The following is a 53,472-nucleotide window of genomic DNA, read 5'->3' on the forward strand; positions in this document are numbered from 1 at the left end:
GAAGATCCATATCTTGCAGGAAAAATGGCAGCTTCCTACGTAAAAGGCATTCAGTCACAGGGCGTTTATGCATGCCCCAAGCACTTTGCTGTGAATTCTCAGGAGCTTCGCAGAATGTCCATGGACGCAGTTGTGGACGAGCGAACACTTCGCGAGATATACCTTACAGGCTTTGAGATCGCAGTGGGGGAAGGTCATGCCAAGACCATAATGTCAGCCTACAACCAGGTCAATGGCACCTATGCCAATGAGAACAAGCACCTGTTAAAAGAGATTTTGAGAGACGAATGGGGATTTGATGGCATCGTCATCACTGACTGGGGCGCATCAAACGACCATGCTCTTGGAGTAGCTGCAGGATCTAACCTGGAGATGCCAAATCCGGGCCTTGGTTCAGCAAGAGAGCTTATTGAGGCGGTTGAATCTGGCAAGATTTCCGAAGCTGATGTTAATGAGAGAGTAGATGAACTTCTGGATGCGGTTCTGGATCTTAGCAAAAAAGCTAAGGACGGTAAGATCTCTTTTGACGCTGATGCACACCATGTCATTGCTAAAAGAGCTTCCGCAGAGAGCAGCATTCTTCTTAAAAACGAAAACAAGATCCTTCCTCTCAAGGAAGGTGCTAAAGTAGCAATAATCGGAGACTTTGCCTTCGAACCAAGATATCAGGGCGCAGGATCATCTCTTGTAAAGCCAACAAAGCTTGAGACCGTAACTGGAGTTATTGACCAGTATAAGCTTTCAGTTGTTGGAATGAGCCGCGGATACCACAGAAACGGCCAGGAAGACGATGCTCTTCGCAAAGAGGCACTGGATATCGCAAGATCCGCTGATGTTGTCCTTTATTTCTTTGGACTTAATGAAGACAGTGAGTCTGAGGGTATGGACAGATCCCACATGAGGATCCCACAGAACCAGATCACTCTCCTTCAGGAGCTTGGTCAGGTAAATCCAAACCTCGTGGGTGTAATAAGCGCTGGATCAGCTATAGAAATGCCATGGCACCACTATTTTAAGGCAATTCTTCACTGTTATCTTAACGGACAGGCTGGAGCATCAGCAGCGCTGGACATCCTTACAGGAAAGATCAATCCTTCAGGAAAGCTTAATGAGACTATCCCGAGGAGACTCGAGGATACAGCGTGCTTCAGATACTATCCAAGCCAGGAGAGGACTTCTGAATACAGGGAAGGAATCTATGTTGGCTACAGATACTATGAGAAAGCCGGAATTCCTGTGCTTTATCCATTTGGATTTGGGCTTTCCTACACAACCTTTACCTACAGCGATCTGAAGATCAACGATGCTGGAATTTCAGTAACCGTAAGAAATGACGGCGATATGGACGGTGCAGAGGTAGTGCAGATGTATGTTGCACTTCCAGGTGCCAAAGTCTTCAGACCGGAAAAAGAGCTAAAGGGATTTACTAAAGTATTCCTCAAGGCCGGAGAATCCAGAGAAATAGAGATTTTGTTTGATGATAAGACCTTCCGCTACTTCAATGTAAAGACCAATAAATTTGAAGTGGAAGAGGGCGACTACGAGATCAGGATTGGTGCTAGCAGTGCAGATATAAGACTGTCTGGAACATGCCACAGACAGGGCACCACAGATGTCCTTCCATACGATCCAGAGAAGATCACTTCATACATGAGCGGAAATATCTCAAATGTAAGTGATTCAGAGTTTGAAGAGATCCTCGGAAGACCTGTTCCTGATGGAAGATGGAGCGGAGAGCTTACAGAAAACGACGCTTTTTGCCAGATGTATTATGCAAAGAGTGGCCTGGCTAGGCTCGTGTACAAAAAGCTTACTAAGATGAAGAAAAAGGCTGATGACAGCGGAAAGCCGGATATCAATATTCTCTTTATCTACAACATGCCATTCAGGGCTATTGCCAAGATGACGGGCGGAGCTGTGGATATGCACATGGTTCATGGGATCATGAAGATGGTGAACGGACATTTCTTCTCAGGTCTGGGCAAGGTGATAAGCGGTTATTTCAGAAACAGTAGGCAGAACAAGGCATTTGAAAAGGAGTTAAACTGATGTCAGGTTTAGTAAATATATGGGACAGCTTTGAAAAAAGACATCCCGAAGCCGCAAAGTGGATAAGAGAAGGCGGGTTGTTTATCATCGTGTCCAACCTTATCACGGTGTTTAAGTATCTCATGCTTCAGTTTCTGCCAGCTGCCTTCAAGGGCCTTCCAATGGTAGATTTTGGATGGCCGGGAAAAGAGATAACGCTCCTTGGAGAGACTTTTAAGTGGAACATCCTGGGATATGATGTTAATCACGGCGGACTTCCATACTTTTGTGCATACATGGTGGCAATGGTCATAGGAGAGTGCATAAACTTCCCAATCCAGAGGAACTTTGTATTTAGAAGTAAAGGAAATATCTGGTATCAGATTATGTGGTATTTCCTGGCATTTGTACTTATTACCTGCATTGTTAATTCCATCAACTGTATCTGGGTGGCTGTAGCAGGCAAGTTTGTTCCGGATTTCGTCTACAACATCGGAACAACAGTCTTAAACGGCGGAATAAGTATGCTGATATTCTTCTTTGTAAACAAAGTGATATTCCCGGAAAGTGAAATAACAGAATAATATATAGCAAGACCCCCTCATGCCAGTGGTTTGACATGAGGGGGCCTTTTTGATTTATGGGTTTATTTTGAGGATGTAGTATCAAATAATCCAAGTGATTCCCAGTCGAACTTGTATGTTCCGTTGGCATCAAGCATTACTCCTGTGCGGGTATCATAAATTCGTGAAACGCACCATGGGCCAGCTTCGGCTGGATTATATATCCATAGACCGTCGCGAACTTCCTTTTCATTGAAACTTTCGTTTGCGTAATCCTCAGATACCATGTAGAAATACAGGAACATTACTTCATTGCCGTTTTCCTTGGAGGCGCTAAAGTGGTACAGCTCTCTACCAGTCTGTACATTGCCATCCTTATCAAGATATTCTGTCTCTTCGTTTTCAACCTTAAAGCCAGCTTTTTCGCAGATATCTGCCAGCTTCTTTAGTGTAGGAGTGGTTCTGAAGTCGTAGGTCTTGCTAAAAGGTCTTCCCTCATCACTGTACTGTACGTCTGCAGGAAGCTCTAAGTTCTCTTTGCCGTAAGTTTCAAGGCTTTCTTCCTCTGTCATCTCAAGAGCGAGGTTTCCTGGAACAGAGACTGGTGCACCGACCTTTTCGGTTCCTTCGGTCTGAACAGGCTCAAAAACTGAAGAAGCTTCTGTTACTTCTACTGAAGGCTCTTTTTCCTCGGCCTGAGCCCTTGTAGAAATGGCTGCTGTTAAACCGAGGGCTGCTACAGCTATGGCAATTGCTGCAATTGTTGACACTTTCTTATAGTTAATAAGATTTCTTACTCTCATTTTTACTTCCCTTCCTCTGAAGTTGTTCCCCGAGAAAGCCACAGACAGACCCCTGCTTGTAGCATCTCGTTCCAACGCGTGATTAACTATTGATTTGCAGTAATCCATCCTGATTTTGGATCCCATCTGTTCTACAACGGTTTCATCGCAGCGCATTTCAAGATCAGCGCATAATCTTGAAAAAGCTATCCAGACAAGGGGATTGAACCAATGAAGACACAACGTCAGAACCCCAACAATTCTTGTAATGTGATCCATGTATTTTATGTGAGTACGCTCGTGAAGGAGAATAAAAGACTCTTCTTTTTCCGATAATCCAGCCTGCATGTAGATTCTGGGGCGCAGTATTCCAAGCACAAAAGAAGTATCGATGGCGTCTGATACATAGTATCTTTTGCCGCGAACTCTTTTGGCTGATCTGAGCGCGTTAAGCAGGATGATGGTCTTGATGGCAAGGTATGATAGCATCAGTACCATGCCTGCAAGCCAGATAAGTGTCACCACCATCATTGGTGTGGCGGCGGAAAGACCTGTCAGATTGTCGGATGTAGCTGGTACTTGTGATATATCAGTAGGAGATGGAAGGGGTCTTGCACCAAGTGCAGGAAGAACTGCATTGGCCATTTCGCCCATTTTACCATCTGTTTCGTGAGGCATTTTTACAACGTTCATCACGCTGAAAATAGAGCTGAGATTCAGCGGACAAATGAGCCTTATTCCGGGAACGAGCCAGAAAAGGACAGTTACTTTTTTAGGAAGCTTACTAAAGCACTTTCTCAGGATCAGAACTGCCAGGATAGCAATGCTTCCATAAAAACTCATTTGAAATATGTATTGAAAAATGTTTTCCATAAGTTTCACCTTTTTTGATCAGGGTTTATTTTTTGTCGTCAGACATGTGGTTCTCAATAAGGCTGATAAGCTCGTTTGCGTCTTCTTTGCTGAGTTTGCCATTGCCTAAAAATGCGTTGACAAAAGCAGGAAGAGAGCCGCCAAAGCCTCTTTTTACCACGTGTTCACTCTCATGAGACTGTATGTCCTGTCTTGGTACGATAACGGATACAATGGAATCTACGTTCTGAACAATGTTCTTTTCGCAAACTTTCTTTAGCATGGTATATGTGGTGGATTTTTTCCATGATAATCCGCTTTCGCACAGTTTCACCAGTTTCCCGGATTCGATAGGAGCATTGTCCCATATGATATTCATTAACTTATATTCGCTCTCACTAAGCAGAAGGTCATCCATAATGTACTTTTAAACTCCTTTCGGGATGGAAATAATTGGTTTATAGCTATAGACCAATTTTAGTCTATAACCATAGACCAACAATGTCAACACATTTTATCAATTTTTTTGATAATTAAGTGCAAAATGAGCAATAATGCGTGTTTTCGGTGGTCTGTTTTTTCTTTTTCCTGTATTCTAGAGTAAGTAAATTAAGGGAGGAACAGCGTATGATAATCCAGGATATTGATAACGGACAGGCATTTGACTGGGGCAAGACATCTAAAGACTATGCAAAGTTCAGGGATATTTACCCACAGGAGTTTTATGATTACATACTAGGTCTTGGCCTTTGCAAGGACGGTCAGAAGGTCCTTGATATCGGTACTGGAGCCGGAGTACTCCCAAGAAATATGTACAAATATGGCGCAAAGTGGACTGGAACGGATATCGCTGATAATCAGATACAGCAGGCAAAAGAGCTTTCGGCGGAAGCGGGGATGGATATTGAGTTCTTTACATCTAAGGCAGAAGAAGTCTCTTTTCCCGATGACACATTTGACGTTATCACGGCGTGCCAGTGTATATGGTACTTTGACCATGATATCACTTCGAGGAGCTTTGCAAGGATGCTTAAGGCTGGTGGAAAGTTCCTGATCCTCTACATGGGATGGCTTCCGTATGAGGATAAGATCGCTGGAAGGAGCGAGGAGATCATCTTAAAGTACAATCCCAACTGGACAGCCTATGGAGACACGGTGCACCCTGTGTGGGTTCCAGATCAGTACCTGGAAACCTTTGAGCTGCTTTCGCAGGAACAGTTCAGAGTTGAGATTCCATTTACCAGAGAGGGATGGCACGGAAGAATGCGCGCCAGCAGAGGCGTTGGGGCTTCCATGTCTCCTACAGAACTGGCAGCATGGGATAAAGAGCACATTGAGATGCTTGAAAATGAAGCGCCAGAGAGATTTATGCTGAAGCACTATGTTTCTATTGCGCAGTTACAGGTGAAGAAGTAAACAGATAGCTGGAGGATGGGGAAATGGAGCTTAGAAAACTTAACAAAGAGGACATAGAGGCAGAATGGGCCTACACCACAGCTCTTCCTGAGGATGAGAATGGCCTTACAAATCCCTATCATGGGGTTTCACTGGAGGAGTACAAAGAGAAGGTGTTTCCCGCTCTGATGTCATACGAGCATCCTGTGGACATGCCCGACTGGTTCGTTCCGGAGACCTACTATTATCTGTGGGATGGGGATAAGCTGGTTGGCGAATTCAGGATCAGACACTACCTGACCGAGGCCCTCAGGAATGGATCAGGGCATATCGGATACAGCATAGCTAAGGAGTATCGCGGAAAGGGATATGGAACGGCTGGTTTAAAGCTCACTATTCCCATTGCAAAAGAGATCGTTCCGGAAGATGAGATATATCTTCGTGTGAACAAAGATAACATTGCGTCTCAAAAGGTTATGCTCAATAATGGTGCTTATAGGGCAGGAGAAGATGAGGGGCACTATTTCATGAGAATTGCTAAGTGAATGGTTCGCTTAAAAAGATAGAGACAGAACAAATTTAGGGGAAAGTATGAAAAAGAGGACGTTGCGATTTGTAATGAGTGTGGCATTAGCTTCCACTCTGCTTTTGGGAGGATGTGCGAAGGAGAAAGAAGTGCCAGTGGAAACACCAGAGGAAAACACAGAAATGATCGAACCTGAGACAGAAGAGGTACAGGAAGAAATTGAAACCTGGAAAACGCCAATAGAGGGACTTCCAGATGATTTTATCCTTGGAATGGATGCATCTTCACTTCTTGTTGAAGAAAAGAGCGGAGTAAAGTTCTTTAACGAGGACGGGCAGGAGCAGGACGCCCTTAAAACCTTTGCAGACGCCGGGATCAACTATATAAGGCTTCGTGTGTGGAATGATCCTTATGACGAGAATGGTAATGGCTATGGCGGTGGCAACAATGACCTTGATACTGCAATAGAACTGGGTAAAAGAGCTACTGACTACGGAATGAAGGTCAGCATAGACTTCCATTATTCTGACTTTTGGGCAGATCCCAAGCGCCAGCATGCACCTAAGGCGTGGGAAGGTATGAGCCTAGAGGAAAAGAGCGACGCTCTTTACGACTATACGAAAGAGAGTCTCTCAAAGCTCTTGGACGCCGGTGTTGACGTTGGAATGGTTCAGATAGGCAATGAGATAAATTACGGGATGTCTGGCGAGACCAAGTTAGATAATGTCATTTCACTCCTTAAAGCCGGCAGCATGGCGGTCCGGGAAGTTTCTGCAGATTATGGAAAAGAGATTTCGATAGTAGTTCACTATACAAGAATAATGGACAAGGCTGATGTGCTCACCCTTGTGTCTAAGCTTGTGGAGAATGATCTTGATTTTGACATGATCGGAATGTCCTACTATCCATTTTGGGACGGTGGAATGGACAATATGAGCAGAGTTCTGGAACTTATTCAGGAACGTTATGGCAAGAAGGTTTTCCTTGCAGAAACCTCATATGCATATACCACCAAGGACGGAGATGGCTCTGGCAACAGCTTTGGTGCTGGCGATAAAGTAGATGGATACGATGTATCTGTTGAAGGTCAGGCCAGCATCATCCATGATATTTGTGAGCAGGTTAATTACGTTGGCGGTCTTGGTGTCTTTTATTGGGAAGGAGCCTGGATACCAGTAGGGCCTGCAACTGCTGATAACTCAGCTATTTGGGAACAGTATGGCAGTGGCTGGGCAAGTAGCTATGCCTCAGACTATGACCCGGAGGATGCAGGTCTTTATTATGGCGGCTGTTCATGGGATAATCAGGCGTTCTTTGATTTTGACGGACATCCACTGGAGTCGTTAAAGGTCTTTGCATATATGAGAAAGGGCAATTGAGTAATGGGATCATTCATCAGACTGACGGACTTTAATAAAGATGAGCTATTAGAAATCTTTGAGATAGCTGACAATATAGAGAAATACGACGGTTTTCTTAAAGGGAAGACTGTAGTGATGTTTTTTCCTGCAAGCAGCATAAGAACCAGAGTCTCTTTTGAAAAGGGAATCTATCTTCTCGGTGGTCAGACTAATCTTTTTGACCCATCTACCCTTGATAAGAAGGAAGAAATCAAGGATGTCTGCGGTTATCTCCAGAACTGGGCAGATGCTGTTGTGGTGCGCTATAAGGACATAAACATGCTTGATAAAATGGCCAGTTCCATGGATGTTCCGGTGATAAATGCCATGACTGATGACAATCACCCCTGTGAAATGATGTCGGATCTATACGCACTTTCCAAGTTTAGGCCTGATTTTCTGAATGATGAGTACTTATTTGTGGGAGCAATAGGGAATATTGCAAAGGCGTGGAAGGAAGCGGCAGATACTTTTGGATTTTCTCTTTCTCAGTGCTGCCCTGATAAGTACAAGGTTCCTGGTGTTAAGTATTACGCGGATCTGAAGGAAGCTGTCACGGGAAAAGATATAATCTGCACCGATTCTATTCCAAAAGAGTTCCTGGGTGATTTTAAAGACTATCAGATCACAAAAGATGTTATGGATAAGGCAAACAAAGGGGCAGTTCTTAATCCCTGTCCACCATTTTACCGCGGCGAAGAGGTATCTGCAGATGTGATCGATTCGGATTACTTTGTGGGATATGACTTTAAAAAGAGTCTGCTAAATGTTCAGCAGGCGATAATAATTTACAGCATGAGGAGAGCAAAATTATAATGAAGTGAAAAACAGACCTTTATCCGTGTAAAGATAGGGTCTGTTTTATTTTTCTTATATCCTATTATCCAGGAGGAGTAAGAATATGAACAGGAAACTGATTAACTGGATTGGACTTACAGGACTTGCTGCACTAATATCTTATGCAGCAGCCGCATACTTTTGCAGAGGAGCTTTTCCGGGGTATAACTGGATGGAGTCTGCAGTAAGCGATCTTTCGGCAGAGACGGCGCCTTCAAGACAGCTTTGGGATAGACTTTCCGCTGTTTATTCGGCTGGAAGTGTGGTATGTGCCACATGCGTGGCAATATATGTTTCGGATAAAAAGATTTCAACCAAATTGTTCCGTGTAGGAATATATTTATTTACTCTTATGAATTGGATATCAAAGATCGGATATTCTATGTTTTCACTTGATGATGCAGGTAAAGACATTTCTTCATTTCAGGAAGTAATGCACATGATAGTTACCGTATTTGTTGTAGGTTTTTCAATAGTATCACTTCTTCTGCTGATCATAGCAGGCTTCAGGAATAAAGAAGTAAGAGGTGTCGGAATCTGGGCAGCTATATTTTTTGCCATGATGCTGATGGGCCCCATTGGTATGCAGGCACTTCCACCACAGTACTTTGGTATAGCTGAAAGATGCAGCATATATGCTACGATAGGATTTAATGCTATTCTAGGAATATATCTTTTTAACGGATTTGATACTAAAGGGAAGGAAATAGCAGCTAATGTATAAGAACATAATGTTTGATCTGGATGGAACAGTAACGGATTCAGGAAGGGCAATAATGTCCTCTGTTGAATACGCTCTTTCACATTTTGGGCTCACGGATCAGCCCATAGAAAAGCTTCATACTTTTATAGGACCATCGCTGTTTGACTCTTTTGAGAGAGAGTACAACATGTCTGAAGATGACTGTAATAAGGCTGTAAGTCTGTATAGAAGCATATATGAAAAAGAGCGAATGTATGACGTTGATATATATGACGGAATTCCTGGGCTGTTGGATGAGTTAAAAAAGAGCGGACATACAGTACTTCTCATAACCAGTAAACCACTGGTGTTTTCGGAGAAAATCCTGGAAAAGATCGGTCTGGCAAAGTATTTTGACCATATGGTAGGGCCAGATCTGTCAGATCATAGTTCTGATAAAAAGAGACTTATAGAAAAAGCTGTAGATGAATTCGGACTTAAAAAGAATGAATGCGTAATGATAGGCGATACCAGATATGACATCATAGGAGCGGTTGAGGCCGGTGTAGACAGTATAGCTGTAACTTATGGATATGGCAAAAATGAGGAGATGAAAGAAGCTGGTGCTACATATATGGCAGATTCTGTGCAAGAAGTTGCCGGAATCTTAAGCGTGAGCATCTGATAGAAGCGTTTAAAGTGAGGGAAGGATTGATATGGAATTTAGAAGATTGACCAAGCAGGACTTGGAGTCACTTTTGGAATTATATAAGCAGCTTCAGCCAGACGACGATCGATCGTCAATAGAAGCAAGCAGGGCTGTATGGCAGGAGATTGAGAAAAATCCTGACATACAGTATTTTGGAGCGATTGATAATGGCAAGGTGGTATCTACCTGCTATGCAGTATATATACCTAATCTTACAAGAAATAATCAGGGTATCTGCTTTATTGAAAATGTAGTAACTGATAAGGAATACAGGAACCAGGGACTAGCTTCGAGAGTTATAGATATGGCAGTAGCATTCGGGAAAGAGAGGCACTGCTATAAAGCTATTCTTCAAAGTGGTAGCTCGCGTGTGGATGCGCACCGGTTCTACGAAAATAAAGGATTTGATGGAAATTCTAAAAAGGCATTTGATATGAGGTTGGAATATGGAAAATAAATGTAATGCAGTGATCTTTGATCTGGACGGAACGTTATGGGACGCCAGAGATTGTGCGTGTGATATTTGGAACAGGGTTTTTGATAAGCACGAGGAAGTCAATCTTCGTATGACACAGGAACTTTCCTCAAGCCTGATGGGTAAGACTATGGAGGAGATTGGAGATGTGCTGTTTCCTGAATTACCTGTTGAAAAACGCCGGGAAATAACTGATGAAGCAGGAGTTGAAGAAGTAAACTATCTTAAGGAGAATGGTGCTATTCTCTTTAAAGGTATGGAGGATACAGTCTGCCAGTTGGCAAAAAAATATGATCTCTATATCGTAAGTAACTGCCAGGACGGATATGTGCCTGCATTCCTTGAGGCACATGGCATGGAATCCTATTTTAAGGATATCGAAATGTCAGGAAGAACCGGTAAGGACAAGGGCCATAACATTAAGCTTCTCATGGAGAGAAATGGTATAGAAAACGCCTGCTATGTTGGTGATACTGAGGGCGATGAGAAAGCAGCCAGGTTTGCGAAAATACCATTTATCTGGGCAGCATATGGATTCGGGAAAGCTAAGGCTCCAGATGCAGTTATTCATAGTATTACTGCTTTGCCAGAAGTGTTAACGATGTAAAAAAGCTTAAACTGATCCTTCTGGAATACTGGAAGATAGGTGACTCGGAGTTTGAGGAGATAAGGGCTACAAATTCAAATTTGAGGAGATAAATGGATGAAGAGAGAACTTGGAATTGCGCGTTGCGGATTGGCATGCTGCTTATGTTCCGAAAATGTAACCTGCAAAGGATGCAAACGTGATGGCTTCAAAGAACTTTCCTGGTGCAAGGATGCAGAGTGGTGTGAGGTACGTAGATGCGGTATTGATAAGGACCTGAACGGTTGTTATGAGTGTCAGCCAGCGGAATGTCGGAAAGGATTATATGCGGAGAAGATCAAGGCGAGGGCATTTGCTGAATTTGCGCGAAGATATGGGGTAGATGCACTTCTAGACTGCCTCGAACGGAATGAGGCGGCTGGAATAGTCTATCATCGTGAAGGAATTATGGGAGACTATGATGACTTTGATGATCTGGAGGAACTAATCTCTTTTATCAGAACCGGAAGCAGATAAAAGAACTTTAGAGGTTATGAGGGAGAATTGAAGCAACCAGGGAAAAAGGAGAACGCATATGTTTTGGGATAAGATTTCACCATTATATGACTTGTTTGAAAATGTATATAACCACAAGGTATACGCCGGTACAGGGAAAAAGGTAGCCGAATTTATTAATTCGACAGATGAAGTTCTTGAATGTGCTTGCGGAACAGGCGCTATTTCGGTATGCATTGCCAAAAAGTGCAGAAATCTTATAGCAACGGATTTTGCTTCCGGAATGCTTAGACAGGCAGCAAGAAAATGCAAAAAGCTAGGTAATGTGAGTTTCAAGCAGGCTGATATCACAGATTTAGAGTTCAATGATGGTTTCTTTGATAAGGTGGTGGCAGGAAATGTAATTCACCTGTTACCGGATCCGGGAAAAGCACTTGCAGAACTTGAAAGGGTTGTAAAGCCTGGCGGAAAGATAATTATACCTACATATATCAACATGTCAAAGAAGTCAGCTGGGTTAGCTGTAAAATTCGTAGAGTTTCTGGGAGCTGATTTCAAAAAGCAGTTTGATCTTGAATCCTACAAGTTTTTCTTTAAAGAGATGGGATATGATAACGTGGAATATCACGTTGTTGAAGGAAGAATGCCGTGTGCTATCGCGGTGATTAAGAAAGGATCTTGAATACCAATGAAGTTTAGCGATACTTGTGCTAAATGCATGTATGACAGACAGATAAAGAAAACGGATAACAAAGACTATCTGGCAGAAATAAAGGCAGTTCTGGATAACAGGCCTGATGACATTACAAGTCCTGAGCTTGTGGTTCAGTTCAACAAAATCCATGAAAAATACTTTGGACCATTACCAGATTACAGAGACAAGAAGGATGAATATAACAATCTGGTTCTTTCTATGGAAGACGATCTGCGAAAAGAGATCGAAAACAGTGAAGATCCCCTGGCTACGAGCATAGTTATGTCCAGGATAGGAAACTATATAGATTTTGTGGCACTGAATCAGGTTGATACAGAAACATTTTTAAAGCTCTTTGATAATACAAAAATGCGTGATGATGAGCAGCGAGTTTACGAGTCGTTCTGTGAAAAGTGCTCAAAGGCTACCAGCTTTTTGCTACTTACCGATAATTGCGGCGAGATTGTACTGGATAAGCTTATGCTTGAACAGATTAAGAAGAGATATCCGCAGATATCCATAAAGATTATGGTTAGAGGTGGAGAAGTATCCAACGACGCCACCTTGAAAGATGCAAAATATGTGGGCCTCGATAAAATCGGAGAAGTTATCACTAACGGTGCGAAAATAGCTGGTACAGTATATTCAAAGCTCTCTGAAGAGGCTAGAATAGCCGTTGACAGCGCAGATGTTATCTTTTCAAAAGGACAGGCGAATTATGAATCATTTGCAGGAGAAGGACATCATGCCTTTTTTACTTTTTTGTGCAAATGCGATTTGTTCATTAACAGGTTTAAAGTTCCGAAGCTTACGGGGATGTTTGTTGAAGAGTAATTTATGAATCATAACTTCATGAGGAGAACAACGATGAAAGTTTTTTTGCTTGAAGATGACAATGCCATAAGTATGGGACTTAAGTATTCTCTTGAAAAAGAAGGGTATGAAGTCACGCTTACGGAAAATGCCAAGGATGCCAGAAATGCCTGGAAAAACGGAACTTATAACATCTGCATTTTGGACATCAACCTTCCGGATGGCAACGGTTATGACGTGTGTAAGTTCATTAAGGAAAAAGAGGATGTCCCTGTGATATTCCTCACCGCCAGTGACGCGGAAGTAAACGTGGTCATGGGCCTTGAGATGGGAGCAGATGATTATATCTGTAAGCCCTTCAGAATCAATGAGCTTATGGCCAGAATTAAGACAGTGCTAAGGCGTTCCGGAAAAAGAACAGGCGGCGCAGGTTCAGGTGATGCATCCGTAGAAAAACTTGGAAATATCACTATTTACACTGGTGAAGCAAGGGTTACAAAAAAGGAGGAAGACACCTGGGAGGAGACAACTGTTGAACTCACAGCTCTTGAATACAGACTTCTTCTTACTTTTTGCAACAACAAAGGCGTGGTACTTTCAAGAAACCAGCTCTTGCAAGACTTGTGGGACGTAGCCGGGGACTATGTAAATGACAATACGCTTACGGTTTATATAAAAAGACTTCGCGATAAGATTGAAAAAGATCCGGCAGATCCGCAGATCATCAGGACTGTCAGAGGTATGGGGTATATTAGCTGAGAGAACTACCTAGTGAAGAACTTCCATGTGAGGAATTGTATGAGAAACCAAGCCTTTAGAAGAATCATGATTATTGGATCCGCTGTAACCATTTTAATGGCTTTTAGCGGATTCATTTTTGCAGGAATAACAGCAGGGATACTGCCCTTTATTACCGGGGCCATGCTCCTTGCTGTCTTTTTTTACTACACGAAAAAGAGGTATAGCAGGATAGAAGAACTAAACGACTATCTGGTAAAGGTTTTGTCAGGAAGTGATACACCTGACATCCTGAATCAGGAAGAGGGCGAGCTTTCGATCCTTGTAAACAATATATATAAAGCCTCATCCACCCTTAAGGCTCAAAATGAGATACTTAGTGACGACAAAAAGCAGCTTGCGTCCGCAATAGCAGATATAAGCCATCAGCTGAAGACGCCTCTTACATCCATGATGGTCATGAATGACCTTCTGGCTGTGGAAGACGATCCGGAAAAGCGCCGGGAATTCCTGCAAACCCAGTCCGCGCAGCTTTCGAGAATGAACTGGCTGATACAGACTCTCTTGAAGCTGTCAAAGCTTGATGCAGGAACCATAGAGCTTAAGAGGGAACAGCTTTCAGCAAAGGAATTGATGGCAGAAGTCATAAAGCCCTTTGAAATTCAATTCGAGCTTCGCGGAGTCTCATATAAACAAGATATTAAAGATATGTCCATTGTCTGCGACAAAAACTGGACTGTGGAAGCACTCCAGAATATCGTTAAGAACTGCATTGAGCACATGGACGCCGGAGGAGAGCTGGAAATTACTACCCTTGATACAACTCTCTTTGGCCAGATAACCATAAAGGATACAGGATGCGGAATCGCCGCCGAGGATATCCCTCACATATTTGAACGTTTTTATAAGGGCAAAAATGCAGGAAAAGACAGTGTTGGAATCGGTCTGGCATTGACTAAGGCTATCATAGAAGATCAGCACGGTGAGATTATAGTAAAGAGTGAGGAAGGTGTGGGCTCAGCCTTTGTTATCAAACTGTACAAGACAATTGTGTAATGTGACAAAAGTGTAATAAAACAGTCACTTGATTGTAATTTCAATATAATAACCTATTCTCAGAAACAAATGAGAAGGGAGAACAATGAAATGAAGATATTGGAAATAAAAAACCTGTGTAAGGTCTACGGAAGCGGAGAGACAAAAGTAGATGCTCTTAAGAACGTTTCCTTTGATATAGAGCAGGGAGAATTTGTTGCTATAGTCGGACCATCGGGTTCAGGAAAATCTACTCTGATGCATATTTTGGGCGGCGTTGATACGCCTACTTCAGGAGAAGTGAATATCTCAGGTACGGATATCAGTAAGCTGAATGAAACAAAGCTTGCTATTTTCAGAAGAAGACAGATCGGACTTATATATCAGTTTTACAACCTGATTCCGATCCTCAATGTGGAAGAAAACATGACTCTGCCGATTCTTCTGGATGGAAAGAAGCCGGATAAAAAGCTTTTAAATGATCTCGTTCAAAAGCTTGGATTATCAGAGAGAGTAGGACATCTTCCTAATCAGTTGTCAGGTGGACAGCAGCAAAGAGTTTCAATCGGAAGAGCGCTTATGAATCATCCGGCACTTCTTTTGGCAGATGAGCCTACAGGTAACCTTGATTCCGAGAACAGCAGAGAAATCATAGCTCTTCTTAGGAAATTCAATAAGGAGAACAGACAGACGGTTATCATCATCACCCATGATGAGAGAATAGCTCTTTCAGCAGACAGAGTAATAACAATTGAAGATGGTCAGATAACCCGTGACTCCAAGAGGGAGGAGGTGAGTGCGTAATGAATATCATATCAAAACTCACCTTAAGGCACCTTCTGGAGAATAAGAAGAGGACTATTGTTACAATTCTTGGAATTGCAGCTTCCACGGCGCTTATCACAGCCATACTGGTTGGCATATTCTCATTCTTTCAGTTTTTTGGAACCATCACCAGGCTTACGGATGGTGATGTACACGCTGTTTATGACAAGCTGACCTGGGAAGCTGTTCAGGCTCTTGAAAATGATTCCAGAATAAAATATGCAGGAACTGTCTGCAATGATCCAACCATCACAGGCATAAGGATGCTCACAGATAAAGAAATGCGTTTCAGGGTTGGCAATATTTTTAATGGCGGCGGGGATATATACAAGCAGCTCGTGGTTTCTGAATATGAGGGCAAGCTCCCCGAAACATCTGATGAAGTTGCCGTTGAAGAGGGATTTCTTAAGGATAATGGCCTTGACCTTCATGTTGGAGATACCATTATCTTTGAACTGGGAAACAGATATGAAATAGAACCTGATGGAACAAAGTATTATTATGCCGGATCATACAGATCTGAAGAACAGTTCGAAGTTCTTTCTACAGAGAGCGCTACTATTACGGCAATCCTCCATGGCAACAGACCGACAAAGGACTTTGATATCCTCCGTGGCATGGACTTTGGCACGGCCGTAGGGCTTAATGATGAAGGAAAACCATACCTTGATTGTCGCATAGCTTTAAAAAAGGCTGACAGTACTTCGGCAGTTCAGATACAGCAGATTGCCGAGGATTACGGTCTTCATATCGGGGATATGAACACTGAATTTTTGATAAGTGTTTTTGCTACCAAGGGAATGGGAGGCACTTACATTCAGCTGTTTATACTTATGGGAATAGCTCTTTTGATAGTGGTTGCCACTTCGGTCATCCTGATCTACAACGCTTTTGGAATGTCACTTACTGAGAAGGTGAGGTACCTTGGCATGCTGGCCAGCGTTGGAGCAACCAGGACACAAAAAAGATCATCGATATATTTTGAAGGACTGGTGCTTGGACTTATCGGAATTCCCCTGGGAATTCTGGCAGGGTGCGCAGGGGCTGCAGCAACTTTATCTGTCCTTGGAAGAAAAATTCTGGAGTCAGAAATTATTGCGGGGGCAGAGGGGATGCGAGGAAGTATTCCTATCATAGTTAATCCTTATGTTATTCTGGCAATCGTGATTATTTCTGCTGTGACAGTATTTATATCTGCTTTTGTTCCGGCGCTCAAGGCATCCAAGATAATGCCCCTTGATGCTCTTCGTCAGACAAATATTATAAAGCTTAAGGCCAGAAAACTTAAGGTTAATCCTCTAATAAGAAAAATCTTTGGTTATGAAGGTGAACTGGCCTACAAAAACATCAAGAGAAACGGATTTAAGGGAACAGTAATTGTGTTTTCCATGGCGGTTTCCATCATCATGTTTCTGACCATTGACTTTTTTGACAATACATTTATGAAGCTGAACCAGTATGAGGTTGATCTTCCGTGCAACATATATGTATCCTGCGGACTTGATGAAACAGACAGGTTAAAAGAGGAACTGGAGGCCCTTCCTGAGGTTGAAAGGGTTGTATCTGCAGACTATGTCACCTATCTTTTTAGGGATTACGATAATAAGCCCGATTTTGTTCCGGCAAATGGAAGCTTCCTGAATAAGGATTATCTTACAAATGACTACAAGCCGCTGTTTGACAGCCTTGACGGAGTTATGGTGGTGCTTGTGGATGATGCAGACTTTGATAAGCTTCTGGAAGACAACGGCCTTAGTACAGATGAGTATCATGGAAAAGAGCTAAAGGGAGTAATCCTGGACAGTTACCTCCATACTGAGAATGCTAAGCCCGTGTTCAACGAAAGCATAGTTGGCCAAAAGATCTTTTACGATGATCCGGAGAATAACCCACCGGTTGTTGAAGTTGGCGGAATTGTTAAGTACAAAAAGGATAGCTACGTTTGTAATCTTGTGCCCAAGAACACTGTGGATGTTTATGTTCCGGTATCCATGTACTATGAGAAGGCTCAGGAACACTTAGACAGAGAGGCACTTAGCTATACCTTTGGAGTGTTTACCGTAGGAGAAGCAGATGGCCTTGCAGAAAAGATCAGTGACATCACAACTTATGGCGGCTACACAAAATGCGTGGTTCAAGATCTGTCAGTGGCTATAAACGCCATGGATACAGTTTCTCTTATGCTTGAGACTGCGATGTATGGATTCACGATCCTTCTGACTCTTATCGCAATAGCCAATATCGTTAATACCATCTCAAACGCAGTACACATGAGAAGGCAGGAGTTTGCCATGTTCAGATCGGTGGGAATGGAAGAACAGGGTATTAAAAAGATGCTTCTTCTTGAGACCATCCTGTATGGAATAAGGGCTCTGGTCATTGGAATACCGGTATCAATTCTTTTTAGCTTCCTGATGTTTAACACAATTGAAAGCAAGGTATTTTCCTTTGAACTTAATTACCCTATGTATCTGATGATGGTTGTTGCAGTATTTATTATCATTGGATTCAGCATGCTACTTAGTGCATCAAGGATCAGGAACGACAGTATTATTGAGGCACTTAAGTGCGATACTATGTAAATGGACCACAGGGACGGGGTTGGTGGTCCAAAATGGAAAGATAGTTGGAGAATGTTGAGATGCAGATTGGCAATAAGATCATAGTGATTGGATGCTCAGGAAGTGGAAAAAGCACCTTTTCTAAGAAACTTCATGAAATAACACAATTACCGCTGATCCATTTAGACAATGTTTGGTGGAAAGCAGACAGATCACACATTTCAAGAGATGAATTTGATCAGCAACTGGATGAGATAATGCAGGGTGAGAAGTGGATCGTTGACGGTGATTACAGCAGGACTTACGAAGTGAGATTTCAAAAGTGCGATACTGTCATTTTTCTTGATTACAGTTATGATGAATGTATGAATGGGATAATTGGCCGTGTTGGACAAGACCGCTCGGATATGCCATGGACGGAGCAGGAGCTTGATCCAGAGCTTGTACAATTGGTTGAGAATTACGCTTCGGAGAATCGTCCGGTTGTGATGTCTCTATTCGAGAAATATCCGGATAAGAAAAAGATTATGTTCACTTCACGTTCTGAAGCAAGCGAGTGGCTGAAAAGGCTTGGGGAGACAAGATAATATGAATATTTCATTTACCGACGTGATACCAGATGTAGAAACCTACCATGATCTTCGGGCTTCAGTTGACTGGGCGGTTTTCTGCAAAGAACAGTCAGAGAAAGCGCTTAAGAACAGCTGCTACTGTGTCGTGGCCAAAGATGGGGATAACGCTGTTGCCATGGGAAGAGTCGTGGGTGACGGAATGTACTATACGATTGTAGATGTCATTGTTAGGCCACAGTATCAGGGACAAAAGATTGGTTCTTCAATAGTTAACAGACTGGTAGATCAGATTAATGCTGGAATTCCTGATGGAGGCAGAACATGCATCCAATTGATAGCAGCGCCTGGAAAAGAAGGATTTTACATTAAGCAGGGCTTTTCAGTTTTACCTGATGAGAGCTCTGGTCCGGCACTAAGAAAAGTTATTTATACTTAAAAATCATAAGCGGTGAGAAAACTGCAAAACTCAAAGCCGTGTAAAACAGGCCTTAATCCGTGTATGGATATGGCCTGTTTTTTGTTATGGGCTAATATATAATTACGTATATGGAGGAATCATTATGAAAATCGGAATTATAGGTTATGGCAGCATGGGAAAGATGTTGCTATGGAAGTTTTCAGAGAAGGGTAAGATTGAAAAATCTGATCTTCTGGTGTCAAACAGGACGAAAGATAAGCTTAACGAAACCAAAGATATTGCAGAAATAATGAGTAATCGTGAAGTGGCCAGTAGCGCTGATATCGTATTCCTGTGCGTCAGACCCTCCGATCTCAAGTCGGTAATTGAAGAAATAAAGGATGTACTCAAGCCGGAAACTCTGATGGTATCTTTGAATGGCAGCGTTTCTTTTGAATCTATCCATAAAGTAATTGGCAACAAAACAGCAAAAGTAATTCCTAGTCTTACGGCAGAAATTGAAAGATCACAGACATTGATTGCTTGCGATGCTGGTGTAACCGAAGATGATAAAAGAAAACTGAAGGCATTATTGGAAAATATAGGCGATGTCATTGAACTTCCAGAAAATGAAATAGGAATGGGTTCAGAACTGGTTAGTTGTATGCCCGGTTTTATAGCGTCGATTTTTGATGTAATCTGCACCTCCGCTGAGGGGCATACATCTATCCCTAAAGAGCAGATTGTAAAGATGGTTCTTTCCACCATGAGCTCAACGGGAGATCTTATGCTGCAGAAAGAGATGACCTTTAAAGATGTTGTAAAAAGAGTAGCTACAAAAGGCGGTATTACTGAAGAAGGCACAAGTGTCGTCTACAGAGATTTTCCCGCGGTTTCGGATCTTCTGTTTAAAAGAACACTTGAGAAAAGACGATTAACTACTGAAAAAGCAGAAAAAGACTTTTAAAAATAACTACGAAGCGGGTAGGAGGCATGTAAAAATGATCGGAGTTTATCTAAGCGGAACTGGAAACACAAAGCACTGCGTCGAGAAGCTGGTGCATTTGATCGATGAAACAGCACAGTGCACTCCATTAGAAGATTCTAGGATAGAATCATTATTGGAAAAAGAGGATACCATCGTATTAGGATATCCGACACAGTTTTCTAATGCTCCTTTTATGGTGCGTGATTTCATAAATAAAAATCATTCTCTATGGAAAGGAAAGAAGCTTTTTATTGTCAATACGATGGGGCTGTTCAGTGGCGATGGAACAGGATGTACTGCAAGACTTTTTAAGAAGCATGGTGCGGTAATTCTTGGCGGTATGCAAATAAAGATGCCAGATTCCGTTTGCGATAGCAAGCTTCTAAAAAAGAGTGTTGAAAAGAACAGACAGATTATAAAGCTTGCAGATAAGCGCATTGAAAAAGCTGCAGAGCAGATGAAACAAGGGAAATATCCCCAGGAAGGTCTGTCCTTTATTGCTCATATTATGGGTTTGTTTGGACAGAGACTATGGTTCTATCGTAAAACCACAGGATACACTGACAAATTGAAAATCAGCGATTCATGTATTGGCTGCGGTTTATGCAGCAAAAATTGCCCGATGAACAATATTCAGATGGAAGGCAACCGGGCAATTCCTGGAAATCGTTGTACGATGTGCTACCGCTGTATTAGTTCATGCCCGCAAAAAGCCATTACGCTTATTGGTGATACGGTGCATGAACAATGCCGATTTGAGAAGTATGTATGAAATTGTTTAGAGGTAAAGATGATAATACTTATTACAGGTTCTTCCCATGTAGGGAAGACGTTTCTAGCTCAGAAGTTACTGGAAAAATACAGATACCCATATCTATCAATTGATCATCTGAAAATGGGGCTTATTCGTAGTGGACAGACCACTTTGACGCCTGCAGATGATGATAAGCTTACTGAGTACCTATGGCCTATAGTCCGAGAGATCATCAAAACGGCGATAGAGAATGACCAGAACCTTATCGTGGAAGGATGCTACATCCCAGCTGACTGGCGAAAAGATTTTGAAAAGAACTATCTAGAGAACATTGAATTTATTTGCCTTGCAATGACAGAAAAATACATAGATGAGCACTTTGATGAGATCATAGGGCATGAATCTGCTATAGAATCCAGGCTGGTTGAGACAGATTGTACGATTGATGAGCTCAAACAGTGCAACAGAGGGTTCATCGATTCCTTCGGCCAGGCGGGCGAAAAAGTAACGCTTATAGAAGATAGTTTTGAAATGGTTATGGAGGGCCTATTAGACTGATTCGGCTAGAAAAAATCTGAAAAAGTGATTGACAAATTATAGGTAATATATTACATTAATTAAAACATGTAATATGTTACCTATTTATTTGCAAATAAGAGGATGAAACTATGAACTATGATGAAGCAATGAATATGAGTAAGGTTGAGTTTGGTCAGATGCCGCCACAGTCGTTTCTGCTTGGACTTTTAAGCGCGTTTGATAACAGATTTCAGGCTGCAGCGGATAATTACTTCAAGGATATTACCTGGAAACAGTTCTTTGCGATAATCTGCATTAATCTGTTCAAGGAAGCGCCTACACTTAATGATCTTTCAGATGTTATGGGCAGTTCCCATCAGAATGTAAAACAGATCCTGTTAAAGCTTGAGCAAAAAGGCTTTGTTACCATGGTCCCTGATCAGAAGGATAAGAGGAAGCAGAGGATTCATCTGACTGTTAAGTGCATGAAGTTCTGTCAGGAGAATGATAATCAGAGTCCGAACAGCGCCGATATCATAGGTCAGATCTTTGAAGGCGTCGATGAAAAGAGCCTTATCACAACAATTGAGACAATAATGCATATGGAAAGGAATTTAAGCAAACTATGAAGACTTTAGTTGTTTACACATCACAGACTGGATTTACAAAGAGATATGCTCAGTGGATCGCTGAGAGAATGAGCGCTGATATCCTTGATCTTAAGGATGCACAGAAAAAGGACGATAGCTCTTTTGCCGGATACGAAGCAATTGTATATGCCGGATGGTTGATGGCTGGAAAGGTCGTAAAGGTCAACTGGTTTTTTGAGAAGGCCAAGGGCTGGAAAGATAAGCACCTTGCGCTGGTAGCAGTAGGCGGAAGCCCTAACGACAATCCGGATGTGGAGACAGCACTTAAAGATATGCTCACAGAAGAGCAGAGTGCCTACATCAAGGCATTCTACTGCCAGGGCGGATTTAACTACGAAAAGATGAACCTGCCATCAAAACTTGCAATGAAGGCATTTGTCAGCACACTGAAAAAGAGTAAGGATGAGAAACAGAGAGAAGTGGGATCTTACATTGATCATTCTTATGACGTTTCTGACATCAAATTTATAGAACCTGTTGTAGCCTACCTTCAAGGAAACGTAGTAGCATAAGTAATGGGCCGTTAACTTTCACGGCCCATTTTTCTTTCGCGTTTATTTTCATACATCAGTTTATCTGCGCGCTGCAGGATCTTCTGGACAAGATTATCTTCGGATGGATCATAGACCGCAAAGCCTTTTGAAAGCCATACCTGTTCCCAGGGCTCTTCAGCTGATGCGTTGATATCATTGACGACGATTTCAAAACGTTCCAACAGGAAGTTTAAGTTATGGAAATCCTCGTGTTTCAGGATGATGGAGAATTCATCTCCGCCGACTCTGTAAACGGGGCTTCGCTTGAATACATCACTGATGGTACGACAGGCTTTTTCGATATATATATCACCTTTATCATGTCCGTACTGGTCATTGATGCGTTTTAATCCGTCACAGTCAAAAGTACCTATAGCAAAATTAGGGTCTATGGATCCGTTATTTATCTGTTCCTGCAATTCATCAATTGCGATTACAAAAGCGCCCTTATTCCTTACATGAGTAAGCGAGTCAATAAATATCTGTTCATTCAGGGCGTTGATATGAGCCTTCATATTACCTGCTAATTTCATGAATGACTTTGTTAGCCTGCCAATTTCATCATCTTTGTTGTATTGCAGATTCACATCGAAATTTCCCTTATCTACCTGCTCCGCAGCATCGATCAGCTGCTCAAGTGGCCTGGTTATGAACCCAAGAGTGGCAACCAGAAAGAATCCTGCTACGATCATTGCAATTACAGCACATATCAGGATGTTGATGATCAGTCCGCGCCATTCGCCCTCAGTTTCATCAACTGGAACGGTGATGTTAAGGTGCATGCCATTGCTAAGAGGAAGCCATACTGCCTTCTTAACTACTCCGTTATAGACATACTTTGCAGTATTACTACCATTCGTATAGCTATATGGCATCTTTTTGTCTTCATAATGAAGATTTACCACATCAATATATGGATGATAGAATAGCCTTCCATCATCACCACTAAGGAATGCATAGCCGTTATCATAGAACTTTATGCTGTCAACCTCTTTGGCCATGGCTGAATAGTCAAGTTCTATGCCCACTACTCCAATAAACTGCCCATTATAATAAATTGGTGCATCATAAGATATTACCCTGACGTCAAGGTTGTCTGTGATGTATGGAGGAAGCCAGATGGATCTTCCTTCAAATTTCGGAACGGTAAACCATACCAGTTTTGAAGTGTCGTTCACGTCATACTGCGTGATATCAGTCACAGTATGCTCTTTAAATCCTTTGCCATCTAGATTGGTGTACCAAAATCCCTTTACTGTAGATGAAATTGACGGGTCAATACGGTAATAATATGTCAGTATACCATCTGTCTGGGATATCGCGGATTCGAAAAATTTACGGGATCTTTCCATATGCGCTGCGAACTGTTCGTCATCAAGGCCATTAAGGTCGCTTTCGACAAGAGTTGTGATATTGTTTACTGAGCTTTCAACGCTGTCAAAATAATAATTCAGACTATACTGGCCATTTTCGCACAGCATAAGAAGAAGCTGATCTGACTTACGGCTTGCAGTGCTACGTATGAAGATCACGCTGAGAAGTGTGATAAACATAATGACTGCGAATATCACACAGAGCATGGTAACAGTTAGTTTTGATCTTAGTGAGCGCATTCAGTTTCTCCTCGCTTTGCTTATTCATAATTGTAGCATTGCGAAGAGTTTTGCTTCTAAATTTTGTATTAAAAGTTGATGAAAAAAAGAATATTACAGATAACTATAAGCTCCCTTCCCAAGAAATATGGTAGTATGATGGAGTAGTACGATAATTGGAGGCGGATATACTCTATGGAAAACCAATTTTCTAGAACAGAATTATTACTGGGAGAAGCTGCAATGGAGCGCCTTGCAGGGTCCCGGGTAGCGATATTTGGTATTGGCGGCGTTGGCGGCTATGTTTGCGAAGCATTAGCTCGCAGTGGCGTTGGCAGCTTTGATCTTATCGATGATGACAAGGTATGCCTCTCAAATCTAAACCGCCAGATCATTGCAACACAGAAAACAATAGGCCGATACAAGACAGATGTCATGAAGGAAAGAATTCTCGATATCAATCCAGAAGCGGAAGTAAACACGCATCAGTGCTTCTTCCTTCCGGAAAACGCTTCAGATTTTCCTTTTGAGAAGTACGATTACGTAGTAGATGCCATAGATACTGTCACAGCTAAGATTGAGCTGGTTATGCAGTGTCAAAAGCTGGGAGTTCCTATCATCAGCTCTATGGGAGCTGGAAACAAGCTGGATCCTTCGGCTTTTCGTGTCGCTGACATCTACAAGACCAACATAGATCCTCTGGCAAGAGTTATGCGCCGGGAGCTCAAAAAGAGAGGCGTTAAAAAGTTAAAGGTGGTCTATTCGGAAGAAACACCGATACAGCCTGCTGGAGCAGCGGAGAGTAGCGATGTAGCCGACAGCCACAGCGCCAAACGTAGGAGTATCCCTGGCAGCACAGCCTTTGTCCCTTCTGTTGCGGGGCTCATCATTGCTGGAGAAGTGATCAAGGACCTGACAAAGTAAAGTAAAAAAATGAGGGGAATTATAATTAATATGAAATCAAAACGAAGTGTGATTCCAATCATAACGGAATAGAACAATTAGAAAAAGAGTGTAAAAAAGGTCGTTATCCGTGTAGATAGCGGCCTTTTTTGTGTTACATGGTATAAAGGAAGACGAATAATATAGCGAAAATAAGGAGATGATTACCATGAAATCGGAAAAGATAAATCATGAACCCCCAATATTGTTAGTTATTGCAGTGGCCTTAGCAGTTGCACTTGCGGTAGGCGCAGTGTTTTCTCGTTTTGGAGGATTTGGAACCGGAAAGTGCGCGGATAAGACTTCTTTTCAAACTTATGCCAAGGCAATAAATGAGATCGAGATTCCTGAAAGCGCAGAAATCATTGCATTAGGGGAAGCAACTCATGGAAACGCCGAGTTTCAGAAATTAAAGCTGGATATCTTTAAAGTTATGGCAGAAAAATACGGTATCAGAGCTTTCTGCCTTGAAGCAGATTATGGTTGCTGTGAAGCGGCCAACCGCTATATCCACGGCGGAGAAGGAACCGCACAGGAAGCGGCCGCTGCAACCGGATTTGCAATTTATCGCACTCAGGAAATGGCAGAACTTCTTTCCTGGATGCGCACATGGAACGAGACCGCAAAAGAAGGAGATGACCTGCGATTCTATGGATTTGACATGCAGAGAATTGAATATAACTACGAATATCTGCTGGAAGCCGCGGAACAGGCCGGTCTGGATACGACCGAATTGAAGGCTATATGGGATGAAGAAGCAAGGGAATATGTAAAAGATCTCGACCGCGAAAAAAAGCGGAGGGTTCTTGAAACAATCCAGGATCAGCTCGCTAAATTAGATGAAAAGGGTGCAGAATTTGCGAAAATACTGCTTGAGAACGATAGCGTCTTTGATTTGGATGCGGGCTCAGGAGCCAAAACGCGTGATCAGATGATGTCAGAAAATGTTCTTTGGATTCTTGATCAGGAAGCGAGCTATGGATGCAGTCGTATTTTTTTGAGTGCGCATAATGGCCATGTGGAACAAAATGGCTCTTATGGCCCACAGAGCAAGGTAATGGGAAATCTGTTGGCTGATGTGGTGGGAGAAGATCGTTATTATGCAATCGGAACGGATTTCTATAAGGCGAAGGTTAACCTTCCACGTAGGGATCGCAGCAGGATGACTCATACATTTTATTCATATGATTCGATGGCTAAGGCTGCAAAGGAATGCGGATATGATCAGTGCTGGCTGGATTTTGCATCAATTCCACAGGACTCACCGCTTTATGGATCGGCTTATAAATACGGCTGGATGGGAAGTGTAGGTGAAGGTTACAGCGTGGTCATGAATGTTTTTCCGATGACTTATCGTGTATGGCGCTGCCCTGCGGAATGCTATGACAGCATGATTTTTGTGGCAGATGCACATCCAACCACAATTTCAGATTAGTTTTGGAGGGGGCTATGAAGCATAACGATAGCGGTGCTAAATGTGTGAAACCAAAAGCTGGAAATCTTTTGTTCATGATAATAGCAGGAATTATACTTATCCTGGTTGCATTAGCTCTTTTGTTCAGACATGAACTCAAAACCTTAAGCTCTCTGAAAGAAAGAAGCACTGGCGCATATACCATGACATATGACGGAGATTATGGATTTGATGAATTCCTTGAAACCGGAGCAAGCAGTGATAAGGACATAGAAATATTTGTGACTAAAAGGCTGTTAAAAGGGCTTCCGATCAAGCTCAACGTCACAGATGCAGGGTGCACTGCTTTTGTTACCAGAAATGAAGAGGGCGATGTAATCTATGGAAGGAATTTTGATTTTACATACGCTCCTTTCGTGCAGGTGTATACCAATCCCGATAATGGTTATGCTTCTGTTTCCACAGTGAATCTTTCCTTTGCAGGATATGGCGACGATAACCTTCCTACATCAGGAATCGCCATCAACAACTTTCTGACTCTTGCTGCGCCATTCCTTCCCTTTGACGGGATGAATGAAAAAGGCGTGAGCATGGCTCTTTTGGCTGTACCAGAAGCAGATATGAAGAACGATGACAACAAGGTCACTCTAAATACAACTACAGCGATACGACTGGTACTTGATAAGGCAGCTACTGTTGATGAGGCTATAGAACTCCTAAAGCAGTACAATATCTATTTTTCTGGAGATGTAACCTGTCATTTTCTTATAGCGGACGCCTCAGGAAGGTCAGTGATAATCGAGTATTATGATGGCGCTCTTCAGGTTATAGAGGCTGATACTGACTATCAGATAGCTTCCAACTTCATCGCATATCACGATCTTAAGATAGGAGAAGGATTTACGGAGTTTGAGCGTTATGGTGCCGTCGAAGAGGTTTTAAAGAGCAACAATAATATAGTCACAACTGATGAATGCGCAGATCTGTTAAACAAAATAGGCGTCTACAACAATGGCATTGATATGCTGCAATGGTCGGTTGTGTATAACCTCACTGATAAGACAGGCCTTATCTGGCCTCACAGGAACAGCAGTCAGGCGTGGGATTTTGCCATCAAAAAGGAGGAGAAACAAAAATAAAATGTTTGAATCAGAGTACGCAAGATGTGAGTATATTGAAAAAGACAATGTGGTTTTTCACACCTGGAAAAAGGAAGCCCATTATGATGACTACCGTGATCCGGTAAAAGCTTCACTTGAACTGCTTAGAGATCACGAGAATAGTGTTTTCATTGTAGATGCCAGAAACGGATTTGAGGATGTTCCGGAAGATGTTGAATGGGGATTTAAGTGGTTTCTGCCAGAACTTAAGAAGACGGGTTGTAAGATATGGGGATTTATCCTGCCACAGGTTTGCCAAATAGAAGGCGAGATAGATCTTTGGACAAAAGAGATTGAGAAAAACTTCCGTGTGATTCGTGCAGAATCTTATGAAGATATTGTGAAACAGATAGGAGTGGGTGTGTAATTATGGAGATTAAGAAGCTGGAATATGATCTTACGGTTTGTAAGCTGCAGGGTGTAGAGGATATTGATTTGAGCAGAGAATTTTTCTTTATCTGTAAGACTGATGAAGAGATTTCACTAGTTTGCAAAACGGAGGACGTTCCTCAAAATACGCTGGCAAGGGATGAAGGCTGGCGCGGTTTTCGCATTCAGGGAGTGCTGGATTTTTCCTTGATCGGTATTCTTTCGAAAATTTCAGGAATCCTGGCTGATAACAATATCAGTATATTTGCGGTTTCTACCTATAATACGGACTATATCCTTGTTAAAAAAGAAAGCTTTGACCATGCCATGGAAGTCTTGTGCAGTGCTGGATATTCTGTGATTTGATTTAGAGTGAGGAGAACGTATATGAAAAAAGTCAAATATATCAAAAGTAATGCATTTACAGCCGGACAATCCCTAGGAAATCCAGCTGCAAGCCTTTTTCTTGATGATGAAAACTTAAGCGCAGAGCAGATGCAGACCATTGCTGCCGAGCACAAGGGCTTTGTGATGGAAGTCGTGTTCTGTAATAGTTCCAAGGTCGCAGACTGCAAGCTTACTTATTTTTCTTCGGAATGTGAAGTTGATTTTTGCGGCCACGGAACCATAGCGACCATGTATTCAATGATTGCAGCTTCTCCTGATATGCTCGAAAAGTCTGAGATCATGGCAGAAACAAACCGCAAGGGAATTGTTAAAGTTTATAATTCAATCAAAGAAGAAGATGCGGTTTATATCAGTGCTCCGGAGCCCGTTGAATATCCAGTAAAGCTCGCCAACAATGAAATTGAAGAAGCTCTTCGCCTTCCTCAGGACAGCATCAGAAGTGACCTTCCTGTTCGTATTATTGACGCAGGTCTTAAGACTCTTATTGTTCCAATCAAAGACTATGAGACTGAAATTTCAGTATTCCCAAATGAAGCGAGCCTTAAGGAGTTTTGTCTTGGCAATGATATAGATATCATCCTGATTTTCTCAAGGCAGACTTCCAGCGAGGATTTCTTTGCTCATTCAAGAGTTTTTGCGCCTAAATTCGGATATCTGGAAGATCCAGCCACAGGCTCAGGAAACAGCGCATTTGCAGATTATCTTTTAATGGAAGGCCTGTGGGATGGAAGCACTGCCTCAATAGAGCAGGGCGGCAACGACAGGATATTCAACACCGTAAAAATCAAGCAGTATGACGGACTTATCTTGTTCGGAGGAAAAGCAACTGTTAAAATCGAAGGCGAATATTACATTTGAGAGGCGAAAATGATGGAAACAGAGAGACTCATACTTAGAGAGTATACAAAAGACGACTTTGATGCATTATATGAAATATTGTCAGATCCGGAGACTATGCAGCATTATCCTGCTCCATTTGATGAGGCCAGAACTATGCGATGGATAGAGTGGAATCTGGAGAACTATGCCCAGTACGGTTTTGGGCTGTGGGCACTTGTCCTTAAGGAAACCGGAGAATTTATCGGAGACTGCGGCATTACTATGCAGAATATTGATGGGGAGATACTTCCAGAGATTGGATATCACGTTCATAAAAAGTACTGGAGACGCGGCCTGGCAAAAGAAGCTGCCCGGTATGTACGTGACTGGGTGTTCCAGAACACTGATTACGATACGATATACTCCTACATGAAATATACCAATGTAGCCTCATATTCCACAGCAATGGCCAATGGCATGAAAAAAGTAAAGGAATATTCTGATCCAAAAAACGAGATATCCTATGCTTTCGCGATAACCAGGGAAGAATGGGAAAAGCTCTCCTTATTGAATAACTATGGAAAACTTGATTTTTAGTCTCAATGCAACAATGCCAATCTTCTTACTGATGGTTCTTGGATATATATTTGAAAAGATTGGCCTCATAAATGAAGCGGCAGCAAAATGGATGAACAAATTTGTATTTAAGCTTGCTCTCCCGATGCTTTTGTTCAGGGATCTGGCTCTTCAGGATTTCAAAAACTCCTGGGACGGCAAATTTGTTTTGTTCTGCATTCTTGTTACGATCCTGAGTATCGCATGCATAAGCATAGTCTCACTAATCTTCATAAAAGACAAAGGAGAAAGAGGAGAGTTTATTCAGGGTTCTTACAGAAGTAGCGCAGCTCTACTGGGAATTGCTTTTGTTAACAACATTTACGGTTCAGCCAGTACAGGAATTGCACCTCTGATGGTACTTGGAAGTGTACCTCTTTATAACATATTTGCAGTAATTATCCTTACAGTTACCGCTGATGATAACGGCAAATCTAGTGTGAATAAAAAAGTCCTCATCAAAGATACGCTTTTTGGAATTATTACAAATCCAATCATTCTGGGCATTGTTATCGGAATGTGCTGGTCACTTATCGAAATCCCTATTCCAAAAGTTCTTGATAGCATTACAGCGCAGATAAGCGCACTGGCAACCCCACTTGGCCTCATGTCCATGGGCGCGACCTTTGATATTAAAAAAGCGTCAAAAAACATAAAGCCGGCTTTGATTGCAAGCTTTGTAAAGCTATTTCTTCTTGTAGCCATTTTCATGCCAATAGCAGTAGGCATGGGCTTTGTAGGAGAACAGATAATAGCAATCCTTGTAATGCTGGGATCTGCCACAACCATCAGTTGTTATATCATGGCTAAGAGCATGGGGCATGAAGGAACCTTGTCCAGCAGCATTATTATGATAACCACGCTGGGATGCGGTTTTTCACTTACATTCTGGCTGTTTATCCTAAAATCAATCGGTGTAATATAAGTCCTAAATTTGGAAGGATATAAGGTAAAATGAAAAATTATATTAAGAAAATTCTTACGATAGCGATTCCTATCATGCTATCAAATCTTATCTCTCAGCTTCAGATGCTAATAGACCGTATTTTTATTGGTAGACTGTCACTTGCCAGCATGAGCGCAGTAGGCAATGCCACTACAACTATGTGGACAACCCTCAGCCTCATATTTGCTCTTACTACCGGTGCGACAATCATTGTAAGCCAGGCATATGGTGCAAAAGAGATTGAGAAAGCCAAGGATACACTGGCCGCTCTGTTCAAATACAACAACGTGCTCAGTTTGCTCTTATTCCTGTTCTGGCTGTTATGCCCTCAGGTAGCATTTCATATCATGGGTGTTGATGAGAGTATCATCGGCATGAGCATCGACTATGCTCACTATTTTTCACCAATCTTCATACTGACAGGTATTGGAGCTTCTATAAGCTGCATGTTGCAGGCCAATCAGAAGACCCAGATTATGTTGTGGTATGGCTTGTCTAGATCCGTAGCTAATGTCATACTTGATTACGTGATGATTTTTGGACATTTTGGTTTCCCTGCAATGGGTGTTAAGGGAGCAGCCCTGGCAACCACCATCGCAGAGTTTCTGGGAGATGCCATTGTCCTTGTTTACGTTCTTACAGCAAAAGATCTTGAGCTTCGTCCATCCTATGGCCGCATATTATCAGCCAAATTTGGACCCTTTGTGGAAGCAGTTAAATTCGGTGCTCCAGCAGCTTGCGAAGAATTTGCATGGAATCTGGGAAATCTTTACCTCATCGCAATGCTCAACCAGGTTTCAGTAGAGGCTGCAGGAATTCATTCCATCGTATTCGGAGTAGAACTCATCGCAGTTGTTGTGGCATCATCCATTGGAACTGCAACACTTACTCTTTCAGGATATGAAACCGGCAGAAAGAATATTAAGGGAGTATGGGACGTTGTGCTTGCATCTGGATTCCTCAGCTGGAGCATTGGCGCTTTAAATCTCTTGCTATTTATCATTTTCCCAAGACAGATCCTTGGCCTGTTCACCACTGATAAGACCGTCCTGGGTGCAGCAGCCCTCTATCTTTTGATCGTAGGCATAGATTTGTTCCCAAAGAGCGGAAATATCATCGTCGGATCTGGCATCAAGGGATATGGTGAACCCTCATGGATGCTTAAGACCCAGCTTTTTGGAACCGTATTTGTCATCGCAATAAGTTCTATACTGGTATTACAGCTCCACATGGGAATCCTTGAGATATTCATCATGGTAGTTGCTGATGAGACCATCAGATTCATTTTAAATAGTGCAAAACTGCAACGTATCAAGAAAACCGCTATAAAAGCATTCGGAGAAAGCTGCGAGGAGGCATGATTGGGAAATAGAAATCCGTGGGAAGAGATAAAACTTGATGATTACGAGAATCATATGAGCCTGTCTTCCGTCAAACAGCTCCAGGCCATGAACGCCATCATGAAGGAACAGTTTGAGGACTATCCGGTATCTAGCGCCATGGTTCTTGGCGTCGCAGGTGGAAATGGCCTTGAGCACGTTAAGAGTGCCAAGTACCAGACTGTCTATGGCATTGATATCAATGAAGAGTATCTTCAGGCAGTTACTGAGCGCTACAAGAACCTAGACGGGACTCTTAAATGCTTGAAAATAGACCTGATAAATGAAGCGGGCAAGCTTCCAAAGGCCCAGCTTATCATTGCAAATCTCTTAATTGAATACATAGGCTACGATGTTTTCAAAAAGGCAGTTCAAACGGCAGATCCCGACTATGTTTCTGCTGTGATCCAGATAAATACTGATGAGAAGCAGTGGGTCTCAGATTCACCTTATCTTCATGCATTTGACGGGCTTGATGAAGTTCATCACCAGATGGAAGAGAAGGCTTTGGAAAAGGCTATGGCGGAGATTGGTTTTTCCAAGATTCTGCGAAAAGAGATATCTCTGCCCAATGGCAAAGCCCTGATCAGACTAGACTTTCATACTACACAAGGAGCTTAAAAGACATGGACGAAAGACTAAAAAAACAGCTTGATTTCGCACTGGAGATCGACAAGGAAAAGAACATCTTCAGACAGACTCACATTTCCGGACATGGAAGAAGAGAAAACGACGCAGAACACGCCTGGCATATGGCTCTGATGGCTTATTTGTTAAAAGAACACTCAAATGAGCCTGTAGATATCGCCAAGGTAATGATCATGTGTCTTATTCATGATATCGTTGAAATAGATGCTGGAGACACTTACGCCTATGACGCTGAAGGCCTCAAAACCCAGAAGGAACGCGAGGATAAGGCCAAGGAGAGGATATTTTCACTGCTTCCAGAAGATCAGAAAAAGGAGCTGATAGCTCTTTTCGATGAGTTTGAAGACTACAAGACTCCGGAAGCGAGATTTGCCCGTGCCATGGATAATCTTCAGCCTCTGATACTCAATAACAGCAACGGTGGCAACGAGTGGGTGGAGCACGGTGTAACTTCAGAGCAGATCTATGGCAGACAGAGCAAGACCAAACTTGGCTCAGAGAAGATTTTTGAGGAAGTAACTGATAAAATCATTCAGGAGCATATCAAAAAAGGAAATATCAAGGAATGATGGCTTTATTAGAGCTATTTTTCACCTTTGCAAAGGTAGGAATGTTCACCTTTGGCGGAGGTTACGCAATGCTCTCACTTATCGAGAATGTTTGCGTGGAAGAGAAAAAATGGATAACCCATGATGAAATGATGAATATCACAGTTATAGCTGAATCCACGCCAGGACCAATAGCTATCAACTGTGCCACTTATGTGGGCTACAAGAAGGGTAAGATGATAGGCGCCATAGCTGCGACCTTGGGAATGGTCTTACCTTCTTTTGTAATAATCTACGTTATTTCACGGTTTCTGGACGGTTTTTTGGAGATTACCTGGGTTGCCCACGCCTTTCTCGGAATCAAGATCGCCGTTGGCATTCTGATCGTGGACGCAGCTCTGAAAATGCTAAAGAACATGAAGAAGAGACCGATGCAACTATCTATTATGATATGTTCCACAGTGGCAATGATCCTTATCAGCGCATTTTCACTTCGGATTTCTTCAATGCTTCTGATGGTGGCAGCTGCCTTTGTGGGCATTTTGATATATGAGATCAACAACTTTTTTAAGAAGGAGAAGCCTGGAAAATGATCTATTTGGATTTGTTAATTGGCTTTCTGGAAGTAGGCTTCTTCTCTTTTGGAGGAGCTTACGCCGCAATTCCGCTAATTCGCGATGTGGTTATGGCCCACGGATGGCTTGACGATGAAATGCTGTCCTACATGATCGCAATTAGCGAGAGCACCCCTGGCCCGATCATGGTCAATATGGCCACTTATGTTGGTAGCCTTAAGGGAGGCGTTCTTGGCGCCATTATCGCCACATCTGCTGTGGTCCTGCCAGCTTTCTTTATCATAATTCTGATCATGGTCATGTTAAAAAAGCTACTGCAGAACGCCATAGTAAAAGCGGCTCTTAGCGGACTTAAGCCATGTATCATCGGAATTATCCTTGCAACGGGTCTCTTGATGATTATTAAGAATTGTAAGATAACAGCGACAGGCTCTTTTGACCTGCTGACGCTTTGCCTTACTGCCGCTATCGCAGTCTTATATTTTGGTTCAAGGAAACTAATGAAAAAGGGACTATCTCCAATAATGCTCATCTGCATTTCCGCAATCGTGGGAATCGTGGCATATGGGATCTAGTTCATTATGATATGGGAAAAGAGCTTGTTCTGGGGGGGAAAATATGAAAACAATAATTAAGTCAGATATCGTCGATGCTTTAAAGAACGCAGGCCTTCAGGCTGGCGACTCCGTTATGGTCCACACATCACTTGGAAAGCTTGGCTATGTGTGCGGCGGAGCTCAGACTGTGATCGAGGCACTTATCGAAGTAGTGGGAGATGAGGGCACAATAATGATGCCAACTCAGTCCTGGAAAAACCTTGACCCAAAGGCCGGCGTTCATTGGCTTGCTGACGAGGCTGACTGGGACAAGATCCGCGAAAACTGGCCTGCATACGACAAGGCAATTACTCCAACCAACACGATGGGCGCAGTTGCTGAGATGTTCCGCTCATGGCCAGGCGCCATTAGGAGCGATCACCCCGCAAGATCCGTTGCTGCCTGGGGTAAGCACGCCGCATATCTTACAGAAAACCACGACCTTTCCAACATCTTCGGAGAGGGATCCCCTATTGGAAAATTATACGAGCTTAACGGAAAAGTGCTCCTTTTAGGGGTTGGCTACGATAAAAACACATCAATCCATCTGGCAGACGCAAGAGCAGAGTATCCAAGTAAGCATAACTGCGTCGAGCACAGCGCCATAATGGAAGACGGAAAGCGTATCTGGAAGGCCTATGAGACGCTTTTCGTTGACGGAGAAGACTTTGTGGATATAGGCGCAGCCTTTGAAGCAGAGCATTCCGTGAATGTCGCTACCCTTGGCGATGCACAGATCAGGCTCATGAACCAGCGTGAGATCGTGGATTTCGCTGTCCACTGGATTGAAAACAACAGAAAATAATTTGGAGAATTATAATGCTAAACAAGAATATAACTATAAAAGAGGAGAAAATCTCAGCAGAAGAGTACATAGATTTTCTAAAGAGAACAGACCTTGGTTCCCAATATCCCAAGGAGCGTTTTGAAGAGCGTATTAGCAAACTCGTCCAGAACGTATCCATCAGTCTTATCGCCCGAAACGAAGAGGGCAAGGTTGTGGGAGCGCTCTTTGGCCTTACTGATTTCTGTTACTGGCTCTACGTCACAGATCTTGGCGTAGACAGGAACTACGAGAGACAGGGCCTTGGAAAAGAGCTTATGAAGACCGCTCACGAACTGGCAGGCGGCGAAAAGGACATCGCAGTTTACCTTATTGCCAATGAAAACGCCGTTCCATTCTATGAAAAATGTGGCATGAAAAGAGCTGACGACGTAATGCAGTACAACCACATCGAGTGGACAGAATGGACCGTCTGATATAAGGAATAACGACCTGTCACATCACGTAAGCTTATTTAAAGGATTTTGATATATACAACAAAAGGGCTGCTCAAAAATCGAGCAGCTCTTTTGCTTGAACAGGTATTACATGAACATGAACGGATTAACTCATTTTAACTTGAACTGTCCAACAACGTCTGACAGGGTCTTGGAGATCTCCTGCTGGCGAACGGACATATCTGATACGTTGTCAACAACTCCTGATACGGTGTTAACTGTATCTGTGATCTCTGAACTTCTGGATGCTGTATCCTGAGTGGATTCAGTGATGTTCTGGATAGCTGAACTTACTTCGCCCATAGCACCACGGATTGTGTCAACCATCTCGGAAATGGAATTTGACTGACGTCCGAAGGATTCAGCGTCATTACCATATTCCTGAGCGATATTAACGAAGTTGTCGTAGTCAGTCTTAACTGTCTCTTTAAGGAACTTAAGAAGCTCATTAGTAGCAGTGAGCAGGTGCTCAAATGCGCCCTGAACATTATCGACTGTTCCCTGGATCTGACCAACGGCGTCAGCTGTTTCACCAGCCAGCTTGTTGATCTCAGCAGCAACGACAGCGAAGCCTTTGCCGTGTTCTCCAGCTCTTGCAGCCTCGATGGAAGCATTGAGGGACAGGAGGTTGATCTGGTCTGCGATCTCTGCGATGGAATCTGCAAGAGAGCCGATTTCCTTAACAACTTCAGCCTGCTCGTTGGCTTCTTCCACATCTCTTTCTCTCTCAGAGGAGATAAGAGCAGCATTTTCACTGGCTTTCCTTGAGTTCTCCTCAATCTCAGCGGCCTTGCGCTGGATCTCTTCAGCCTGGATCCTTGTCTCATCAGCCTGTCCAGAGAGCATCTGTACAGAAGCGTTAACTTCTTCGATAGAAGCATTAACCTCTTCAGTAGCAGCAGAAGCACTCATCATAGCGTCATTAACGCCTGTCATGTTGTTTCTGATTACCTGGAAGTCATTGGTGAGCTGCTGAGCCATATCTCCAAGGTTTGAAGAAGCCTGTCCGATACGGCCAGATTCTTCTGAAACCTGTGAAATAACTGATTTATTGCTCTCATACATGTTATTGAGGGACAGTGACATCTGTCCAAGTTCATCAGAGCTCTTAGCTTTGATATTGGAGATAGTAAAGTCACCCTTTGCAAGGTTTCCAGCGAACTTCTTAACGCTGTTAACGCTGGTAACGATTGAAAGTGCAAGTCCTACGATAATAGCCATGCATGCGATAATAGCAACTACGCAAATGATGATAAGGAAGGATCTGATAGAGTTAACGCTGGCGTTCATCTCGCTTTCCTGAAGAGTTACAGCGAGCTTCCAGTTAACATCAGGTACTGTTCCGTAGAACAGAAGATAACTGTCACCATTCTGCTTGAAGGTTGTAATACCGCTCTCGTTTGCCATAATTGTTGCGCTGGCTGCAGCAAGAGAAGTATTAGGGTCATTGGCAATATTTAAACCACTGGCAATTTTCTCTGAATCAACGTCATAAATGTAAACACCGGTTGAATCCAGAAGCATAGGAGTTGAGTTTTTTCCAAGACTGATGTTTGATATCAGGTTCTGGATCTCATCAAGATAAATATCAACTGTTATACACCCTGAATAGTATCCTGCTACGTCGTAAATAGGCGCTGAACAGGTGGACATTACCTTGCCACTTGAAGGATCGTAGTAAGGATCTGTGATATTTGACACACCCTCAGGAAGTTTGGTTGTAACCAAATAATATTCCTGATTGAAATAGTCATAATCAGCATTTGAATATTCATCTGTATAAACTACTGTATCCCCATCTCTGTACCAATATGGGCCAGCATAGGTCATGTGCTCAAATACGCCCTGCTTGAACCAGATACCACTTCCAGAAATTACACTATTGGAGAGAATGGTCTTTTTGAAAATAGCCTGATATACATCAAGGTCAGTGGATGAATATGTTCCACCAACAGTATTAGCAAGTGTTACTCCGGTTGACCTTAAGGTCTGGAGAGTAGCATTGATATCACTTACGTTGGCCGCGATACTTTCCTGAGCCTTTTGTGCTGTCAGAGTCTGAATGGCGTCAGATGATTTATTCACACTGACTGCTGTTACAAGAATAAGAGCAAGCGCAACAGCTGGGATGATGCCAAGAAGCATCTTGGCTAGCAAATTCATTCTTTTAAACATATCCTTGCGTCCTCCTTATTCATCTTCCTCAAATGGTTTGCGGCCAAATTGAGGGTCATTATTTCCGGAAGTTGTGATAAACATTTCAAGCATGTTTATAGGATCGTTAAAGTCTGCCAGCCAGCCTTCGCGGGCAACATCATAATTTCCGTCTTTACGGTTCTGCTGGAATGTTGGCCAATCCTGCTTGACTACAGTCACTTGGATGCCAAATTCAGCGAGATCTTTTTTAATAGCCTCTGCAACAAGAACGTGGGACTGACTATCGTTTGTCAGGAACTCGAAGGAAAGAGGAGTATCCGCAGAAAGCTTTCCGTCGCTTCCAAATGTAAATCCTGCTTCTTCAAAAAGAGCTTTTGCCTCCGCAACAGTCGCATCGTTCTTTTCAGCTGAATAATATCCAACAGCATTGGAATCCGGGAATGTATATGCATCGTCATTAGTCTTGAATACACCGCCATTTCCATCCATCATTCCCTCTGGGATGAAGGAGGTTGCAGGAACCTGACCAGTCTGACCAATGTTATCGCAGATGTACTGCCTGTCTACCATAAGACCAATTGCGCGTCTCATGGAAGCTGCCTGAGTTGAAGTCATGCCATCAAACAGGTGACTGTTTACATTAAATGCAAAATAGTATGTACCAAGGCTTGGTGCTATAACAAATTCAGGATCGTTTGATGCAAGGAACTTGGAGATCTCCTCGTTAGGAACTGAGTCAGCAAAGTCGATCTCGCCATTCTTATAAGCTTCATATATATATTCATCATCAGATGAAAGGATGAAATGCAGCTCGTCGATAGCTACATTTGCTGCGTCATAGAAGTATGGGTTCTTTACATAGATCATTCTGTCGCCAGGAACCCATGACTGAAGTGTAAATGCGCCACTGGATACAAATCCCGGAGTCTCAGCCCATGCACCAGGGTTAACACCGTCAGGATCTGCAGCTTCTACATTGGCCTGATTAACTGGGAAGAAGATTGGGAATGCCATCAGGTCGAGGATGTATGCACATGGAGATGTGAGGGTAAAAGAAAGAGTGGTGTCATCCACTGCCTTGGCCTTTACCTTACCATCGTCGTAACCTGCAAAGTTACTGAACATGTACTCGTAATCTGCACCGAGAGAAGGATCTACAGCTCGATTCCAGGAATAAACAAAGTCTGAAGCTGTAAGAGGTGTTCCATCTGACCACTGAAGTCCTTTCTTAAGATGGAAGGTGTAACTAAGACCATCCTCTGAAACCTCATAAGGGTTTGCATCATCAGCAAGAGCAGGAATGCACTCGCCGGCTTCATTATATGTATAAAGTCCTGCAAAAGTGTTGGCAACAAGACATGCGCCATCAACGGAAGAGTTGAGAGCAGGATCAAGGTAAGTTGGATCTGATGAAAGGCTTACCCTGAGGGCATTTCCTTCAGTGCCCTTAGCATACATAAAGTATTTTGTTCCAAAGAGAGATGAGAAGACTCCAGTAATGGATTTCTTCTGAAGATATGGATCATTGTAGTAATAGATAGGTACGACAGCACCTGTAGACATCAAAATATCTTCAGCGCGATGCATCATTACCTCACGCTCTGCGTAGTCTGTAGTATTTTTGATATTGAAGATAAGCTGATTGTATTCTGTCCAGTCTGGAGCTGCGCTGTTGTGGACAGAGTTTGTCAAAGTTGTTGGCCAAGAAGCAGTAGAAGTAGAGCCTCCTGAGCTCTCAGCAGCTGTTTCTGTGGCTTGTTCCTCAGTGGAAGTTGCACCGCCGGCGTCAGTTGCCTGCTTACCGCATGCGGTGAGGAGACAAAGTGTCATAGACAGAGCTATAACACAGGATAGAAGTTTCTTTTGCATCATAATACCTCCTGAAAAAGAAAGACAAACATGTAAAGAAGCTCGTATGTCTATTATCCCTTATTTTGTGAAAAAACATTGCAATTTTCACGTTATTTAATAGAAATTTAAGTTTTCAAAAATGCATAAATATGCTGTAAAATAAAGGAATAGACATAATCGACCAGCTTAGAAAGGACAGCAAATGAGAACACTTTTTATTGGAAACAGCCACACGTATTACAATGACATGCCTAAGATGTTTAAGGATATCTGCCAGGAAAATGGAATAGATATGCAGATCACAATGCTCACAAAAGGCGGTATGGGACTTGATTATCACGCTGAAAACGAGCAGACGAGATTTAATATTTTATTTGGAGACTATGATTTTATTGTCCTCCAGCATGTAGCACACCCTATGGGCGAGTTCTCTGTAATGGAGGATGGTGCAGACAGGATAATGGAGTGGATCAGGCAGACAAACGCTAAAGCCTGCTTTTACATGACCTGGGCAGAAGAATATAATGAAGAATTCCAACCAGAGATGTCCAGAAGATACAGGAAACTTGCTGAGAAGTACGGATGCCTCGTAGCCCCTGTAGGAGAGAAGTGGTGGGAGTACATTCACGCCAACCCTGATGTCGACCTTTACTTTACAGATAGAAGACATGCATCTGCAAAAGGATCAATGCTTGCTGCAAAAACCATATTTGAGACACTGAAAAGTGAGATGTAGAGCGCTATGGCGCTCTATTTTTTTGCCAAAAATGCATTTCACCTTTCGAAAAGTGCAACTCACCGGCATTTTGCTTTTTTTCTGTCGAAAATCGGTTAATATCTGTTTCAGAACAAGTCAAACAGCAATTCAAAGAAGGAGCCAGACATGAAAAAAGCAATCGAAGTAAACAAACTTTACAAACAATACGGCGATATGACAGCTGTAAACAATATCTCATTTGAAGTTGAGCAGGGTTCCCTGTTTGCATTCCTTGGAGAAAACGGCGCTGGCAAGTCAACAACCATCAATATGCTAAGCACGATCCTCCCAAAAACATCCGGATCCGCTTTTGTTATGGGGCACGAACTTGGAAAAGAGGACGACGCCATAAGAAAATCCATAGGAATCGTCTTCCAGAACTCAGTTCTTGATGCAAACCTCACAGTAAAGCAGAATCTCTTAACCAGAGGCGCTTATTACGGATACGACAAGAAAGGGGTTATGGAGAGGCTCACAGGTTTCTGGGAAGAGTTCAACATTGGAGATATCTGGAACAAGAAATACGGAAATCTCTCCGGCGGACAGAGAAGAAGGATAGACATAGCAAGGGCCCTTATCCACAAGCCAGACATCCTGTTTTTAGATGAGCCCACAACCGGCCTCGATCCTATGTCCCGCAAGATGGTCTGGGACTACATCAACCACCTTCGCAAGAACGAGAACCTCACAATCTTCCTCACAACCCACTACATGGAGGAAACAGCAGAAGCTGACAACGTTGTGATCATGGACAAGGGAAACATCATCGCTGAAGGCTCCCCAGCAGAGCTTAAGAGCAGATACACAGGTAAAAAGCTCGTGTGGTACACAGCAGAAAACGAAGAAAACAGAAGGATCATCGAAGCTTCCAAACCTCAAAAGTTCAGCTACGAAGCTGATCACTACAATATCTCAATGGATGAGGAGATAACAGAGTTTGTCTGGAAGAACAGAGATTTCATCAAGGATTTTGAAGTAATAAAAGGCACAATGGACGACGTGTTCTTAACACTTACAGGAAAGGAAATGGTAGAGTGCAATGGCTAAATTAAGAGGAGTTATAGGACTTACAAAAAGAAACATACTTGTGTATTTAAATGATAAAGGATCAATCTTTTTCTCGATGCTCACCCCCATCATCATCCTGATCCTTTACCTTCTATTTTTAAAGAGCACATTCCTGTCATCACTGGAACACGCTGCAGAAGGACTTGGAAACCTTATATCCGCAAAAGACATGGACCAGTTCGTAAATGGGCTCCTCCTTACAGGAATTATCAGCACAGCCCTTATCACAATTCCATACAACGCCCTTGAGACAATCGTAAGAGACCGCGAGGAGAAGGTCTATTTTGATATGATCTCTACACCGGTGAAAAGAGCTGAGATCATCCTGTCATATTTTCTTGCAGGTGTAATTTCAGCCTTCCTGCAGACAGTAGTCGTTCTGTTTGCAGGCCTTGGAGTACTTGTAGCCAGCGGCTCAATGTACTTTGCAGCATCAGATATCTTAAGCCTTGTTGGAGTTATCTTCCTTGGAACAGTCTCTTCAACAGCTATTTTCACACTTATCATGATGTTCTTTAAGAAAATGGGCACCTGTAGTGCCTTCATGGGAATCATCTCAGCAGTATCAGGCTTTATAGTTGGCGCATACCTTCCTCTGTCTGAGTTCAGCAAGACCATCCAGAATGTATGTAACCTCATTCCAGCTACAGGGATCACCGTTCTTATCAGAAATTTCTTAACTGGCGGAGTACTTAATCACATGAATGAGAGCATCGGAGGAGTAGATAACGGAGCCTTCTTTGATGCCATGAGAGATTGCTTTTCTTTTAACACACAGGTTGGAACTTCAACTTGGACATTGAATCAGACCTGCATATATATAATAATGATTACAGTAGCTTTTATCGTAGCTACAAGGATCATCTACCCAAGAGTTTACAACAGAAGATAAAGGGGACAAGCCTTGAAAGTAACGTTTAACAGGATTTCAGAGGGTGAAATTGAAAATGCAGTGATAAACGCCCACGAGCGCACAACTGCCATAGATACCGCTATCGGACTATTAGAAAACGGAGAGCAGATAATACTTGGGTATAAGGACGGGGAGAGTATTCCCTGCCCCATATCCAAGATCTACTATATTGAAACCGTAGACGACAAGTGCTTTGCCTACACCAAGGATGACTGTATTGAGATAAGAAGCCGCCTCTACGAGATAGAAAAGGACTTGGACTTCCGGTTCTTTAGGTGCTCCAAATCGATGCTCTGTAATATAAGGAAGATAAAGAGCGTAAAAGCGGAGACCAATGCCCGTATGAGAGCAGTTCTTTTAAATGGAGAGGTTGTTCTCATTACAAGAAGCTATGTAAAAGAGATGAAGAAAAGGCTGGGACTATAATTATGAAGAGAATGAAAGTCATATTGGAACAGACAATGCTTGTAAGCTTTCTGGTGCTATGCGTTGTCAGCCTTTACGGACTGTTTGTAATGAAAAAGAATGAGTGGTGCTTTGACTGGTACACCCCAGGATCCATCGTGGTTGCCAGCCTTATGTGCAGCATAGTCACTGTTCTTATGCTCTATAACGAATGGTACAACACCGCATCTGCGCTAAAGCAGGGCATTATCACGCTAATACACCTTATACTCATATACGTGATAATCATGGTGTTTGGACATATCAGCCATTGGTACACCACCACCCACGGATTTATCAGTATATCCATTATCTTCGTTGTGGTCTATGCAGGCGCATGGATCGGAACTGGTATCATGTTCAGACATGACGAGAAGCTTATTTCAGACGCCTTAGACAGTGTAAGGGACAAGGAATGAACGAGATTATTGAAAAGAGCAGGCGCTTTTATGAGAACCAGGTAGCGCCCATGATCCGCTCTAAATTTCCTGAATATGAATCAAGAATAGCAGTCGGAATCGCCGGTGAGGGCTCCGACTGCTTTGGTTATGATGATTTCATTTCCAGGGACCACGACTTTGGGACCGGAGTGTGTCTGTGGCTCACAGATGAGGATTTTTCAAGGTTTGGAAGGCTCCTGTCCATCGCCTACAACGAGCTTGTTGCCACAACACCAGGTGCTGACTTAACCGACAGGCTCAGCCAGCGAAGGGGCGTTATGACCATAAGCGGGTTCTACTCCTACGTCCTTGGCACTGACTGTGATGCAGAAAAAGAGCCGATCCCGGAATCCACATGGAGATCCTTTGACTACAGCTGCCTGGCTACGGCAGTTAATGGCGAGGTTTTCAGGGACGACCTTGGAATCTTTAGTGCCTACAGAAAGAGCCTTCTTTCATACTACCCAGACAGAATCTGGAGAGAGCGCATAGCAACTGAGCTTCACAATTTCTCTGCATCTTTGCAGGTCAACTACTCAAGATGCATGGCAAGGAAAGACACCGTGGCTGCAGAAATCTGCAAAGCAAGAGGCCTTGAAGCTGCCATGGAGCTCTTTTTCCTTCTAAAAAGAGTGTATCCTCCCTACTACAAGTGGACCTTCAGGGCGCTTTCTGAAAACTGGGGCGACAGCTCTTTTGCAAGGCACATAAAAGACCTTGCTGAGACCGGATGCTGCCTTCCCGCCTGGGAGCACATCAAATATATGCCCGATAACCTTAATATGAGTGACAAAGTGGTGGTACTTTCCGAGCAGATCGCGGAGATGCTGCGGGATATGTTAAATGCCCAGGGGCTTTCAGATTCTGGGGAATCCTACCTGGAAAAGCACGTTGACGTTATTCTTGGAGAAATAGTATGATTCTGGTAACTGGAGCAAATGGTTTTGTCGGAAAAAGAATAATGGATCTTTGCGGGGATGTTATTGCTTCACCATCCCTTAGAAACATGTCTGAAGATGAGGTCAGGCGAATCGTTGAAGAGAGCGGTGCTGATACAATCGTTCATACCGCTGCGATTTCTGATATTCCTACCTGTGAGGCTGACCCTGAGGCTTCCTATATTGCCAATGTGCAACTCCCTGTGTTTCTTGCAAAGGCAAGCCAGGGCAGGAAGCTTGTGTGTTTTAGCTCAGATCAGGTCTATGGCGGGCTTGAAGGTCCTGGCCCATACCTGGAAGATGAGGCGAAGCCAGCCAATCTCTACGCCAGGCACAAGCTTGAAATGGAGCAGAGAGTCCTTGATATCTGTCCTGACGCTGTGCTTCTTCGAGCAGAGTGGATGTACGACCAGGATGAGACTAAGCCCAACTACTACATGAATATGCTTGCTGCCAGGGGCACAGTTTCATTTAGCTCCAGAAATTTTCGCGGAGTTACCTATGTAAAAGAGGTAGCTGAAAACATAGACAAAGTCGTAGCCCTTACAGGTGGCGTATACAACTTTGGAAGCGAGACGAAAAAGAGCATGTACCAGGTAACAAAAGACTTCGCACAGGCTCTTGGCCTTGATATTACAGTTGAAGATATCGCTCCCCTTCACAACTTGTGGATGGATTGCAGCAAAGCCAGGAAATACGGCGTAGATTTTAGCGAGGTTTCCGAGGGACTTCTTCGCTGTGCCAGAGACTACGGCAGAATCTGATAGATAGGAGATTATTTAAAATGGGTAACAAACAGGAACTTTTAGATCTTATAGATAAAGCGGGAAAGGGCAGTATTGAAGCGGCTGAGGCAATAGCAGAAGGTTACTTCAAAGGCTCTTTTGACGATAAACCAAATCTTACAAAGGCCAAAAAATGGGCCTCCTACGCTGCCAAGCATGGAAGCGAGAAGGCCGCAGAAATTCTGGCTAAACTTTAATTATTTGATCAGTTGACGTCTTCCCACCTGGGCATTGGAGTCTTGTTCTTAACAGCTTCACTGACCAGAGTGTAGAAACGGATCTTTTTCTGGAGATGGGTAAGTCCAGCCTGCAAGGCTTCCATGGATTCCAGGGTCTTAACTTCCTGATTCTTCATCATCTCCAGGATCTTTTCTGAATTCTTTTCCATGTCTTTTTCATATGTAAAAAAGAGCTTGATCTCGTCCAGTGGGAGAAGAGCTTTTTTAAAGCATTCTACTGCGTTTAAGCGGTCTACATGAGAATCGTTAAAGATTCTTCTGTATGAGCCCTGGTGCTCAACATTTTCCAATAATCCAATCTTCTCATAATAGCGGATAGTGGATGCTGGAAGGTTAAACATCTTAGAAAGATCAGTAATTGTGTAGGTCATAGCTTCTCCTAAAAATTTTTTTAAAAAAGATGTTGAGTTAAAGTTAACTTCAAGTTGTATGCTAACTATATTACATAACGATCCGATAGTATGCAAGAGGATTTTTCTCTTTGCACAGTGTTTTGAAGGGAGATAACAAAATGCAGACAGTAAACATTGCAAATGGACCAGAAAATGCATCAAGACTGATACTTGGATGTATGCGTATGCCTGCGCTTTCAACACAGGACGCAGCCAGGATGATAGAGACTGCCGTTTCACTTGGCATCAATTACATCGACCACGCCACATGCTACGGCGATGGAGAGGCGGAGACCAGATTTGGTGATGCCATGGAGCTTGTAGATATTAAGCGTGAGGACCTCATAATCCAGTCCAAGTGTGGTCTTAGATTTGATAAACAGATATTTGACTGGAGAAAGACAAACATCATCGAAAGCGTTGATGGAATCTTGAAAAGGCTTAAAATGGAGTATATAGATGTACTCCTGCTTCACAGACCAGACCTTCTCTATGATCCAGAGCAAATCGCAGAGGCTTTTGACGAGCTTGAGGCTGCAGGCAAGGTAAGACATTTTGGTGTCAGCAACACAATGCCAATGCAGATCGAGCTTCTTAAAAAGTATGTCAGGCAGCCACTTAAGATCAATCAGCTTCAGCTCTCACTTGAGCAGTCACAGCTTATTGATCAGGACCTTTACATGAACAACAAAACCACTGATATGTCTGTTATGAGAGATGGCGGAGCCCTTGATTACTGCCGTCTTAACGACATCACGATCCAGGCGTGGTCACCACTTCAGTATGGAATGTTCAAGGGAATGTTCGTAGATAACCCAGAGTTCCCAGAGATGAACGCAGTTCTAGGTGAACTTGCTGAGAAATATGGAGTTACCAAGACAGCAATCGCCATAGCATGGATTCTTCGCCACCCGGCCAAGATGCAGGTAATTGCTGGAACAATGAATCCTGTTCATCTTACAGAGATGGCTCAGGCTGACAAGATTGAACTTTCACACGAGGATTGGTACAAACTGTACTTATCTTCAGGCAAATTTTTACCCTAATAAGGCTCCTCAAAATGAAAAACAATTCGACAACTGTAATAGATGAAAATACGCCGCTGTTACTTCTGGCGGGGCCAATGTTTCTTGAGCTCCTTCTCAACACCATGCTCAACAACGTGGATACGCTTATGCTTAGCCACTACGATGAGTATGCGGTAGGAGCTGTAGGAAATGCCAATACGATCATGTTCATGATGAACATTCTGTTCAATGTCATAGCCACAGCTACCAGCGTAGTTGTGGCTCAATACCTTGGTGCTAAGCGGTATGACAAGATGAACATGATCTATACTCTTGCCATCGCGGTAAACTTCGTGATCGGAGTGGCACTTAGCTGTGCTTTCTGCGCAGCCAATCCGTTTATCATGGATTTTCTTCACGTATCGCCTGAGATGAGGCCATACTCCATGATATACATATATATTGTAGCTGGAGGCGGTTTTATTACTGCGGTATTTAACGTAATGCTCCAGATCCTTCGGTGTAATGGCTATACCAAGATTGGCATGTGGGTTACCTTTACAATTAACCTGATAAATATCTTTGGCAACTACTTATTCCTGTATGGTCCTCTGAAATTCCTCAACATGGGCGTTGCAGGTGTTGCCATATCAACTGTTGCAGCAAGACTAATTGCAGTAACGGCGCTTATATCGTTCTTCTACGCAACCAGGACTGGCAGGATATCCCTTAGGTATCTCAATCCATTCCCGGGAAGGCTCCTTATGAAGATGATCAAGATTGGCCTTCCGACAGCAGGAGAGAACCTTACCTACAATCTCTATCAGACAACGCTTTTATCCTTTGTAAACGCAATGGGTAATGATGCGGTTAACGCAAGAGCATACTGCAACATGCTTATCTCTTTTGCCATGATATTCTCAAATGCCTCAGCCATGTCCACTCAGATAATTACTGGACACCTTGTTGGCGCGGGAAAAGAGGATGCGGCCTACAAGAGAGTATTTAAGACTCTTAGGACTTCAATGCCAATAACCCTGGCTCTTGCCTGCATCAATGCACTTATCTGCAGATATACGTTGCAGATCTTTACCCAGAATCAGAACATCATCGCCCTTGGACAGATGATAATGATAGCGGACATCTTTGTTGAGTTTGGGCGTTGTCTTAACATGACCTTCGTCTGCAGTCTCAAGGCGGCTGGAGCCTACATGTTTCCTCTTATTGCAGGAATTATATGTAACTGGGGACTTGGCCTTACCACCGGATATGCAGTGGGAGTTGTGCTTGGAGTGGGAGTGGCTGGAATCTATGCAGGAACTGCCACGGACGAGTGTATTCGTGGGCTTATCGTCATGTACTACTGGTATAAAAAGAAATGGCTTGGAAAGTCAGTTGTTGAAAAGACAATTGATGAAGATATAGCGTAAGATCACTGGCACTGCCTTATGGCGGTGCCTTTTTTACTATTTGGGTCAAATCAGTGTAAAATGTGTCTAAATTAGTGATTTTCAAAAGTTCACTGACAATATTCTGTATAGTGTTTTCAATGAGTGTTAGATTGGGGGAAAAATAACATGGATCGTACATTAGACTATTTACTGGTAGCAGTCTTTAGTATTGTATTTCCGCTAGGATGTATGCTTTGGTGGAAGAAAAGATCAGGGGAAAAGATAGGTCCTTTTGCAGTAGGAGCCCTATGTTTCCTGCTATTTGCCATGTTTCTTGAGCAGATTTCACACACTATATTTCTTGTGATAAACAGCCCTCTTTCAAGATTTATCCGGGGATCAGCTGTGGCCTACATGCTTTATGGCGCTTTGGCAGCTGGTATTTTCGAGGAAACAGGAAGGCTTATTGGTTTTAAGGTAATGCTTAAGCCTCACAAGGAAAAAGAGTGTTCCGTTGCCTATGGAATTGGTCACGGCGGAATCGAAGTTGTCGTGGTCCTTGGGCTTACCTATCTGGTATATTTCCTTGCGTCATGCGGTGTCATCATAGGTAATGATTCATCCAATGATCTAATTCTGGGAGCTGCCGCTTCAACTCCGCTTAACATGATAATCTCATCCATGATAGAGAGGATCTTCACCATGTTTATCCACGTGGGACTCTCAATGATGGTATTTACCGCAGCCCGTGAAAAGGGTAAGATGTGGCTATATGCCCTGGCCATCCTGCTTCACGCCCTTGTTGATGCTCCTGCAGCGCTCTATCAGTTTGGTGTGCCGATACCATTTGACGCCATTGAGCTATATGTGATCATTGCAGCTATTGGTATTTTCCTGGCTGGCAAGTGGGCTTTATCTATGTACCATGAACCTATGGAGGAGGAAACCACATGATCTTACTAGTAGTAGATACACAGCGAGGATGTTTTAAAGACGATCTCTATGCCCATGATAAGGTTGTAGAAAACATCAAGGCGCTGATAAAGACAGCAAGGGATAATTCCATAGAGGTTGCCTACGTTCAGCATGATGACGGCCCTGGCGAAGAGCTCTGTAAGGGGTCAGCTGCATATGAGGTAGTTGATGAATTTGCACCTCTTGAGGGCGAGAGAAGATTTGAGAAAACAGTCAACAGTGCGTTCCACGATATGACTGGCCTTACTGACTACCTCAGATCCAAAAACGAAAGGGACATTATCGTCACAGGCGTCTGCACCGACTACTGCCTGGACGCCACAATAAAGAGCGGATTTGAGCATGGCTTTAACATCATCGTTCCTGCCTATGCCAATTCCACCTATGACAATCCATATTTTGATAAAGAAACCGCCTATAAATTCTACAACGAGTTTATGTGGCCAAAAAGATATGCAAAAACAGTAACTGTTGAGGAGACAATTGCCATGATGAGGCAATGATGGAGCCCTAAGGGGCTTTAAGGGGAGAGTATGAAAAAAAGAGACAGTTCTTTTAAGCATCTGATGTATGCCATGCGGCAGGTATGGGAAGCAGATAAGCTGCTTCTCATCTTCACCCTGTTCAAGAATTCCATCGAGCAGGTTTTCTATGTATTTTTCTTTGTTTATCTCACCAAGTATATCTTTAACTGCATAGAAAGAAATATCGCTTACGAGAAGCTTTTCTGGTTTCTTGTAATTGCGTGCTCTTTGCATGTTGTGGTTCACTTTATCTGCGGCTGGTACGAGACCTACCGCAAGATCAAGACCCCTGTAGTTTACAAGCACATTTTCTACAGAGTCATGGACCTTTCAGACAGCCTGGAGCTTAAGGACTACGAATCACCTGACTTTTACGACAAGTACGCAAGAGCCCTTGATAACTGCGTAGATAATGCCATCAACATCACCATCAGAACCGGCGTATTTATCGGAAATGTTATCTCCACCATCATGTCTCTTGTTATCGTAGTGTCCGTTGATCCGGTGCTTTTGGTGTTCCTTGTGATCCCTATATTTGTCAGCTTTTACTTTGGCAAGAAGAACGCCAAGGCCAACTACGACAGGGAGAATAGCATTACCCGCGACAAAAGAACTGCTGACTACGTAAAGCGCGTTTACTACGAGAAAAAGTACGCAGCTGAAGTAAGGCTTTTTGACATCAACAATCTGATGCTTGATAAGCAGGAAAAAGCTGTCGATGCCATGGAAAAGACATCCCTTGTATACCGCATGAAATCTGCCTTCTACTCATTCCTTATGAAGGGCAGCTACTCGATCCTGGCTGGCATTTTTGCTTACTTCTACGTTGTGTTTAAGGTTAAATACGGCAATGTAGCTGACATTTCAAGCTATGTGGCCATGATCACAGCCATGGCTTTTTCAACTGATCAGCTAAAAGCCGCTGTAGAAAACAGGATCTACATAAACAACGAGTCCAAGCTCTTTAAGAACCTGGAGGACTTCCTTGAGCAGGATAAGGAGGAAAAGCCTAATAAGACTGTAATTAAGGACATCGAGACAGTAGAGCTTATTAATATCTCTTTTACCTATCCAGGTGCTAAAAAGCCGACAATTACTGACATGAGCTTTAAGTGGAAGAAGGGCGAGAAGCTGGCAATCGTTGGATATAACGGAGCTGGCAAGACCACGCTTATCAAGCTCATCATGGGTCTTTACCCTGTAACTTCAGGCAAGATCCTCATAAACGGAATAGATATCAATGAGATCGATCTTGATGAATATAGAAAGAGATTTGGCACGGTATTCCAGGATCTACAGGTATTTGCCATGACTCTTTCTGAAAATGTCCTCATGAGAAGGCCTGAAAACGAGGCTGACTACGAGATAGTTAAGAAAGCCCTGAAAAATGCCCAGTTTGATATTACTCACAGAGGGCTTACGAAGGGCCTTGATACCATGATAAGCCGTGAGTTTGACGAGGAAGGCTTTGTACCTTCTGGCGGTCAGGCTCAGAAGATCGCTATTGCAAGGGTGTTTGCCCACAATCCTGACATGGTCATTCTGGATGAGCCATCATCGGCTCTGGACCCTCTTGCAGAGTACAACATGTACAACAACATGATGAAGCTCTCTGAAGGAAAGGGCGTCATCTTCATATCCCACAGACTTTCCTCCGCAAGAATGGCGGATGAGATCTTCCTTATGAAGGATGGAAAGATAGTGGAGGATGGAACCCACGACGAGCTTATGGCTCGGGGCGGATACTACCATGAGATGTTCATGCTTCAGGCAGAGAACTATCAGGACAGCATTCCTGAAGAAATGTTGAAAGGAGCGGCTGCATACTATGGGTAATAAAGAGACTTCCGTTTCAATCAAACGAATCATTCAGAATACCGCCTTCATGATCAAGTACGCTGCCAAATATGACAGACCGCTTATCATCAAGATCCTGGTACTTTTCATTGTTTCCAAGGCCATGAAAGCCTTAAATGATACTTTCATCCTTAAGATGATAATCAACGGACTTACAGGAAAGGCGGAGTTTTCGTCAATTGTAGGCGTACTGTGCGTATCCTTTGTGCTGGTCATCTGCTTTGAGTGGATTGATGAGCTTATCGAGGAATGGTCCAAGGCTAAGCTCATTAAACTCAGCGGAACCATCCAGAGAGACCTTATCGAGAATAACAGTAAGATGGATCTTATCTATTACGACGATCCAGATTACTACGATACTTACGTCATCGTTGCGAACAAGGCAGATTCTTCGATTGAGCAGACTGTCATGGTTGTCAGCAAGATCCTTGGAGGAATTGTGGCTCTGGGCGTAGCATCGGCCATGATCTTAAGCATCAACCCGGTGTTAGCTCTTTTCCCGATTGCGGGCTTTACAGTGAACCTGCTCACAAGATTTAAGATCGAGCGGATCCACTACAACTGGGAAATCGCGTATGGTAAGGCTCTGAGGAAGGCAGACTACTCAAAGAGAGTATTCTATCAGCCTGAGTACGCCAAGGAGTGCAAGCTCACTGACGTTAAAGGACCTCTTCGAATGCAGTTTGACGAGGCTCTTGTTGAGGCTTCGGACGCAGGCAGGAAGTACGCTCCGATCCTTACATGGATTTCAATCCTCAACTGGGTTTCAGTATTTACGGTGTTCTCGTTCTTTGCAGTTCCTGCATATCTTGGATATCTGGCGCTGGTACTTAAGTCCATCGCCCTTGGCGAAGTTGCTTCTGCAAACAACGCATCCAACTATGTCAGAAGGAACCTCAACGAGATCAATTTCTGCCTGGTAGATATTCAGCAGATCGGTCAGTATGCGGAGAAATTCAGGAAAATGCTGGACTACAAGCCAACTATAGAGCACGCAGAGGGACTTACTCCAGCCCATGAAGCGCAGGCTCTTAAGCTTGAAAACGTGAGCTTTAAGTACCCACACGCTGAAAAGAACACACTGGACAACATCTCTCTTGAGATCAAGCCAGGTGAGAAGATCGCCATAGTTGGAGAAAACGGCGCTGGTAAGACCACCTTTGTTAAGCTCCTTATGCGCCTGTACGACATAACTTCCGGTAGCATCAAGTACGGAGACCACGACATCAGAGAATACGCAACAGATGAATATCGCAAGAAGATCGGCGCTGTATTCCAGGATTACAACATCTATGCTGCAACCATCGCCGAAAACGTGCTTATGGGACCAGTTAAGCCTGAAGATGAGGCTGCTGTTATCAGCGCCCTTGAGAAAGCGGACTTTTCCAAGAAGCTTAAAAAGCTCCCAGATGGCATAAACACTGTGCTCACCAAGGAGTTTGATGAAGAAGGCACCAACCTTTCCGGCGGTGAAAGCCAGAAGGTAGCCATCTCCAGGATATTTACCTCAGACGGAGAGCGGACCATCTCTATCCTGGACGAGCCATCTTCAGCACTGGATCCGGTTTCAGAGTATAAGCTCAACCGAAACCTCATGGAAAATGCCAAGAATGACACCATCATCTTCATTTCCCACAGATTGTCCACCACCAGAATGGCAGACAGGATCTACCTCTTCGAGCACGGCACCATCAAAGAGCAGGGCACCCACGACGAGCTGATGCAGCTGGGCGGCCGCTACAGAGAGATGTTCGACCGCCAGGCCCAGAATTATATAGTGTAATGGAATTTCCCCATCTGCTTGGAAACACTTACGGCGTCCCACCAGCTTTTTGCGACATCCTCGCACTAGAAATGTAAGAATATGCCTTCAGACGTGATTTTTGCTCGTTGAAGGTATACTTTTGGGAGATTCCTGCAAAAAATCATTAACAAATATACCTTCATGGGAGTAAATGCACTAGTCAAGTAAAAGTAGACACAGTTTCAAAAAAACTCCACACTTGTTTTTAAGCATAGTACTCCCTGTACTG

59 protein-coding genes (1 of these 59 cut by a window edge) are annotated in these 53,472 nt (G+C 43.1%); 53 read left to right on the forward strand and 6 right to left on the reverse strand.

Translation table 11 applies throughout. The annotated features are described in order from the left end of the window. Both D6855_RS10885 and D6855_RS10890 read left to right on the forward strand, forming a co-directional pair. Window positions 1–2,049, forward strand: the 3' portion of a protein-coding gene (locus D6855_RS10885; protein WP_120740908.1) for a glycoside hydrolase family 3 C-terminal domain-containing protein. Its footprint begins 369 nt before the window's first position; only the last 2,049 of its 2,418 coding nucleotides appear in the window; the start codon falls outside the window, past its left edge; its stop codon occupies window positions 2,047–2,049. Then, on the forward strand, window positions 2,049–2,612 hold the full coding sequence (locus D6855_RS10890) for a GtrA family protein (RefSeq protein ID WP_120740910.1): 564 nt from the start codon (window positions 2,049–2,051) through the stop codon (window positions 2,610–2,612). The genes D6855_RS10885 and D6855_RS10890 overlap by 1 nt, the downstream gene beginning before the upstream one ends. A gap of 62 nt (window positions 2,613–2,674) precedes the next feature. Here the strand turns inward: D6855_RS10890 and D6855_RS10895 are convergent, their stop codons facing one another. Both D6855_RS10895 and D6855_RS10900 read right to left on the reverse strand, forming a co-directional pair. Continuing rightward, window positions 2,675–4,246 (reverse strand): M56 family metallopeptidase, encoded by a 1,572-nt coding sequence (locus D6855_RS10895; protein WP_120740912.1) that lies wholly within the window; start codon window positions 4,244–4,246, stop codon window positions 2,675–2,677. Window positions 4,247–4,271: 25 nt separating this feature from the next. Continuing rightward, complete coding sequence (locus D6855_RS10900; RefSeq protein WP_120740914.1) at window positions 4,272–4,643, reverse strand: BlaI/MecI/CopY family transcriptional regulator; 372 nt, start codon at window positions 4,641–4,643, stop codon at window positions 4,272–4,274. Between the two features lie 209 nt (window positions 4,644–4,852). On the opposite strand from D6855_RS10900, the gene D6855_RS10905 reads away from it, so the two are divergent. From D6855_RS10905 to D6855_RS11010, 22 genes are all read left to right on the forward strand, one after another. Further along, window positions 4,853–5,641, forward strand: coding sequence for a class I SAM-dependent methyltransferase (locus D6855_RS10905; RefSeq protein WP_120740916.1), 789 nt, complete (start codon window positions 4,853–4,855; stop codon window positions 5,639–5,641). A 23-nt stretch (window positions 5,642–5,664) separates the two neighbouring features. Continuing rightward, window positions 5,665–6,165: a GNAT family N-acetyltransferase gene (locus D6855_RS10910; RefSeq protein ID WP_120740919.1), complete on the forward strand. Its 501-nt coding sequence runs from the start codon at window positions 5,665–5,667 to the stop codon at window positions 6,163–6,165. Between the two features lie 46 nt (window positions 6,166–6,211). Next, on the forward strand, window positions 6,212–7,525 hold the full coding sequence (locus tag D6855_RS10915) for a glycoside hydrolase family 53 protein (RefSeq protein WP_120740921.1): 1,314 nt from the start codon (window positions 6,212–6,214) through the stop codon (window positions 7,523–7,525). A gap of 3 nt (window positions 7,526–7,528) precedes the next feature. Further along, window positions 7,529–8,362, forward strand: a complete 834-nt coding sequence (locus tag D6855_RS10920) for an ornithine carbamoyltransferase (RefSeq protein WP_120740923.1) — start codon at window positions 7,529–7,531, stop codon at window positions 8,360–8,362. A gap of 85 nt (window positions 8,363–8,447) precedes the next feature. After that, window positions 8,448–9,107, forward strand: a complete 660-nt coding sequence (locus D6855_RS10925; RefSeq protein WP_120740925.1) for a DUF998 domain-containing protein — start codon at window positions 8,448–8,450, stop codon at window positions 9,105–9,107. After that, window positions 9,100–9,750 (forward strand): HAD hydrolase-like protein, encoded by a 651-nt coding sequence (locus D6855_RS10930; protein WP_120740927.1) that lies wholly within the window; start codon window positions 9,100–9,102, stop codon window positions 9,748–9,750. Before D6855_RS10925 ends, D6855_RS10930 begins: the two co-directional genes overlap by 8 nt. A 31-nt stretch (window positions 9,751–9,781) precedes the next feature. Continuing rightward, a complete protein-coding gene (locus D6855_RS10935; RefSeq protein ID WP_120740930.1) occupies window positions 9,782–10,231 on the forward strand; it encodes a GNAT family N-acetyltransferase in 450 nt (149 codons plus the stop codon). Next, on the forward strand, window positions 10,221–10,856 hold the full coding sequence (locus tag D6855_RS10940; protein WP_120740932.1) for an HAD family hydrolase: 636 nt from the start codon (window positions 10,221–10,223) through the stop codon (window positions 10,854–10,856). Before D6855_RS10935 ends, D6855_RS10940 begins: the two co-directional genes overlap by 11 nt. 96 nt (window positions 10,857–10,952) lie before the next feature. Next, window positions 10,953–11,351, forward strand: coding sequence for a DUF3795 domain-containing protein (locus D6855_RS10945; protein ID WP_120740935.1), 399 nt, complete (start codon window positions 10,953–10,955; stop codon window positions 11,349–11,351). Window positions 11,352–11,409: 58 nt separating this feature from the next. Continuing rightward, entirely contained in the window at window positions 11,410–12,012 is a 603-nt protein-coding gene (locus D6855_RS10950) for a class I SAM-dependent methyltransferase (RefSeq protein WP_120740937.1), read from the forward strand. A gap of 6 nt (window positions 12,013–12,018) precedes the next feature. Beyond that, window positions 12,019–12,858 (forward strand): damage-control phosphatase ARMT1 family protein, encoded by an 840-nt coding sequence (locus D6855_RS10955; RefSeq protein WP_120740940.1) that lies wholly within the window; start codon window positions 12,019–12,021, stop codon window positions 12,856–12,858. A gap of 33 nt (window positions 12,859–12,891) precedes the next feature. Continuing rightward, window positions 12,892–13,596 (forward strand): response regulator transcription factor, encoded by a 705-nt coding sequence (locus tag D6855_RS10960; protein WP_120740942.1) that lies wholly within the window; start codon window positions 12,892–12,894, stop codon window positions 13,594–13,596. 39 nt (window positions 13,597–13,635) lie between these two features. Continuing rightward, window positions 13,636–14,631 carry a sensor histidine kinase gene (locus D6855_RS10965; protein WP_120740945.1) on the forward strand — a complete coding sequence of 332 codons (996 nt, stop codon included), beginning with the start codon at window positions 13,636–13,638 and terminating at the stop codon, window positions 14,629–14,631. A gap of 90 nt (window positions 14,632–14,721) precedes the next feature. After that, window positions 14,722–15,414, forward strand: a complete 693-nt coding sequence (locus tag D6855_RS10970; protein ID WP_120740948.1) for an ABC transporter ATP-binding protein — start codon at window positions 14,722–14,724, stop codon at window positions 15,412–15,414. Continuing rightward, window positions 15,414–18,017: an ABC transporter permease gene (locus D6855_RS10975; protein ID WP_120740951.1), complete on the forward strand. Its 2,604-nt coding sequence runs from the start codon at window positions 15,414–15,416 to the stop codon at window positions 18,015–18,017. Before D6855_RS10970 ends, D6855_RS10975 begins: the two co-directional genes overlap by 1 nt. Before the next feature lie 59 nt (window positions 18,018–18,076). Continuing rightward, window positions 18,077–18,583 (forward strand): adenylate kinase, encoded by a 507-nt coding sequence (locus D6855_RS10980; protein ID WP_120740954.1) that lies wholly within the window; start codon window positions 18,077–18,079, stop codon window positions 18,581–18,583. Continuing rightward, the gene (locus D6855_RS10985) at window positions 18,567–19,004 is read left to right on the forward strand and encodes a GNAT family N-acetyltransferase (RefSeq protein ID WP_243111891.1); all 438 of its coding nucleotides are present in this window, start codon (window positions 18,567–18,569) and stop codon (window positions 19,002–19,004) included. Before D6855_RS10980 ends, D6855_RS10985 begins: the two co-directional genes overlap by 17 nt. A 124-nt stretch (window positions 19,005–19,128) precedes the next feature. Further along, window positions 19,129–19,932, forward strand: coding sequence for an NAD(P)-binding domain-containing protein (locus D6855_RS10990; protein WP_120740959.1), 804 nt, complete (start codon window positions 19,129–19,131; stop codon window positions 19,930–19,932). Between the two features lie 34 nt (window positions 19,933–19,966). Beyond that, the gene (locus D6855_RS10995; RefSeq protein ID WP_120740962.1) at window positions 19,967–20,725 is read left to right on the forward strand and encodes an EFR1 family ferrodoxin; all 759 of its coding nucleotides are present in this window, start codon (window positions 19,967–19,969) and stop codon (window positions 20,723–20,725) included. 18 nt (window positions 20,726–20,743) lie between these two features. Beyond that, the gene (locus tag D6855_RS11000) at window positions 20,744–21,265 is read left to right on the forward strand and encodes an AAA family ATPase (RefSeq protein ID WP_120740965.1); all 522 of its coding nucleotides are present in this window, start codon (window positions 20,744–20,746) and stop codon (window positions 21,263–21,265) included. A 110-nt stretch (window positions 21,266–21,375) separates the two neighbouring features. Continuing rightward, window positions 21,376–21,855 carry a MarR family winged helix-turn-helix transcriptional regulator gene (locus D6855_RS11005; RefSeq protein ID WP_120740968.1) on the forward strand — a complete coding sequence of 160 codons (480 nt, stop codon included), beginning with the start codon at window positions 21,376–21,378 and terminating at the stop codon, window positions 21,853–21,855. Further along, on the forward strand, window positions 21,852–22,388 hold the full coding sequence (locus tag D6855_RS11010) for a flavodoxin domain-containing protein (RefSeq protein ID WP_120740971.1): 537 nt from the start codon (window positions 21,852–21,854) through the stop codon (window positions 22,386–22,388). The genes D6855_RS11005 and D6855_RS11010 overlap by 4 nt, the downstream gene beginning before the upstream one ends. Before the next feature lie 11 nt (window positions 22,389–22,399). Here D6855_RS11010 and D6855_RS11015 read toward each other — a convergent pair whose 3' ends face one another. Continuing rightward, on the reverse strand, window positions 22,400–24,022 hold the full coding sequence (locus tag D6855_RS11015) for a sensor domain-containing diguanylate cyclase (protein WP_120740975.1): 1,623 nt from the start codon (window positions 24,020–24,022) through the stop codon (window positions 22,400–22,402). Between the two features lie 174 nt (window positions 24,023–24,196). On the opposite strand from D6855_RS11015, the gene D6855_RS11020 reads away from it, so the two are divergent. The 15 genes from D6855_RS11020 to D6855_RS11090 all read left to right on the forward strand — a co-directional run bounded on the left by D6855_RS11020 (window position 24,197) and on the right by D6855_RS11090 (window position 35,680). Next, complete coding sequence (locus D6855_RS11020) at window positions 24,197–24,925, forward strand: tRNA threonylcarbamoyladenosine dehydratase (RefSeq protein WP_120740976.1); 729 nt, start codon at window positions 24,197–24,199, stop codon at window positions 24,923–24,925. Window positions 24,926–25,112: 187 nt separating this feature from the next. Beyond that, a complete protein-coding gene (locus D6855_RS11025) occupies window positions 25,113–26,378 on the forward strand; it encodes an erythromycin esterase family protein (RefSeq protein ID WP_120740978.1) in 1,266 nt (421 codons plus the stop codon). 14 nt (window positions 26,379–26,392) lie between these two features. Continuing rightward, on the forward strand, window positions 26,393–27,496 hold the full coding sequence (locus tag D6855_RS11030; protein ID WP_243111893.1) for a linear amide C-N hydrolase: 1,104 nt from the start codon (window positions 26,393–26,395) through the stop codon (window positions 27,494–27,496). A 1-nt stretch (window position 27,497) separates the two neighbouring features. After that, the gene (locus tag D6855_RS11035; protein WP_120740980.1) at window positions 27,498–27,884 is read left to right on the forward strand and encodes a hypothetical protein; all 387 of its coding nucleotides are present in this window, start codon (window positions 27,498–27,500) and stop codon (window positions 27,882–27,884) included. 2 nt (window positions 27,885–27,886) lie between these two features. Beyond that, window positions 27,887–28,252: an ACT domain-containing protein gene (locus D6855_RS11040; protein WP_120740982.1), complete on the forward strand. Its 366-nt coding sequence runs from the start codon at window positions 27,887–27,889 to the stop codon at window positions 28,250–28,252. A 21-nt stretch (window positions 28,253–28,273) separates the two neighbouring features. Then, entirely contained in the window at window positions 28,274–29,152 is an 879-nt protein-coding gene (locus tag D6855_RS11045) for a PhzF family phenazine biosynthesis protein (RefSeq protein WP_120740984.1), read from the forward strand. Between the two features lie 9 nt (window positions 29,153–29,161). Further along, complete coding sequence (locus D6855_RS11050; RefSeq protein WP_120740986.1) at window positions 29,162–29,710, forward strand: GNAT family N-acetyltransferase; 549 nt, start codon at window positions 29,162–29,164, stop codon at window positions 29,708–29,710. Further along, window positions 29,691–30,653: an AEC family transporter gene (locus tag D6855_RS11055; RefSeq protein WP_120740988.1), complete on the forward strand. Its 963-nt coding sequence runs from the start codon at window positions 29,691–29,693 to the stop codon at window positions 30,651–30,653. Before D6855_RS11050 ends, D6855_RS11055 begins: the two co-directional genes overlap by 20 nt. Window positions 30,654–30,682: 29 nt before the next feature. Beyond that, window positions 30,683–32,035, forward strand: a complete 1,353-nt coding sequence (locus tag D6855_RS11060) for an MATE family efflux transporter (protein ID WP_120740990.1) — start codon at window positions 30,683–30,685, stop codon at window positions 32,033–32,035. Then, window positions 32,036–32,674: a hypothetical protein gene (locus tag D6855_RS11065; protein ID WP_330546933.1), complete on the forward strand. Its 639-nt coding sequence runs from the start codon at window positions 32,036–32,038 to the stop codon at window positions 32,672–32,674. A gap of 5 nt (window positions 32,675–32,679) precedes the next feature. Beyond that, the gene (locus D6855_RS11070) at window positions 32,680–33,270 is read left to right on the forward strand and encodes an HD domain-containing protein (protein ID WP_120740992.1); all 591 of its coding nucleotides are present in this window, start codon (window positions 32,680–32,682) and stop codon (window positions 33,268–33,270) included. Next, window positions 33,267–33,842, forward strand: coding sequence for a chromate transporter (locus D6855_RS11075; protein ID WP_120740994.1), 576 nt, complete (start codon window positions 33,267–33,269; stop codon window positions 33,840–33,842). The genes D6855_RS11070 and D6855_RS11075 overlap by 4 nt, the downstream gene beginning before the upstream one ends. Continuing rightward, on the forward strand, window positions 33,839–34,399 hold the full coding sequence (locus D6855_RS11080; protein WP_120740996.1) for a chromate transporter: 561 nt from the start codon (window positions 33,839–33,841) through the stop codon (window positions 34,397–34,399). The genes D6855_RS11075 and D6855_RS11080 overlap by 4 nt, the downstream gene beginning before the upstream one ends. Window positions 34,400–34,442: 43 nt before the next feature. Beyond that, entirely contained in the window at window positions 34,443–35,225 is a 783-nt protein-coding gene (locus D6855_RS11085) for an aminoglycoside N(3)-acetyltransferase (protein WP_120740998.1), read from the forward strand. 14 nt (window positions 35,226–35,239) lie between these two features. Further along, window positions 35,240–35,680, forward strand: a complete 441-nt coding sequence (locus D6855_RS11090; protein WP_120741000.1) for a GNAT family N-acetyltransferase — start codon at window positions 35,240–35,242, stop codon at window positions 35,678–35,680. A gap of 132 nt (window positions 35,681–35,812) precedes the next feature. Here D6855_RS11090 and D6855_RS11095 read toward each other — a convergent pair whose 3' ends face one another. Then, entirely contained in the window at window positions 35,813–37,876 is a 2,064-nt protein-coding gene (locus D6855_RS11095; RefSeq protein ID WP_120741002.1) for a methyl-accepting chemotaxis protein, read from the reverse strand. 15 nt (window positions 37,877–37,891) lie between these two features. Next, window positions 37,892–39,730, reverse strand: coding sequence for a peptide ABC transporter substrate-binding protein (locus D6855_RS11100; RefSeq protein ID WP_243111896.1), 1,839 nt, complete (start codon window positions 39,728–39,730; stop codon window positions 37,892–37,894). A gap of 181 nt (window positions 39,731–39,911) precedes the next feature. On the opposite strand from D6855_RS11100, the gene D6855_RS11105 reads away from it, so the two are divergent. From D6855_RS11105 to D6855_RS11140, 8 genes are all read left to right on the forward strand, one after another. Further along, a complete protein-coding gene (locus D6855_RS11105; protein ID WP_120741006.1) occupies window positions 39,912–40,445 on the forward strand; it encodes a hypothetical protein in 534 nt (177 codons plus the stop codon). Window positions 40,446–40,592: 147 nt separating this feature from the next. Continuing rightward, the gene (locus D6855_RS11110; protein ID WP_120741007.1) at window positions 40,593–41,513 is read left to right on the forward strand and encodes an ABC transporter ATP-binding protein; all 921 of its coding nucleotides are present in this window, start codon (window positions 40,593–40,595) and stop codon (window positions 41,511–41,513) included. Further along, complete coding sequence (locus tag D6855_RS11115; protein ID WP_120741009.1) at window positions 41,506–42,426, forward strand: ABC transporter permease; 921 nt, start codon at window positions 41,506–41,508, stop codon at window positions 42,424–42,426. The genes D6855_RS11110 and D6855_RS11115 overlap by 8 nt, the downstream gene beginning before the upstream one ends. Before the next feature lie 12 nt (window positions 42,427–42,438). Next, window positions 42,439–42,873 (forward strand): LytTR family DNA-binding domain-containing protein, encoded by a 435-nt coding sequence (locus D6855_RS11120; RefSeq protein WP_120741011.1) that lies wholly within the window; start codon window positions 42,439–42,441, stop codon window positions 42,871–42,873. 2 nt (window positions 42,874–42,875) lie between these two features. Further along, complete coding sequence (locus D6855_RS11125; protein ID WP_120741013.1) at window positions 42,876–43,310, forward strand: DUF3021 family protein; 435 nt, start codon at window positions 42,876–42,878, stop codon at window positions 43,308–43,310. Further along, complete coding sequence (locus tag D6855_RS11130; protein ID WP_120741015.1) at window positions 43,307–44,251, forward strand: DUF4037 domain-containing protein; 945 nt, start codon at window positions 43,307–43,309, stop codon at window positions 44,249–44,251. The genes D6855_RS11125 and D6855_RS11130 overlap by 4 nt, the downstream gene beginning before the upstream one ends. After that, on the forward strand, window positions 44,248–45,033 hold the full coding sequence (locus D6855_RS11135) for an SDR family oxidoreductase (protein ID WP_120741017.1): 786 nt from the start codon (window positions 44,248–44,250) through the stop codon (window positions 45,031–45,033). The genes D6855_RS11130 and D6855_RS11135 overlap by 4 nt, the downstream gene beginning before the upstream one ends. A 20-nt stretch (window positions 45,034–45,053) precedes the next feature. Continuing rightward, window positions 45,054–45,251, forward strand: coding sequence for a hypothetical protein (locus D6855_RS11140; RefSeq protein WP_120741019.1), 198 nt, complete (start codon window positions 45,054–45,056; stop codon window positions 45,249–45,251). An 8-nt stretch (window positions 45,252–45,259) separates the two neighbouring features. On the opposite strand, the gene D6855_RS11145 is transcribed toward D6855_RS11140, so the two are convergent. Next, window positions 45,260–45,664, reverse strand: coding sequence for a MerR family transcriptional regulator (locus tag D6855_RS11145; RefSeq protein WP_158589510.1), 405 nt, complete (start codon window positions 45,662–45,664; stop codon window positions 45,260–45,262). Between the two features lie 140 nt (window positions 45,665–45,804). Here D6855_RS11145 and D6855_RS11150 point away from each other — a divergent pair, with 140 nt between their 5' ends. From D6855_RS11150 to D6855_RS11175, 6 genes are all read left to right on the forward strand, one after another. After that, entirely contained in the window at window positions 45,805–46,731 is a 927-nt protein-coding gene (locus D6855_RS11150; RefSeq protein ID WP_120741021.1) for an aldo/keto reductase, read from the forward strand. Between the two features lie 14 nt (window positions 46,732–46,745). After that, window positions 46,746–48,122 carry an MATE family efflux transporter gene (locus D6855_RS11155; protein WP_120741023.1) on the forward strand — a complete coding sequence of 459 codons (1,377 nt, stop codon included), beginning with the start codon at window positions 46,746–46,748 and terminating at the stop codon, window positions 48,120–48,122. Between the two features lie 147 nt (window positions 48,123–48,269). Continuing rightward, window positions 48,270–49,037 (forward strand): YhfC family intramembrane metalloprotease, encoded by a 768-nt coding sequence (locus D6855_RS11160; protein WP_120741025.1) that lies wholly within the window; start codon window positions 48,270–48,272, stop codon window positions 49,035–49,037. After that, window positions 49,034–49,561 carry a cysteine hydrolase family protein gene (locus tag D6855_RS11165; RefSeq protein ID WP_120741027.1) on the forward strand — a complete coding sequence of 176 codons (528 nt, stop codon included), beginning with the start codon at window positions 49,034–49,036 and terminating at the stop codon, window positions 49,559–49,561. The genes D6855_RS11160 and D6855_RS11165 overlap by 4 nt, the downstream gene beginning before the upstream one ends. Window positions 49,562–49,591: 30 nt before the next feature. Next, on the forward strand, window positions 49,592–51,418 hold the full coding sequence (locus D6855_RS11170) for an ABC transporter ATP-binding protein (RefSeq protein ID WP_120741029.1): 1,827 nt from the start codon (window positions 49,592–49,594) through the stop codon (window positions 51,416–51,418). Next, window positions 51,411–53,222 (forward strand): ABC transporter ATP-binding protein, encoded by a 1,812-nt coding sequence (locus D6855_RS11175; protein WP_120741031.1) that lies wholly within the window; start codon window positions 51,411–51,413, stop codon window positions 53,220–53,222. Before D6855_RS11170 ends, D6855_RS11175 begins: the two co-directional genes overlap by 8 nt. The last annotated feature ends 250 nt before the right edge of the window (window positions 53,223–53,472 follow it).

The organism is Butyrivibrio sp. CB08 (genome assembly GCF_003625485.1).
Taxonomy (GTDB): domain Bacteria; phylum Bacillota; class Clostridia; order Lachnospirales; family Lachnospiraceae; genus Butyrivibrio.

Excerpts from the sequence above, each read along its gene's own strand:
- D6855_RS10950 (WP_120740937.1), top strand. The coding sequence starts at position 11,410 with ATGTTTTGGGATAAGATTTCACCATTATATGACTTGTTTGAAAATGTA.
- D6855_RS11040 (WP_120740982.1), top strand. The coding sequence starts at position 27,887 with ATGGAGATTAAGAAGCTGGAATATGATCTTACGGTTTGTAAGCTGCAG.
- D6855_RS11070 (WP_120740992.1), top strand. The coding sequence starts at position 32,680 with ATGGACGAAAGACTAAAAAAACAGCTTGATTTCGCACTGGAGATCGAC.
- D6855_RS10980 (WP_120740954.1), top strand. The coding sequence starts at position 18,077 with ATGCAGATTGGCAATAAGATCATAGTGATTGGATGCTCAGGAAGTGGA.
- D6855_RS11105 (WP_120741006.1), top strand. The coding sequence starts at position 39,912 with ATGAGAACACTTTTTATTGGAAACAGCCACACGTATTACAATGACATG.
- D6855_RS11150 (WP_120741021.1), top strand. The coding sequence starts at position 45,805 with ATGCAGACAGTAAACATTGCAAATGGACCAGAAAATGCATCAAGACTG.
- D6855_RS11015 (WP_120740975.1), bottom strand. The coding sequence starts at position 24,022 with ATGCGCTCACTAAGATCAAAACTAACTGTTACCATGCTCTGTGTGATA.
- D6855_RS10920 (WP_120740923.1), top strand. The coding sequence starts at position 7,529 with ATGGGATCATTCATCAGACTGACGGACTTTAATAAAGATGAGCTATTA.
- D6855_RS11075 (WP_120740994.1), top strand. The coding sequence starts at position 33,267 with ATGATGGCTTTATTAGAGCTATTTTTCACCTTTGCAAAGGTAGGAATG.
- D6855_RS11165 (WP_120741027.1), top strand. The coding sequence starts at position 49,034 with ATGATCTTACTAGTAGTAGATACACAGCGAGGATGTTTTAAAGACGAT.
- D6855_RS11060 (WP_120740990.1), top strand. The coding sequence starts at position 30,683 with ATGAAAAATTATATTAAGAAAATTCTTACGATAGCGATTCCTATCATG.
- D6855_RS11055 (WP_120740988.1), top strand. The coding sequence starts at position 29,691 with ATGGAAAACTTGATTTTTAGTCTCAATGCAACAATGCCAATCTTCTTA.
- D6855_RS10930 (WP_120740927.1), top strand. The coding sequence starts at position 9,100 with ATGTATAAGAACATAATGTTTGATCTGGATGGAACAGTAACGGATTCA.
- D6855_RS11090 (WP_120741000.1), top strand. The coding sequence starts at position 35,240 with ATGCTAAACAAGAATATAACTATAAAAGAGGAGAAAATCTCAGCAGAA.
- D6855_RS10970 (WP_120740948.1), top strand. The coding sequence starts at position 14,722 with ATGAAGATATTGGAAATAAAAAACCTGTGTAAGGTCTACGGAAGCGGA.
- D6855_RS10910 (WP_120740919.1), top strand. The coding sequence starts at position 5,665 with ATGGAGCTTAGAAAACTTAACAAAGAGGACATAGAGGCAGAATGGGCC.
- D6855_RS11050 (WP_120740986.1), top strand. The coding sequence starts at position 29,162 with ATGATGGAAACAGAGAGACTCATACTTAGAGAGTATACAAAAGACGAC.
- D6855_RS10925 (WP_120740925.1), top strand. The coding sequence starts at position 8,448 with ATGAACAGGAAACTGATTAACTGGATTGGACTTACAGGACTTGCTGCA.
- D6855_RS11135 (WP_120741017.1), top strand. The coding sequence starts at position 44,248 with ATGATTCTGGTAACTGGAGCAAATGGTTTTGTCGGAAAAAGAATAATG.
- D6855_RS11025 (WP_120740978.1), top strand. The coding sequence starts at position 25,113 with ATGAAATCGGAAAAGATAAATCATGAACCCCCAATATTGTTAGTTATT.
- D6855_RS11130 (WP_120741015.1), top strand. The coding sequence starts at position 43,307 with ATGAACGAGATTATTGAAAAGAGCAGGCGCTTTTATGAGAACCAGGTA.
- D6855_RS10955 (WP_120740940.1), top strand. The coding sequence starts at position 12,019 with ATGAAGTTTAGCGATACTTGTGCTAAATGCATGTATGACAGACAGATA.
- D6855_RS11030 (WP_243111893.1), top strand. The coding sequence starts at position 26,393 with ATGAAGCATAACGATAGCGGTGCTAAATGTGTGAAACCAAAAGCTGGA.
- D6855_RS11035 (WP_120740980.1), top strand. The coding sequence starts at position 27,498 with ATGTTTGAATCAGAGTACGCAAGATGTGAGTATATTGAAAAAGACAAT.
- D6855_RS10940 (WP_120740932.1), top strand. The coding sequence starts at position 10,221 with ATGGAAAATAAATGTAATGCAGTGATCTTTGATCTGGACGGAACGTTA.
- D6855_RS11085 (WP_120740998.1), top strand. The coding sequence starts at position 34,443 with ATGAAAACAATAATTAAGTCAGATATCGTCGATGCTTTAAAGAACGCA.
- D6855_RS10915 (WP_120740921.1), top strand. The coding sequence starts at position 6,212 with ATGAAAAAGAGGACGTTGCGATTTGTAATGAGTGTGGCATTAGCTTCC.
- D6855_RS11115 (WP_120741009.1), top strand. The coding sequence starts at position 41,506 with ATGGCTAAATTAAGAGGAGTTATAGGACTTACAAAAAGAAACATACTT.
- D6855_RS10965 (WP_120740945.1), top strand. The coding sequence starts at position 13,636 with ATGAGAAACCAAGCCTTTAGAAGAATCATGATTATTGGATCCGCTGTA.
- D6855_RS10890 (WP_120740910.1), top strand. The coding sequence starts at position 2,049 with ATGTCAGGTTTAGTAAATATATGGGACAGCTTTGAAAAAAGACATCCC.
- D6855_RS11160 (WP_120741025.1), top strand. The coding sequence starts at position 48,270 with ATGGATCGTACATTAGACTATTTACTGGTAGCAGTCTTTAGTATTGTA.
- D6855_RS11155 (WP_120741023.1), top strand. The coding sequence starts at position 46,746 with ATGAAAAACAATTCGACAACTGTAATAGATGAAAATACGCCGCTGTTA.
- D6855_RS11175 (WP_120741031.1), top strand. The coding sequence starts at position 51,411 with ATGGGTAATAAAGAGACTTCCGTTTCAATCAAACGAATCATTCAGAAT.
- D6855_RS10975 (WP_120740951.1), top strand. The coding sequence starts at position 15,414 with ATGAATATCATATCAAAACTCACCTTAAGGCACCTTCTGGAGAATAAG.
- D6855_RS10990 (WP_120740959.1), top strand. The coding sequence starts at position 19,129 with ATGAAAATCGGAATTATAGGTTATGGCAGCATGGGAAAGATGTTGCTA.
- D6855_RS10900 (WP_120740914.1), bottom strand. The coding sequence starts at position 4,643 with ATGGATGACCTTCTGCTTAGTGAGAGCGAATATAAGTTAATGAATATC.
- D6855_RS11100 (WP_243111896.1), bottom strand. The coding sequence starts at position 39,730 with ATGATGCAAAAGAAACTTCTATCCTGTGTTATAGCTCTGTCTATGACA.
- D6855_RS10895 (WP_120740912.1), bottom strand. The coding sequence starts at position 4,246 with ATGGAAAACATTTTTCAATACATATTTCAAATGAGTTTTTATGGAAGC.
- D6855_RS11125 (WP_120741013.1), top strand. The coding sequence starts at position 42,876 with ATGAAGAGAATGAAAGTCATATTGGAACAGACAATGCTTGTAAGCTTT.
- D6855_RS11140 (WP_120741019.1), top strand. The coding sequence starts at position 45,054 with ATGGGTAACAAACAGGAACTTTTAGATCTTATAGATAAAGCGGGAAAG.
- D6855_RS11145 (WP_158589510.1), bottom strand. The coding sequence starts at position 45,664 with ATGACCTACACAATTACTGATCTTTCTAAGATGTTTAACCTTCCAGCA.
- D6855_RS11110 (WP_120741007.1), top strand. The coding sequence starts at position 40,593 with ATGAAAAAAGCAATCGAAGTAAACAAACTTTACAAACAATACGGCGAT.
- D6855_RS11045 (WP_120740984.1), top strand. The coding sequence starts at position 28,274 with ATGAAAAAAGTCAAATATATCAAAAGTAATGCATTTACAGCCGGACAA.
- D6855_RS11010 (WP_120740971.1), top strand. The coding sequence starts at position 21,852 with ATGAAGACTTTAGTTGTTTACACATCACAGACTGGATTTACAAAGAGA.
- D6855_RS10960 (WP_120740942.1), top strand. The coding sequence starts at position 12,892 with ATGAAAGTTTTTTTGCTTGAAGATGACAATGCCATAAGTATGGGACTT.
- D6855_RS11005 (WP_120740968.1), top strand. The coding sequence starts at position 21,376 with ATGAACTATGATGAAGCAATGAATATGAGTAAGGTTGAGTTTGGTCAG.
- D6855_RS10935 (WP_120740930.1), top strand. The coding sequence starts at position 9,782 with ATGGAATTTAGAAGATTGACCAAGCAGGACTTGGAGTCACTTTTGGAA.
- D6855_RS11095 (WP_120741002.1), bottom strand. The coding sequence starts at position 37,876 with ATGTTTAAAAGAATGAATTTGCTAGCCAAGATGCTTCTTGGCATCATC.
- D6855_RS10945 (WP_120740935.1), top strand. The coding sequence starts at position 10,953 with ATGAAGAGAGAACTTGGAATTGCGCGTTGCGGATTGGCATGCTGCTTA.
- D6855_RS10905 (WP_120740916.1), top strand. The coding sequence starts at position 4,853 with ATGATAATCCAGGATATTGATAACGGACAGGCATTTGACTGGGGCAAG.
- D6855_RS11020 (WP_120740976.1), top strand. The coding sequence starts at position 24,197 with ATGGAAAACCAATTTTCTAGAACAGAATTATTACTGGGAGAAGCTGCA.
- D6855_RS11000 (WP_120740965.1), top strand. The coding sequence starts at position 20,744 with ATGATAATACTTATTACAGGTTCTTCCCATGTAGGGAAGACGTTTCTA.
- D6855_RS10995 (WP_120740962.1), top strand. The coding sequence starts at position 19,967 with ATGATCGGAGTTTATCTAAGCGGAACTGGAAACACAAAGCACTGCGTC.
- D6855_RS11170 (WP_120741029.1), top strand. The coding sequence starts at position 49,592 with ATGAAAAAAAGAGACAGTTCTTTTAAGCATCTGATGTATGCCATGCGG.
- D6855_RS11080 (WP_120740996.1), top strand. The coding sequence starts at position 33,839 with ATGATCTATTTGGATTTGTTAATTGGCTTTCTGGAAGTAGGCTTCTTC.